The 57,671-nt window shown below is 69.4% G+C and carries 38 protein-coding genes, 1 pseudogene and 2 CRISPR repeat arrays (1 of these 41 running past the window's edge); of the genes and pseudogenes, 28 read left to right on the forward strand and 11 right to left on the reverse strand.

The features are described 5' to 3' along the window. The first annotated feature begins 500 nt into the window (after positions 1 to 500). The 6 genes and pseudogenes from ACFTZC_RS37215 to ACFTZC_RS37240 all read left to right on the forward strand — a co-directional run. Positions 501 to 758 carry a hypothetical protein gene (locus ACFTZC_RS37215; RefSeq protein WP_382897859.1) on the forward strand — a complete coding sequence of 86 codons (258 nt, stop codon included), beginning with the start codon at positions 501 to 503 and terminating at the stop codon, positions 756 to 758. 142 nt (positions 759 to 900) lie between these two features. Then, positions 901 to 2,049 (forward strand): tyrosine-type recombinase/integrase, encoded by a 1,149-nt coding sequence (locus ACFTZC_RS37220; RefSeq protein ID WP_382897862.1) that lies wholly within the window; start codon positions 901 to 903, stop codon positions 2,047 to 2,049. Then, positions 2,043 to 2,378 (forward strand): helix-turn-helix domain-containing protein, encoded by a 336-nt coding sequence (locus ACFTZC_RS37225; RefSeq protein WP_382897863.1) that lies wholly within the window; start codon positions 2,043 to 2,045, stop codon positions 2,376 to 2,378. The genes ACFTZC_RS37220 and ACFTZC_RS37225 overlap by 7 nt, the downstream gene beginning before the upstream one ends. Beyond that, the gene (locus ACFTZC_RS37230) at positions 2,375 to 4,357 is read left to right on the forward strand and encodes a hypothetical protein (RefSeq protein WP_382897865.1); all 1,983 of its coding nucleotides are present in this window, start codon (positions 2,375 to 2,377) and stop codon (positions 4,355 to 4,357) included. Before ACFTZC_RS37225 ends, ACFTZC_RS37230 begins: the two co-directional genes overlap by 4 nt. A 194-nt stretch (positions 4,358 to 4,551) precedes the next feature. Beyond that, positions 4,552 to 5,736, forward strand: coding sequence for a hypothetical protein (locus tag ACFTZC_RS37235; RefSeq protein WP_382897868.1), 1,185 nt, complete (start codon positions 4,552 to 4,554; stop codon positions 5,734 to 5,736). 87 nt (positions 5,737 to 5,823) lie between these two features. Continuing rightward, a pseudogene (locus tag ACFTZC_RS37240) lies at positions 5,824 to 6,096 on the forward strand (DUF1524 domain-containing protein); the annotation flags it as partial. Between the two features lie 269 nt (positions 6,097 to 6,365). Here the strand turns inward: ACFTZC_RS37240 and ACFTZC_RS37245 are convergent. The 3 genes from ACFTZC_RS37245 to ACFTZC_RS37255 are packed head-to-tail and all read right to left on the reverse strand — an operon-like array spanning position 6,366 to position 8,814. Beyond that, positions 6,366 to 8,132 carry a hypothetical protein gene (locus ACFTZC_RS37245; protein ID WP_382897871.1) on the reverse strand — a complete coding sequence of 589 codons (1,767 nt, stop codon included), beginning with the start codon at positions 8,130 to 8,132 and terminating at the stop codon, positions 6,366 to 6,368. Further along, a complete protein-coding gene (locus tag ACFTZC_RS37250; RefSeq protein WP_382897874.1) occupies positions 8,129 to 8,266 on the reverse strand; it encodes a hypothetical protein in 138 nt (45 codons plus the stop codon). Before ACFTZC_RS37250 ends, ACFTZC_RS37245 begins: the two co-directional genes overlap by 4 nt. Then, positions 8,263 to 8,814, reverse strand: a complete 552-nt coding sequence (locus tag ACFTZC_RS37255) for a hypothetical protein (RefSeq protein ID WP_382897875.1) — start codon at positions 8,812 to 8,814, stop codon at positions 8,263 to 8,265. The genes ACFTZC_RS37250 and ACFTZC_RS37255 overlap by 4 nt, the downstream gene beginning before the upstream one ends. A gap of 284 nt (positions 8,815 to 9,098) precedes the next feature. Between ACFTZC_RS37255 and ACFTZC_RS37260 the strand changes: the two genes are divergently transcribed. The 5 genes from ACFTZC_RS37260 (at position 9,099) to ACFTZC_RS37280 (ending at position 17,709) form a co-directional block, all read left to right on the forward strand. Next, positions 9,099 to 10,589 carry a right-handed parallel beta-helix repeat-containing protein gene (locus ACFTZC_RS37260; RefSeq protein ID WP_382897878.1) on the forward strand — a complete coding sequence of 497 codons (1,491 nt, stop codon included), beginning with the start codon at positions 9,099 to 9,101 and terminating at the stop codon, positions 10,587 to 10,589. Between the two features lie 240 nt (positions 10,590 to 10,829). Continuing rightward, positions 10,830 to 11,258 carry a hypothetical protein gene (locus ACFTZC_RS37265; RefSeq protein WP_382897881.1) on the forward strand — a complete coding sequence of 143 codons (429 nt, stop codon included), beginning with the start codon at positions 10,830 to 10,832 and terminating at the stop codon, positions 11,256 to 11,258. Between the two features lie 329 nt (positions 11,259 to 11,587). After that, positions 11,588 to 11,866 (forward strand): hypothetical protein, encoded by a 279-nt coding sequence (locus tag ACFTZC_RS37270; RefSeq protein ID WP_382897882.1) that lies wholly within the window; start codon positions 11,588 to 11,590, stop codon positions 11,864 to 11,866. 307 nt (positions 11,867 to 12,173) lie between these two features. After that, positions 12,174 to 17,162: an RHS repeat-associated core domain-containing protein gene (locus ACFTZC_RS37275; protein ID WP_382897885.1), complete on the forward strand. Its 4,989-nt coding sequence runs from the start codon at positions 12,174 to 12,176 to the stop codon at positions 17,160 to 17,162. A 118-nt stretch (positions 17,163 to 17,280) separates the two neighbouring features. Further along, entirely contained in the window at positions 17,281 to 17,709 is a 429-nt protein-coding gene (locus tag ACFTZC_RS37280) for a hypothetical protein (RefSeq protein WP_382897888.1), read from the forward strand. Between the two features lie 1,684 nt (positions 17,710 to 19,393). Here ACFTZC_RS37280 and ACFTZC_RS37285 read toward each other — a convergent pair. Both ACFTZC_RS37285 and ACFTZC_RS37290 read right to left on the reverse strand, forming a co-directional pair. After that, the gene (locus ACFTZC_RS37285) at positions 19,394 to 19,828 is read right to left on the reverse strand and encodes a peptidase inhibitor family I36 protein (protein WP_382897890.1); all 435 of its coding nucleotides are present in this window, start codon (positions 19,826 to 19,828) and stop codon (positions 19,394 to 19,396) included. Positions 19,829 to 20,659: 831 nt separating this feature from the next. Then, entirely contained in the window at positions 20,660 to 21,289 is a 630-nt protein-coding gene (locus ACFTZC_RS37290; protein ID WP_382897893.1) for a hypothetical protein, read from the reverse strand. A gap of 719 nt (positions 21,290 to 22,008) precedes the next feature. Between ACFTZC_RS37290 and ACFTZC_RS37295 the strand changes: the two genes are divergently transcribed. The 4 genes from ACFTZC_RS37295 to casA all read left to right on the forward strand — a co-directional run bounded on the left by ACFTZC_RS37295 (position 22,009) and on the right by casA (position 30,970). Then, complete coding sequence (locus ACFTZC_RS37295) at positions 22,009 to 22,503, forward strand: hypothetical protein (protein ID WP_382897895.1); 495 nt, start codon at positions 22,009 to 22,011, stop codon at positions 22,501 to 22,503. Then, complete coding sequence (locus ACFTZC_RS37300; protein ID WP_382897898.1) at positions 22,500 to 22,853, forward strand: hypothetical protein; 354 nt, start codon at positions 22,500 to 22,502, stop codon at positions 22,851 to 22,853. Before ACFTZC_RS37295 ends, ACFTZC_RS37300 begins: the two co-directional genes overlap by 4 nt. A gap of 352 nt (positions 22,854 to 23,205) precedes the next feature. Further along, positions 23,206 to 25,741: direct repeats of the CRISPR family, unit length 29 nt; unit sequence CGGTTCACCCCCGCTCGCGCGGGAAGCAC. 84 nt (positions 25,742 to 25,825) lie between these two features. Continuing rightward, the gene (locus ACFTZC_RS37305) at positions 25,826 to 28,870 is read left to right on the forward strand and encodes a CRISPR-associated endonuclease Cas3'' (RefSeq protein ID WP_382897900.1); all 3,045 of its coding nucleotides are present in this window, start codon (positions 25,826 to 25,828) and stop codon (positions 28,868 to 28,870) included. Positions 28,871 to 29,356: 486 nt separating this feature from the next. Then, the gene (casA, locus tag ACFTZC_RS37310; RefSeq protein WP_382897903.1) at positions 29,357 to 30,970 is read left to right on the forward strand and encodes a type I-E CRISPR-associated protein Cse1/CasA; all 1,614 of its coding nucleotides are present in this window, start codon (positions 29,357 to 29,359) and stop codon (positions 30,968 to 30,970) included. Positions 30,971 to 31,097: 127 nt separating this feature from the next. Here the strand turns inward: casA and ACFTZC_RS37315 are convergent, their stop codons facing one another. Beyond that, the gene (locus ACFTZC_RS37315) at positions 31,098 to 31,256 is read right to left on the reverse strand and encodes a hypothetical protein (protein WP_382897973.1); all 159 of its coding nucleotides are present in this window, start codon (positions 31,254 to 31,256) and stop codon (positions 31,098 to 31,100) included. Between ACFTZC_RS37315 and casB the strand changes: the two genes are divergently transcribed. From casB to ACFTZC_RS37350, 7 genes are all read left to right on the forward strand, one after another. Further along, positions 31,230 to 31,856, forward strand: coding sequence for a type I-E CRISPR-associated protein Cse2/CasB (gene casB / locus ACFTZC_RS37320; protein WP_382897965.1), 627 nt, complete (start codon positions 31,230 to 31,232; stop codon positions 31,854 to 31,856). The genes ACFTZC_RS37315 and casB overlap by 27 nt on opposite strands. Before the next feature lie 82 nt (positions 31,857 to 31,938). After that, positions 31,939 to 33,096 carry a type I-E CRISPR-associated protein Cas7/Cse4/CasC gene (gene cas7e / locus ACFTZC_RS37325; RefSeq protein ID WP_382897905.1) on the forward strand — a complete coding sequence of 386 codons (1,158 nt, stop codon included), beginning with the start codon at positions 31,939 to 31,941 and terminating at the stop codon, positions 33,094 to 33,096. A 140-nt stretch (positions 33,097 to 33,236) separates the two neighbouring features. Then, a complete protein-coding gene (gene cas5e / locus ACFTZC_RS37330; protein WP_382897967.1) occupies positions 33,237 to 34,061 on the forward strand; it encodes a type I-E CRISPR-associated protein Cas5/CasD in 825 nt (274 codons plus the stop codon). Beyond that, the gene (gene cas6e / locus ACFTZC_RS37335; protein WP_382897908.1) at positions 34,058 to 34,786 is read left to right on the forward strand and encodes a type I-E CRISPR-associated protein Cas6/Cse3/CasE; all 729 of its coding nucleotides are present in this window, start codon (positions 34,058 to 34,060) and stop codon (positions 34,784 to 34,786) included. The genes cas5e and cas6e overlap by 4 nt, the downstream gene beginning before the upstream one ends. A gap of 110 nt (positions 34,787 to 34,896) precedes the next feature. Then, positions 34,897 to 35,817: a type I-E CRISPR-associated endonuclease Cas1e gene (gene cas1e, locus ACFTZC_RS37340; protein WP_382897969.1), complete on the forward strand. Its 921-nt coding sequence runs from the start codon at positions 34,897 to 34,899 to the stop codon at positions 35,815 to 35,817. A 42-nt stretch (positions 35,818 to 35,859) separates the two neighbouring features. Further along, a complete protein-coding gene (gene cas2e / locus ACFTZC_RS37345) occupies positions 35,860 to 36,174 on the forward strand; it encodes a type I-E CRISPR-associated endoribonuclease Cas2e (RefSeq protein WP_382897911.1) in 315 nt (104 codons plus the stop codon). A gap of 48 nt (positions 36,175 to 36,222) precedes the next feature. Then, a CRISPR array of direct repeats spans positions 36,223 to 42,352; the repeat unit is 29 nt; unit sequence CGGTTCACCCCCGCTCGCGCGGGAAGCAC. 828 nt (positions 42,353 to 43,180) lie between these two features. Further along, positions 43,181 to 44,593 (forward strand): MFS transporter, encoded by a 1,413-nt coding sequence (locus ACFTZC_RS37350; RefSeq protein ID WP_382897914.1) that lies wholly within the window; start codon positions 43,181 to 43,183, stop codon positions 44,591 to 44,593. 12 nt (positions 44,594 to 44,605) lie between these two features. Here the strand turns inward: ACFTZC_RS37350 and ACFTZC_RS37355 are convergent, their stop codons facing one another. Continuing rightward, entirely contained in the window at positions 44,606 to 46,537 is a 1,932-nt protein-coding gene (locus tag ACFTZC_RS37355; protein WP_382897917.1) for a helix-turn-helix domain-containing protein, read from the reverse strand. Between the two features lie 146 nt (positions 46,538 to 46,683). Next, positions 46,684 to 47,580 (reverse strand): 3-hydroxybutyrate dehydrogenase, encoded by an 897-nt coding sequence (locus ACFTZC_RS37360; RefSeq protein WP_382897920.1) that lies wholly within the window; start codon positions 47,578 to 47,580, stop codon positions 46,684 to 46,686. Positions 47,581 to 47,799: 219 nt separating this feature from the next. Between ACFTZC_RS37360 and ACFTZC_RS37365 the strand changes: the two genes are divergently transcribed. Continuing rightward, a complete protein-coding gene (locus ACFTZC_RS37365; protein WP_382897923.1) occupies positions 47,800 to 49,014 on the forward strand; it encodes an esterase/lipase family protein in 1,215 nt (404 codons plus the stop codon). Between the two features lie 144 nt (positions 49,015 to 49,158). Here the strand turns inward: ACFTZC_RS37365 and ACFTZC_RS37370 are convergent, their stop codons facing one another. After that, a complete protein-coding gene (locus tag ACFTZC_RS37370) occupies positions 49,159 to 50,412 on the reverse strand; it encodes an amidohydrolase family protein (protein ID WP_382897926.1) in 1,254 nt (417 codons plus the stop codon). A gap of 141 nt (positions 50,413 to 50,553) precedes the next feature. Here ACFTZC_RS37370 and ACFTZC_RS37375 point away from each other — a divergent pair, with 141 nt between their 5' ends. Beyond that, complete coding sequence (locus tag ACFTZC_RS37375; RefSeq protein WP_382897929.1) at positions 50,554 to 51,063, forward strand: MarR family winged helix-turn-helix transcriptional regulator; 510 nt, start codon at positions 50,554 to 50,556, stop codon at positions 51,061 to 51,063. Between the two features lie 8 nt (positions 51,064 to 51,071). Here ACFTZC_RS37375 and ACFTZC_RS37380 read toward each other — a convergent pair whose 3' ends face one another. Together ACFTZC_RS37380 and ACFTZC_RS37385 are read right to left on the reverse strand one after the other, a co-directional pair. Beyond that, positions 51,072 to 51,686, reverse strand: coding sequence for a dihydrofolate reductase family protein (locus ACFTZC_RS37380; protein ID WP_382897931.1), 615 nt, complete (start codon positions 51,684 to 51,686; stop codon positions 51,072 to 51,074). Positions 51,687 to 51,716: 30 nt separating this feature from the next. Beyond that, positions 51,717 to 52,055 (reverse strand): cupin domain-containing protein, encoded by a 339-nt coding sequence (locus ACFTZC_RS37385; protein WP_382897933.1) that lies wholly within the window; start codon positions 52,053 to 52,055, stop codon positions 51,717 to 51,719. Between the two features lie 257 nt (positions 52,056 to 52,312). On the opposite strand from ACFTZC_RS37385, the gene ACFTZC_RS37390 reads away from it, so the two are divergent. From ACFTZC_RS37390 to proP, 4 genes are all read left to right on the forward strand, one after another. Then, complete coding sequence (locus tag ACFTZC_RS37390; RefSeq protein WP_382897936.1) at positions 52,313 to 53,794, forward strand: NCS1 family nucleobase:cation symporter-1; 1,482 nt, start codon at positions 52,313 to 52,315, stop codon at positions 53,792 to 53,794. A 23-nt stretch (positions 53,795 to 53,817) separates the two neighbouring features. Continuing rightward, entirely contained in the window at positions 53,818 to 54,543 is a 726-nt protein-coding gene (locus tag ACFTZC_RS37395) for an aspartate/glutamate racemase family protein (protein WP_382897938.1), read from the forward strand. Between the two features lie 99 nt (positions 54,544 to 54,642). Then, positions 54,643 to 56,361, forward strand: coding sequence for a hydrogenase maturation protein (locus ACFTZC_RS37400; protein WP_382897940.1), 1,719 nt, complete (start codon positions 54,643 to 54,645; stop codon positions 56,359 to 56,361). Positions 56,362 to 56,555: 194 nt separating this feature from the next. Continuing rightward, positions 56,556 to 57,671: the 5' portion of a glycine betaine/L-proline transporter ProP gene (gene proP, locus ACFTZC_RS37405; protein WP_382897970.1), read on the forward strand. It continues 414 nt past the right edge of the window; 1,116 of the gene's 1,530 nt are visible here — the first part of the coding sequence; the start codon lies at positions 56,556 to 56,558; its stop codon lies off the right edge, out of view.

A 57,671-nucleotide genomic window follows, 5' to 3' on the forward strand; every position in this document is an offset into this window, starting at 1 on the left:
TAGGTGTACTGACCCGCGTCAACAACCCCGCGGGTCAGTACACCTAGGCCGCGACGACTGCCTCGGCGTGCCGCTGGATTGCGGTCACCGTCCTTCTCGTTCAGCTCCAGGCCGTGGGCCGCAGTGACAAGGTCCTCCGCCGCAGCAATGACCGAAGCGGTGCCGCACAGCTGGACCCCGAGCAGTGCGCCGACGAGTTCGGCGCCGACCTCCCACCTCTGGGGGGCGCAGCGGCAGATGTGCGGTGCGACTTACCACTCGTTCGGGTGAGGTGATGGCCGGTCATGGGAGGTCAGGGTTCGGGGGCCGCTACGAAGGACGCGTACGCATGTGATCTTCGAAAGGGACCCGTTGTGCGTTTCCGTTCCGCTGTCGCTCTTCTCGCCGCTACGGGCGCGCTGTTCGCACCGTTGTCCGCGGCGGCAGCCACCCCGGCTTCCGGCCTTCTCGCTACTCCCGGTGACGTCCTGGCCATGCCGTTGAACGATGCTCTGGGGGCTGTGATCGTTGAGGAGGAGGACCGTACCGGGTACAAGCGCACACTGTTCCGGCACTGGGTGGATGCCGACCGTGACGGCTGCGACTCCCGCGCCGAAGTACTCAAGCAGGAAGCGGTCGTCGCCCCCGCGCAAGCGGCGGGCTGCAAGCTGAGCGGTGGCCGCTGGTACAGCGCCTACGACGACCAGTACATCGACGGACCGAGCGGACTGGACATCGACCATCTGGTCCCGTTGGCGGAAGCATGGGACTCCAAGTAGGCGGAGTTGGGCTCAACGCATCATTCTGCTCCCGCACGCTGACGGCGCGGGGTAGGTCGGGGATGGGGTTGTCACTCGTAGAGGTGACGGTAGATACGTTCTGACCTGCGGAAGGGCGTTCAACGCCACGATGTTGCATCTGATGCAACTCTCGGAGGCGGCATTGAGCAGGGCGAGTTTGCCTGGGGCGGTCCGGCTTGTGCGGGCGGCGAATGTGGCCGCGTTGGATCCGGAGGCGGCGATGTTCGCCGCGATGCTGACCGGGTGGGAACAGCAGCAGCGCAGTCGGCTGCTGACAAAGAAGACAATCAGCGACCGGGTCAGTCTGGTGCGTCGGTTCGCCGAGTTCACCGGCACCTACCCCTGGGACTGGGCCCCCGAGGACGTCGAGGCGTACTTCTCCGCCAGGCTCTCGCGCGGCGAGCTGGTGTGGTCGACGGTGCGGGGGCAGCAGGGCGACTTGGAGATGTTCTGCGCGTTCATCACCGACGCGCGGTACGGCTGGGCGGTGGCCTGCTCGGAGGAGTTCGGCCGGTTCCCGGCTCAGGTGTGTCACGACTGGAACACCGCAGCTCACGTCGTGGAGTACGAGGGACGGCCCGGACGGCGGGCGCTGACGTTCGACGAGCTCCAGATGTTCTTTGATGCCGCCGATGATCGGGTTGAGGAGACCCGCCGGAAGCGGCGCAAGGGGGTGCTTGCGGCGTGGCGGGACGCGATCCTCCTCAAGCAGGTCTACGCCTACGGGACGCGGCGCCGGGAGACGGTGATGCTGGATCTGGCCGACCTGCGGCGGAATCCGCGGGCGCCGCAGTACGGGCGGGTGGGGGCGGTGGAGGTGCGGTTCGGAAAGGCGTCGCGGGGGAGCCCGCCTAAGCGGCGGACGGTACTGACGGTTCCGGAGGTCGAGTGGATCGTCCCCCTCATCGAGGAATGGGCGGCCGAGGTGAGGCCCGGCTTCTCTCCAGGCCGGCATCCGGCGTTGTGGGTTACGGAGCGGTGTGGCCGGATCGGGGTGCGGCGCCTGGATGAGGTGTTCGCTTCGGTGCGCGAGCGCGCCGGGCTGCCGGGCGAGCTGGACCTGCACTGCCTGCGGCACACCTACATCACGCACCTCGTCGAGTTCGGCTATCCGGAGCGGTTCGTGCAGCAGCAGGTCGGACACGCCTACGGCTCGACGACAGCCTTGTACACGTGGGTGTCTGACGAGTACCGCAACCGGCTGATCGAGAGCGCGCTGCGGCGACGGCTGGAGGCCGGCACGAAGGAGGAGGGGGCGCTGTCGTGGTGAAGCGCATGGAGATCGTGTGGAACCTGCGCCGGTTGATGGCCGAGCGGGACATGTTCCAGACCACCGATCTGATCCCAGCCCTGGCCGAGCACGGGGTCAATCTCTCCCGAGAGCAGGTCTACCGCCTCGTCACTCAGGTCCCGCAGAGGCTGTCGATGGACGTGCTGGCCGCGCTCTGCTCGATCCTCCACGTCACCCCGGCGGACCTGATCACCGTCACCGAGACCCACGTCCAGGTCGCCAAGACGACCGCGACCGGCGAGACCACCACCGCCGCAAAGGCCCCGCCGGCACGCCGAGTACGCCTGACCCGACCGGGAGACCGATGACCGCCCCCGCCTCCACCCCGGAAACCTGGCGGGAACTCGCCCGCCTGATGACCTCCTCCTTCCCCGACCTTGCCGCTGCGGACGCGGCCCGGATCGTCGCCGACCTGACCCCAGCCGCCCGCGGCCGCATCCGGGCCCACCTCACGGCCCACCCCGACGCCCTGGTCAGCGGCGCATCCTCCGCACCCCGTTCCGTCCAGGCCTTCATCACCACCCTGACCGACCGCGGGGTCACCGGAGTGCGGGCCCCGGCCTGCCTGCGCTGCGGACGCGTCCGGCCACTGCGCCGGGCCGTCCCGGGCGGCCGGGTCTGTCTCGGTTGCGAAGGAACCCTCGCCAACCGCGGCAACATCGGCGCCTGCACGGTCTGCGGAACCATCGGACCACGACCGAGCAGGAACACCTGCGCGGCCTGCCGCCGCCGGCAGGCCGCGGCGACCCGCACCTGCTCGGCCTGCGGCAAACCGGCCGAACTGGACCCCTGCTCGAACTGCCGCCCCCGGCCGGCGACCCCATGCGCGCTCTGCCACACAACTGCCCCCGTGACCGCACGATGGCCGCTCGGCCCCGTCTGCACCCCCTGCTACCGGACCGCCCGCAGCCACCCCATGCCCTGCCCGGACTGTGACCGGGCCCGGGTACTGATCGGGCGCGCCGAGCACCGCCGGGTCTGCGGGCCCTGCGCCGGCGTCCCCGACCCCTACGCCTGCGAACGTTGCGCCGGACCGCGCTCCTACAAGGTCGGCCGACTCTGCGACCGCTGCGCCGTCGCCGACCACCTGGAGGAGCTCTTCACCGACGTGCCCGAAGCGGTGGGCAGCGGGCCGCTCGCGGCGATGCGGGCGGCGCTGGCCCAGGCTCCGGATGCGGGAACGGTCCTGAACTGGCTGCGCGGCTCCCGCTCTGCCCGCCTCCTGCGCGACCTCATGACCTCAGGCCGCCCGCTCTCCCACACCGACCTCGATGCCACGATCGACGGCCGTGGCACGGCGATGACCGCCGAGTACCTGCGCGGCCTGCTGACCGCCTACCAGGTTCTGGAGCCCCGGGCCGAACTCGCGGTGCGGATCGTCCGGCACCTGGAACGAACCGTCGCCCGGCACCCCGAGCACGGAGCCCTGCTCCGCGCCTACGTCCGCTGGTCCCTGCTGCCCCGCGCCAAACGCCACCAGGCCGTCCGGGCCGGCGGAGTCAAGCACCGGATCCGCTGGGCCTACACCCGCATCAACCTCGCCGCTGAACTCCTCACCACCACCGCCGGCCACGGCCTGACCATCGCCACTCTCGACCAAGGCCACCTCGACACCTGGCTCGCGGCCAACCCAGGAACACGCTACGAAGTCCGTGACTTCGTCGTCTGGGCCCACCGCCGCCACCACGCCCGCGACCTCCTCGTGCCGCACCGCCCGAAGGCCGACCCGGTCGGCCTGGTGGAGGACTCCCACTGGGACCTCCTACACCAGTGCCTCACCGACACCCGCCTCGACCTCGACGTCCGGGCCGCCGGCGCGATCCTCCTGCTGTTCGGCCAGCACCTCACCCGGATCGCTGCCCTGCCCACCACCGCCCTGACCGCCGAAGACGGGACGACGTTCCTCACTTTGGGCAGGACCCCGATCCCACTCCCCACCACCCTGGCCGACCTCTTGACCACCCTCGCCGACCGCCCCGCTCCCCAGGGCTGGGCCGCGAACACGAGTGCCGGCTGGCTGTTCCCCGGCCACCTGCCCGGCGCCCACATCTCCGCCGCGGCCCTCAGCCGACGCCTGGCCGCCTGTCACATCCCCAACCGGCCCGCCCGGACCACCGCCCTGGTGGCCCTCGCTTGCGACCTGCCGCCCGCGGTCCTCGGCCCGATGCTCGGCCTCCACCCGATCACAGCCGTCCAGTGGCGCCGCCGCGCCGCCACCGACTGGGCCGCCTACCTCCAAGCACGCCAGCGTGCCCTTACCGACGGGCCTCCATACCCCGGGCCCTGATTCGATCGTCATGCAAGTCCGCCAGGCCGTGCCGGCCTGTTATCCGCCCTGTGGGGCCGATTTCGGCAGATCTACACTGAGCTGCGAGAACGCTACGGGGGAACAGGATCATGGGCGTGGGTACGGGTACGAGCAATGCGGTGGACGGCCAGTCTTCCCTGATCTCCGCGGTCCAGGCTGGAGACACGGATTTGGTGAGGATCCTCCTCCACGAGCACAGCGACTCCGACTGCCTGGACGCCGCGTTCTGCCTGGCCGTCCGGATGCACGCCGGGCGCATCGCCCAACTGCTGCTCCAGTACGGTGCGGATTCGGGCCAGAGCCGCCCCGATGACCTCATCCCCCTGAGTGAGGCGGTCGACTCGGGTTCGCCCGCTCTGTTCGAGGCGCTCCTGGACCACGAGATCCGCGGCAGGTATCCCGAGAGCGAACTCCTGGAGGCCCGGGACCTCGCGCGCCGCTGGCACGAGACGGGGGTCGAGGCCGAGCTGCGACGCCGTACCGGATCCCGGGACGCTGTCGGCCGTAAGCGGGTTCAAGACGGTGAGTACGACAGCGTCGTCGAGTTCACCCTTGGTGGCATGACTGCGCGGGACGGCCATGGGGCGATCCTCACGTATGTCGAGGAACTGCTCGGGGTACGAACCTCGTTCGAGGAGCTGATGGACCGTGCGTTGGCCCAGGTCGATCAGCAGGACCATGCAACGTGGAGCCGTGCCAGCCTCCAGTTGAGTGGACGGCGGGAGGAGGCGACCTGGGCCGCTGCGGCGGTACTGCGTACGAGCCCGGACCCATCCCGCCGATTGTTCGGTGCCGAGGTGCTCCGCCTTATTCATCTGTTCGACGACAGCGACGAGGACGCGTTCGCTGGTCCCGCTCTGGACCTGTTCACCGGCTGGGCGGCCGCCGAGACGCACCTCGCCGTCCTCACCGAGGTGCTGGTCGCTCTTGGAGAACACAGCGACCCCCGCGCGGAGGCGGCCCTTCTGCCCCACGCCGGCCATCCCGATGCCCGGGTACGGCGTGCGGTGGCGCAAGGGCTCAGTGCCTTGTCCTCGCCGCCGGCCTTTTCCGGCGATGCTCGCACGGCGTTGCTGGGGCTGATGGCCGATCCGGACGCGGTGGTACGGAAAACCGCCTGCCGCGTGGTTGCCGAGGGCAGGGACCACGATCCCGCGTTCGCGGACGCCATGGCAGCTGTGCTGGACGATACGGACCGTCTGGTCCAGTTGGCTGCCGTCTACGGGCTCGCCCTCCGCGACGACGAAAGGTGCGTGGAAGCAGCACGCCTTCTCGGCCCGCCGCAGCGCGGTTCCCTGGAAGAGGAGGGCTACCTCGACGCGGCGTGGCGTTACCAATGGCGCCGCGACGGCGGCTGAACGTCCCCGCCTGTGCCTGTCAGCTGCTCCGGAGCCGGGAATACCGCACGGTTCGAATGACGCTCCCCGCCAGCTGGCGCGTCACGCTGGTCACCGGCCGAACGGCAGGAGTACGCCAACGACCTCAGCGCGGAACGGAGTCTGATCGCCGTCTCGGCAAGGACCAACCGGTCCAAGGCCGACCAGGATCCGGCGACCTGGATGCCGCCAGCCGAGGGATACCGCTGCCAGTACGTCGCCGACTGGATCGCCACCAAGCTCCGTTGGCGGCTGACCATCGACCCGGAGGAGAAGACCGCGCTCTCGGAGAAGGCTACGGGGTGCCCCAACCTCCCCCTCCGGGTCACCCTCGCCCGTTGACCACCGGCCCCTTTGCCTTACCCCGCCTCCGGCCTGCGGTGCGAGGATTGCGCCCTGCCTGAAGGCCACCCGTCGGCGGGTCCCGGAGATAAGGCCCGCCGACCGGCGGAAGCAGATCAGGTCAACCGACCCAATAGAGCCGGTCAATGCGACACTTTGTTGCGTTGACCGGCTTTGTTGTTGTTCTGGACGTGATCTGGCCCTCTGCAGGTTCGCAGAGGGCCAGATGTGTTTGTGCTGGTCAGGTGTGGTGCAGGGGGTGGGGTGGGTCAGGGCTCGGGGGTGTTGTCGGGGAGGTAGCCGCCCAGGGTCCAGCGGTGGGGGTTGCTGAGCTTGTGGCGGTTGGAGGGCCGGCGGCGGGCGGGTTGGTGGTGGGTCTGGAGGGTGTCGAGCCAGCTGGAGAGTTTGCGGTGGTTGGCGTGGGCGATCTGGAAGGCGAGGAGGAGGGACTGGGCGGCGATTCCGCGGATGCGGCGGGTGCGGGAGCGTTCGATGGCTTCGTGGTCCTTGGCGTAGCCGTTGAAGTGCTCGACGCGGTTGCGGAGGCGGAAGTAGTGGTGGACCCAGAGGGGGCGGCCGTGGTCGAGTTCCTGCCAGTGGCGGATGCCGATGTCCCGGGCGAAGGTCAGTGACTCGCGGCGGCAGATTTCCGGGGGCCCTGTCGGTGTGGGGGTGATGTCGATGAGGGGCAGGCGGGGGTCACGGCCGAGGCTGCGGCGTTTGGCCGGGCAGGCGACGGTGGGACGGGTGCCTGCTGCGGGGCAGAGCATCCTTCGTGCGCCGCGGTGGTCGGGGGCGGCCTTGGGACGCAGGCGGTAGGAGGCGCGGGCGTCGACGCGGGCGCGCCAGGTGTGTTTGTCGATCTTTTTGTTGAGGAGGTCGGAGGTGGTGGTGATGAGTGCTTCGGGGATGTGGGGGCAGTACCAGGTGCCGTCGACGAGGAGGGCGCCGGCGTGGGAGTCCTGGATGCCGAGTTGGTCGATGCGGTAATCCCAGACGGGGCGGTAGCCGAGGTCGCGGACGGGGATGTGGAATTTCTCGGGCTGGGCGGAGTTGTAGGCGCGGTCGGCGGCGAGCCAGCCGGTGGGGTAGTTGCGGCGGTGCATGTCGCGCAGTGCGGTGACGGCGTTGCCGGCGGGGTCGTGTCCGGGTTTGTCGACGGTGAAGGCGAGGACGAGTGCGGGCAGCGGCGGCTTGTGGCCGTACACGGGGCGTTTGGTGGTGCCGGGCGGGGTGGTGGAGGTGTCGCCGGTGACGATGAGGGTGGCTTCGAAGCCGAAGAGGTAGCGCTTGGCCTTGCGGGTCCTGCGGCTGCTGCCTGTGTGGGGTGTGGCGGGGTCGCGGTGGTCGCCCTCGCGGACGTACCAGGCGGCGTCGGGGTCGGTGGTGCTGATGCCGCGGGAGAAGGTCCGGATCGGGGTGGCGTCGAGGCCGACCGAGCCGTCCCAGAACTCCTCGATCACTGGCCTGGCCGGGGCGAGGGATGCCTCGACGATGCGGTTGGTGACCTCGACGAGGAGCTGGTGGCGGACGGCGAGCTGTTCCGGGTCGGCGTCCTGTTCCAGGCGCAGGGCTTCTGCGCGCGGGAGACGTCGTTTGGGCAGTGGGGAGGGGTCCATGACGGCTTCGGCGGCGTGAAAGGTGCGTCGTACGGCGAGGTAGGCGGCTTCGAAGCCGTCGGCGGTGTCGGGCCCTGCGGGCAGGGCGAGCTGGGTGCGTGCGGCAGGGGTGAGCTGGTGAGCGAGGATGTCGGCGACCTCGGCCAGCACGACGCGTCCCTGGTTGCGCCAGGAGCTGAGGGTCATGGCGGTGAACAGGGCCTTGAGGCTGACGGTGCGGGTGCGTCCGGCGTTGGACTTGCGGTTCTGCTGCTGTGCCTGATGGATCAGGGGGATGACGCCGGAGCGTTCGACGAGCTGGCGGCCACGGGTGAAGTCGGCGGCCCTGACGTGTCGGCGGCGCCGGCGCAGCTGGTGCAGCCAGCAGGGTGTGCCGGTGCGGTCGCCGGGGAGCGGGTCGTGGTGGTTGTGGGTCACGGCATCTCCCTGAGGGTGGTGTGGGCCTGCTCGGCGCTGGTGCCCTTGAGGTAGGGCAGGAGCCGGGAGAGGGCGTGGAGGGAGTCGAGTCCTGCCGCGGCGAGCAGGACGGGCAGGGGGATGGGGATGTTCATGCGCTCGACGAGCCAGGTGGCGCGGCAGCGGCCCATGACCAGGCGGGGTGTGCGCGGGTCGTGGGCGGCGCGGTAGACGAGGTCGGTGATGGTGTTGCTGGTCCGGGCGAAGCAGGCGGTGCGGAAGAGGTAGCCGGTGCCGGTGTGTTCGGCGGCCTGGCCAGGGTGCGTTCGTAGGGGCGGGAGCAGATGATCAGGCGGGTGCGTGCGCCCCTGACGGTGGACACGCAGGAGCCGTCCGACAGGACGCGTACGTCGGGGCCGCGCAGGGGGATGGTCTCGTTGGTGTCCAGGCCGAGGGCCAGCAGCAGGCGCAGTCCGCGGCGGAGTTCGTCGGTGGGCTGGCCGCCGGCCCAGGCCCACAGGGCGGCTTTGTCGTTGGGGCTGTAGGGCTGGGAGGGGTCGGACTCGGAGAGAGGGACGGGGCGTCCGCCGGGCAGGTCGGGTCCGAAGACGGCGGTCCTGATGGCGGTGAGGCAGGCGCGGTAGTTCGCCCGGGTGGCCTCGGTGACTTCCGGGCAGCCCGCAGCGGCGAACTGCTCGACCATCGCCGGGGCCAGCCACAGGCGGGCGTCCTGGCGCTGGCCCGGCAGGTCGGCCTCAGTAACACCACGTTCCGCCGACGCTTCCCCGACATCGCTCAGGAGCTCGGCACCCTCTGCTCGACCCCGGCCAGCACCGCTGGCGGGCTTACAGTACCCGCGGATCCGGGCAGCGAGTAGCGTCCACTGCAAGTGCCGAAGTTCGAGGCGCCGAGCGGGCCGGGCGAAACGGATGTGCCGTCCAGCGTGTTGACGGGGTATTGGGCCGGGCCGCCGATACGTTCCGGATCATGCGCCTGCGAACCCTCCTGCTGGCCGCGGCCCTGGCCGCAGCCGTCACCCCCACCACGGCAACAGCCGCCCCCGCCACCACCTATTATCTCGACTGCCAGAGCGGCGCCGTCGACGCCACCGGCACTTCACCCGCGGCCCCCTGGCGCACCCTCGCCCAGGCCAACGCGCACACCTACGTCCCCGGCGAGCGCCTTCTCCTCAAACGCGGTACGAAATGCGGAGGTGTACTCGCGCCCAAGGGAAAGGGAGCGGATGGGGCGCCCGTCCAGATCGACGCCTACGGGAGAATGAGCGACAGCAAGCCGCACATCGAGGGCGGGGGTGCCCGCGCCGCGCTCCTCCTCACCAACACCGAGCAGTGGGAGATCCGCAACCTCGATCTCTCCAACACCGGCCCCGACACCACCACCGACCGCCGCGCGGGCCTCTACGTCGAGCTCACCGACTACGGCGTCGCCCATCACTTCGTCGTAGAGGACGTCGACGTCCACGACGTCAACGGGGCCGAGTTCAAGGACCCGGACCCGAGCGGGGGGATCCTCTTCACCGTGAAGGGGGCCAAGACCCCCACCCGATTCGACGACGTCCGGGTCAGCCACTGCACCGTCCGCCACGTCGACCGCACCGGCATCGCCAACCCTTCCACCTGGACACGCGCTTCCGGGGCCGCTCAGATCCAGTCAACCGGAGTGGTGTTCACGGACAACGACGTGTACGACGTCGGGGGTGACGGCATCGTCGTCCTGACGTCGCGCGGCGCCCTCGTCGAGCGCAACTACGTCAACGGGTTCAACAGGCGGTCGGCCGACTACAGCGCCGGCATCTGGGCCTGGGACTCCGATGAGGTGCTGTACCAGTACAACGAGGTCACCGGGGGCCACGGGACGATGGACTCCATGGCGTACGACGTCGACGGCGGCAACAACCGCAACGTCTACCGCTACAACTACAGCCACGACAACGAGGGCGGATTCCTGCTCGTCTGCAACGGCAAGAACATGGTGAGCAACGGGAACCGTGTCCACGACAACATCAGCATCAACGACCGGAACACGGACCCGCAATACGGCGTCGTCTCCGTCCTGTGTGACGCCTCCACCGATACGCGCGTCTACCGAAACACCATCGTCACCAACCGGTCCGACACCGCGCTCGTCTCCAACAAGGGCCTCACCGGTGTCACCTTCGAGGACAACATCTTCGTGGGCGCGGCCACCGCACAGGGCTCCCCCATCCGCGACACCCTCAGCACTTACCGCAACAACCTCTACTGGCACACCGACCAGACCCGGGACACCGCGGGCGTCCGCGCCGACCCGCTGCTCAGCTCCGCCTCGCCCACCACCCCGGACGGCGTACGCCTGAGGAGTGGCTCACCCGCGCATGGGGCCGGGTCCGTGAAGGCCGGCGTGGACGGGACCGCGTACGACTACTTCGGGAACCGGATTCCGGATCCGCCCAACATCGGCGCGGACCAGGCCGGCTGAGCGCAGAGCGACCGGATCAGGCACGTCTCGCCGTCGTGCTGAGCCGAGCGCGACGTCACGGCGTTCGGCCCTGGCTGCGGGTGTGCCGTCGAGTCATGAGCGCGATCGTGGCCCACGCGAGGCGGATCGCCTCGCATCCGACCAGCGCTCGGCCGGAAGCATGTCCCAGCACGACGATGCCCTCGGGGCGGGCCCCAGAGCTCGGCCCGATCATGCCGACAGAAGAAGGAGAAGACGGACGTGAGTGCGTGGACTTCCGTGTCAAAGCTGACGGTAATTCTCGACAGCGGCCAGCACCAGGGGGCGCTGAACCAGGATAAAATTGGAGTGGTGATCAGCATCCAGCCGACCGACGACGACGGGAACCCTGTTGTCGTCGACATCGGCGTCCTGTACGACAAGGTGCTGCTCATTGATTTCGTGGACGGAAGCCTCCTCCCCAAAGACGATAAATCTGCCCTGAACTGGTGCTGGATTAAAGACAAGGAATTCAAACCGAACCCGGGTATGACACCGCAGATCAAATACATCGTGAAGCATGCCGTTTTCTCAGATGACAGGAAGGTCAGGACGTTCGGGGTCCGAGTCGAATTTGAGGGAAATAAATACCTCTACAGCTCTCTGAACGGCACGTATCAAAGCTCCGTCCAAGTCGAGGCACTGCGATGACAGGCGTCAGCGAGGTGCCGCGAGCGTGGGTGTAATCCCGTTCCTGTGACGCTTGGTGCGGCCGGACCCGGCTCGTTCGCGTCAGCCCTGTCGAGTTCGGGGAGAAGCGCTGAAGCGATCCGCCGAACAGGCGGATCCGGAGTCCGTCGATCGGGGAATATCGGAGCCGCGAGTCGGCGAGTCCCATGAAGCCGGCCCTTTGGGCGGGCATGCTGGGCAGCGGAACAATGAACCGTTCAGGCATCCGGAAGGGCGACGCGCCTGACCTTGCCTGTACTCCTCCACCGCGGGAGAACTCTACTCCCTCAGGATGCGCACCAGGAGAGAAAATGTCGGCAATGGCGTACGGAATTGTCAACGCGAACGGCAGCAAGAGAAACGGGCAGGGGTTCTCGTCGAGTAAAGTCGACAAAGGGCACTACATGATCAATTTCTCGCCCAGCTTCACGGCGGAACCCGCCGTCGTCGCCACCATTGTGGACGAGGGGTACACCTGGAATGTCGCCGTTCACGCGATCACGCAGGAGAACTGCAGGATCGAGGTGGGAAACGTGAAGAGGGACGAAGGGCTCGACGATATGCCCTTCAGCTTCATCGCCGTGGGCTGACCGAAGGTCCGGAGCTTCCAGGGACCAGCGATCCCGCCGCTGTGGAGCGTGGACACAGAGTGCCGCTACCGCCGGTCGGCGCCCAACGGGGCGGCCGGCCGGCGCCGCATTGCGGCGCCCCCTGCTCCATCCGCAGCGCGCTGTACGCCGGTCGGAGTCGTCGTCCGGCGCGCCTCGGTGGCCGGTGGTGCGCCACGGCTGATGATGCCGGGGACATAGGCACGCGGCAGGCTGCATCACAGCGGTAGGCGCGACAAAGCATGGCAGACCGGGTGCCCGGTGCATTCCGATATCGGAAGGTTCTGGCGTGAGTCCGACGTCCCAGGTGTTCAGCCATGCCACCAGTAACTTCTCCAGCGCGGTGTCCGGTGGTGTCGATCCCCGGACGGGGCTGTTCGGCGTGCGGATCGCACTGGGCGACCTCATCGGCAACCGCGGCCTCGGCCCGTCGCTGCCGCTGACGCTGTCGTACTCGCCGCTGACCAGTACCGACATGGGGCTCGGGCAGGGCGTGTCGCTGGGCCTGACCACGTACGACGTCGACGAGCGGCTGCTGACCCTCGCGAGCGGCGACCAGTACCGCGTCCAGGAGACCGGCACGAAGGTCGTCCTGCAGCAGCACAAGCTCGACACCGTGCACATCGCCCGGGACCAGGAACGCAACCGCTACCGGATCGCGCACAAATCCGGTGACGTGGAGGAGCTGACCGGGCCCGGGAACGGCCACAGCCTCAAGGTGCCGACCACCCTGCTGACCCCTACCGGGCACCGCCTGGACCTGAACTGGGACTTCACCGCCGGCCCGCAGCCCCGTCTGACGGCGGTCAAGGACGAGCAGGAGGAGAAGTACGCCACATTGCTGACCGTGACCTACACCGGCCAGTCCAAGACCACCCTCCATGTGCTGCCCGGGCAGGAGGAGGGCTACGACGTCGAACTGCGGTTCCGCAACGGTCTGCTGGGGAGCGTCCACCACTTCGGGACCGGGCCGGACAAACCGCCACTGGTGTGGGAATTCACCCACACCGCGGTCGGGGACCAGGGGGAGTGGGGTTCCTGGATCACCGGCATGAGCATGCCGGGCGGGATGACCGAGACGGTCTGGTACCGCAACGACGGGCACTGCTTCCCCGCGACCGCGGACATGCCGCCGCTTCCCTGCGTGTACCGGTACGTCCAGACGCCAGGCGGGGGCCAGCCGCAGATCGAGGCGGCGTACGACTACACGGACACGAACTTCCTCGGCGGCCATTCCGACGTGGACTGGGACAGCTCCCGGGACTGCCTGTACGACGTCCTGACGCAGTACACCTACGGCTCCACGGAGTCGCGGACCTGCGCGGGCCAGACCACCCGGACCACCCGGACGTACAACAACTACCACCTGCTGACCACCGAGAAGCAGCAGCAGAACCACTGCTCGCACACGGTGGAGACCCAGTACTACGCGGTGACCGGCAAGCCGTTCGAGAAGCAGGTGCCACAGTTCCAGCTCCCGAAGAAGCACACGGTCACCTGGGCGGACTCCCGGCAGGGCACGTCGCGCGTCGAGATCACCGAGACCGCCTTCGACACGTCGGGCAACCCGCAGTCCCGGACCGAACCCGACGGCAGGCGGACCACGTGGACGTACTACCCGCCGCAGGGGAACGCCGACTGCCCGCCCGATCCCAACGGGTTCACCCGCCTTCTCCAGAGCGTCGTGCGCAAACCTTCGGACACCGCGGGCGCCTTCCCCGACGCGCCCACCCATACGACGACCTACCGCTACACGGCCTACGACGTCCCGGCCAAGGACTCCCCGGTGAAGAAGGCCGTACTGAAGTCGGAGGAGAAGCACTACGCCGGAACCGACCGGCTGCTGCAGGGCAAGACCTGTTCCTACAACACTTCGGACACACGGGAGTTCGGCCGTCTCACGGGCCTGGTCGAGACGGAGTACGACGACACCGGAGCTGCCGCCTGCCACACGACCCACACGTTCGTCTTCTCCCTCGACAAGGACACGCTGGTACAGGCCCACACGACGGCCGTCCAGGTGTCCTCCCAGGACCCGCTCACGCTGACGCGCTCACAGAAACGCTCACGGTTCACCGGACGCCCGTGCTCCGAAACCGACACACAGGGCGACGTCACGGAGATGACCTACGACCGTCTGGGACGCCTGCTCACCCGCACCACGAACGCGACCGACACCACCTACCGGGCGACGGAGCACCACGTCTACGAGACGAGCGGCGCCTTCGCGTTCACCGCGCAGTCCACGGACGTGCTGGGCAACCGGATCCGCGACAGCTACGACGGCGCGGGCCGGCTCGTCCAGATCGAGCACAGCGACGTCCGCGACGACGGCCAGAGCCAGGACTGGTACGTCACCCAGCGGCAGACCTACGACGAACAGGGCCGTCCCGCTTCGGTCACGGTGTTCGACCAGCTCCCGGACGGCACGGAGAAGACCCAGCTGACCCGGACGTTCGTCCACGACGACTGGGGCCAGGTCAAGGACACGGTCGACAGCGACGGAACCACGCACCGCACCCTGACCGATCCGGTCGCACGGACCACCACCACCCAACTCCTCGGCGCAGGCGGCGTGCGGACCGGCAGGGAGGTGACGACCCACGACCAGCGGGGCGAGCCGGTGAGCGTGGAACGGTTCGACCTCGACGAGAAGTCAGCGGGAAAGCGCACCCTGAAACGCGACGGCTGGGGACGCGTGCGCAGCGAGACCGACGAGATGCAGCACACCACCCGGTACGACTACGACCTCCACGACCGGCTCGTCACCACCACCCTGCCGGATGACACCACGAAGATTACGCACACCTACGCGCCCTTCTCCTCGGACACTCTGCTCACCGGGATCCGGGTGAACGACGCGCACTACGGCACGCAGGAATTCGACGGTCTGGGACGGCTGAGGTCCACCACCTCGGGCGGACGCACCTGGTCCCACCACTACACCGCGGACCACGACCCGCTGCCCGCCTCCGTCACCCTGCCCGACAAGAAGACCACCCACGAGTTCCAGTACGTCCGGCAGCTCGGCAACGTCCTGTCCCAGGTGACGGCGGACGGGATCTGGCAGAAGTTCGAGCACGATCCACTCTCCGGCTTGCTGCGGCAGGCCAGCGAGGGCAAGAAGGACAGCAACGCCAAGGTCACGATCACCTGCGCCTACCACCGCTCGGGCCGGCTGCATAACGAAACGCTCTCCGGCCAGCCCGACCGCACCGCGACCTGGGACTACACCGTGGGCGGCCTCGAGCACAGCTACCAGGCGGTGGACGGCAAGGTCCAGCGGATCGCCCGGGACGCCTTCGGCCGGGTCACCGGCGCCGTGGACCCGGACATGGAGACGGCGCTCCAGTACGACGCCCTCGGCCACGTGGTCAGATGGACGGGCACGGACCCCCAGACGAAGACCACCCTGACCACGGCGCTGGCCCTGGACGCCTTCGGACGCGAGAAGACGCGCACGGTCACCGACGGTCAGAGCACGACATGGACCCTGGAACACACCTGGCAGCCGAACGGTCTCCTCAGCCGCAGAACGTTCATGCGTGGCACGTCGACGCTGAGGGACGAGACCTTCGCCTACAGCACACGCAATCAGCTCACCGCCTACACGTGCACGGGTGAGGCGCCACCGTTGGACGGCCAGCGCAAGATCACGGGGCAGACGTTCGTCCACGACGCCTACGGCAACGTCACCAAGTGCACGACAGCCTTCGCGGAGGGCGCCAGCGCCAAGGCCGAGTACAAGTTCGACAACAAGGATGATCCCTGCCAGCTGACCGGTATCCGCACAGCTTCGGCGCAGACCGATCTGAGCTATGACGCGGTCGGGCGGCTGACGAAGGACGACGCCGGACGCTCCCTCACCTACGACGTGCTGGGCCGTTTGTGTAAGGCGGGCGAGGCGAGCACCTACGGATACGACCCGCTCGACCGGCTGCTCACCCAGAACAGTGCCGGCACCACCAGCACGCTGTACTACCGCGACGCCCAGCTCGCCCTGGTGACCGAGGGCGAGCGGACCACCCGCCTGCTCCACCTCGGCACGGCCTGCGTGGCCCAGCACCGCAGCGGGGCGGGTCAGAGCGAAACCCGGCTGCTGGGCACGGACGGCAAAGGCACCGTACTCATCGCCGCCGCCGGCAAGAACCACGAGGAATCCGCCTACACCGCCTACGGACACCGCACGGCAGGCGGCGAGACGAGCGTCCTCGGCTACGACGGCCAGCGCATCGACCCGGCGACCGGCTGGCTCCACCTGGGCAACGGCTACCGCGCCTACCACCCCGTCCTGATGCGGTTCACCACCCCCGACAGCCTCAGTCCCTTCGGCGCCGGCGGGATCAACCCCTACGCCTACTGCCTCGGCGACCCGGTCAACCGCACCGACCCCACTGGCCACCTCAGCTGGGGCACCTGGCTCAACGTCGGCATCGCCGCCCTGGGCGTGGGCCTGGCAGTCTTCACCGGCGGCACGTCGATCGCCGCGGCCGTCGGCGTCTGGGCTACCGTCGCAGCCGTCACCGCCACCACCCTTGGCATCACCTCAGCCACCACCGCGGTCTTCGCCGCCGCCGAAGAAGAGAGGTCCCCCCGAAACTCCTTCATCCTCGGCATGGTCTCCCTCGGTACCGGCCTGGCCGAACTCGGAGTCGGCGCCGCACCGGCGGGCTCCCGGCTCCTCGGCGCCGCCGGACGCAGTCTGTCCCGGTTCGCCGCGCGGAGTGGCAGTCACACCATGCCGGCGGAGGAGGCGGCCGCGTTCTCGCAGGGAGGAGCCGCCTACCGGCGGTACCTCAACTCGCTCCCGGAACACACATTCGGCGGAGGTGGGAGACGGCCTCCCACGCGAACCCCCGCCCGAGCAGCGGTGCCTGAGCCCCCGCCAGAACCCGCCGCTAGGGGCACGGCCGCGCTTCGGCAGCGCCGAATCATGTTCCACTACACCACGGACGAGGGCCGCGCGAGCATCCTCCGTAGCCGGGAACTGAAACCGTCGAAAATCTACACTGACCCGAAAACTGGCCGGGAGGTCAATCATGCGCATGCTGGACCCGGGCAGTACCTGACGGACCGCGCGCCCCAAACCTTCAGATCGCTGAAGGATCGGTCATATACATTCGTGAATCACAGGAGGCAACCGCACAAGTATTCCCAGTACGTAACCATTGACGTGACCGATCTGAACGTCGTGCAGCCCTGGCCAGACCGCCCCAATGTGTTCTATCTCCGCAATGAGGAGTCACTCAATCTGAAGGATCGACTCCTGTATCCGTAGGCCACAGCAGGGTCGGAACCAAGAACCTCCCGAGCGAAATCAGGGTCGAGCGTTGTGGCGCGGGCGGAGCCATGCGCGGTGCGTCTGCGGCCGAGCCCTCCGGCCTCACAGCTACCCGATGACCGGGACCTGGGACGCCTGCAAGGACATGTGGCGCAACACCATCATCGGCACGCAGAGCCAATTCCTCACGGACCTCAATGAGCAGACGAAGCCTCTCGTCACCCCGGACACCGTCCTCACCTACGCGGTCAACCCCGACGACGGGCAGGTGGACTCCGACAGCGTCGAGCTGGACGGAGCTGTGAACCTCATGGCCAACCCGTACCTCCCGGACGGCCCCATCTGCGGTTCAGAGCTGCACAACTCAATCCTGGTCAGGGGCAATGTGGCCACCGACTCCATGAACTTCCTCCGGTTCGGGGCCGCCGGAATCAGCGAGCAGACCTCACCGACCAGGGACCCGCAGGCCAGCGCCCACGTCGCCGATGAACACGCTCTTCGTGCGCGCCCTGACGTCGACAATATTGCCTCCAGGACTTCGTAGCCGCGTCAAACCGTATGAATCCGAGCCGGTGAGCCCTCTGGGCCAGTGCCCAATACCTGCATGCAGTGCTGCCCACGAGCGAGTTCATGGGCAGCGCCGCGTAGTGAGTGGCCCTTGCGTTCACGGAGCCGGCGACACCCGGCAAACCAATCCGTGCGTTCGATGGCCCCGTATGTCGGCTGAGCCGCTTCAGAGGGAAATGATCTTCTTCGCCATGGGAACAGCAGCTTGCCCTCACAGAGAACATGACAGGTTAGACGATTGTGTCGGTTGACCGATCAGGCGGCGACGCAGGTCCGGTACACCGACGCCAGAGCCAGCCGCCAGGGTTCTGCTCGGGTACCTCGTACACGTGGTCCTGCCTGCCGGGCGGCGGTCACGCATCGGCACCTGCAGCCCTCGCAGAGGTACGAGTGGGTACCCTTCCAGAAACCCAGTCCGTCCCTTGGGCTGCCCTCCACCGTTCCTCGGTGAACTTCACGCCACAGCCCGCAATGGTGGCACAGGCAGGCCGCACGTTCGGCTGCCTTCTACTCGGCCGCGCGTCTTACCTTTGCTTCGTGTTCCATCTGCCGGGCCCACGCCGCCTCCTGCCCGCGGACTACGGCGACCTCGCACCGAGGGGTTGCCAGGCGTGCACGGGGCCGTGCTCAGCCCGCGGGGAATCACCCTCGTGGCAGGGCCTGGACCAGCAGACCGCCGGGCATGTTGCGTGCACAACTCTTCGGCGCGAAAAAGGGGATCTCATAACGCGTGCGTGGCGGACAGTCAGTGTGGTCCGCGCTTCGAGCGGGCGGGGGGGGAGCAGTTCGGGGCCGATCCGGCCAAGATCACTTCGCGCTTTCAGTGGACTGCTCTGTTGTTCCGTGGGCGCTGCCCGGCAGTGAGGCGAGCAGTTCGTTGAGTCCGTCGCATATCTCTCTGTCCCGCTGGTGGAGGAGAGCGGCCAGGCAGGCATGATCTATGAGGAACGCTTCCATGTCGCAGCCGCCGGCCGGCTACGACCCGCCGCTACAGCCCGGGTACTACCCGCCCCAGCCTCCGCCCGGGCTGCTACCAACCCCCAGCCCTACTAGCCGCCGCAGAAGCCGGTCGGCCCCGAGGCTCCGAAGATCAAGAAGGGCACGTTCCTCGAAGCGAATACCTTCAAGGGCAGCGCGCTCCAGGGCAAGGCGAAGGCCAAGGTCGAAGCCATCCTCGTCGACGAGGACGGCCAGGGCCTGCCAACCGGCTGATCCACTTCTACGTCGCCGGCGGCGGCCAGGAACTCGGCTCCGCCCGGACCAACGGCCAGGGCAAGGCCGTCTTCGACACCGGCAGCCACATCAGCGACCCCCAGCTGATGTCCACCGCGGCCCTGTCCGGCTACGTCGCCGAGTTCAAGGGCAGCTTCAACACCACCCTCTGAACTCCCGGCCACCGAAGCCACAACAGGCGGGAGAGCACCGAACAAGCCCGACCGCTCCCCCGCGCAGCAACCAAGCAGCACGACTCCACCGCGACTCCCACGGCTGCACACTACGGATGTCCCGTCCGGCTGCCACCACACCGGACGGGACATCCCGCGTATACCACCCGCCCCTACCCGTACTCGGGGCAGGGACGCGGTGGCGCGAAGGCCGCGGTGCAGCTGTAGGGGCCGCTTCCTGCCGACGGACAGGTTTGCCCGGTACTCGTCGGCGTGCTACGCGCCGCAGAGTGTGGTGTTGTTCTTCAGCGAGTGCGTAACGTCGTTGAGCTGGTAGGAGCGCAGGTCGTGGAGAGAGCCTCCGTTGGCCCCCACGCACACGTGCCGGCCGAAGTAGTTGTCCTTCTGGTAGACCCGTGCGGTCCGGCCGCTGTTGTTGATCACTGAGCTTCCCGCGTTTCTGATGTAGTCCGGCAGGTGCCGGACGCTACCGTCGACGGCGCGCTTGACGTAGGGCTGCCCGACGAAATTGATGTCGGGATAGATGCACACGAACCCCTGGGGACACGCAATCTTGTCCCGGGCCTGTGCGACACCCGTGCCGGCGCGATCCGGGATGGCCTGGGCGGGTGAGGTGCCGGCGAGTACCGCGGCCAGGGCCACGGTCGTGCCGGCGAACGCCAGCATCGTACGGGCGCGCAGAAGGCGCATGGGCTGTTCCCTTCGGTAGTTCTTCACGCGGCACAGCAATGACGCGGTGCGTCAAGGAGGTAAGAGACGTGCCGGTCCGGGTAGTTGTCGGCGAGTCTGGTGAGGAGGCTGTGAGCAGCGCACCGCCACGCCGACGGACCCCAGGTGCGGGGCAGGGCACGCGAAGGGGGTATCCAGGCGGATCGGTTCTGCATGCGGCCGACCGCCGAGATTCATCCGGACGGGTTAAGCAGCGACACCCGGCCGGGCTCAGGCACCACAACCACCGTGCCGGGCACCAGGATCCGCAGCAGGGAGCGGACGAGACAGCAGCACGGCGCGGGACGGCAGCAGAGCGAGGCACCGGAGGCAGCGCGGAAGGGCGGCGGGCCTCGCAGCACCGCCGTGCCGTCCGGATGGCGCGGCGCCGGAGTGGCGCGCCCGCGCAGGGAACCGCGGCGGTCGGACGCGGCGACTGCGGAGTCGTGGGCCGAGGCGTTCAGCCGAGCCGGATGCCATGGCAGCCGGCTCGCCGGACTGAGCTGACGTGCGAGAGCCCAGCCCGCGTCAGCCCATGAGTACGTCGATGAGCTGCGGAGAGTTTGCACCACGGCCCTACGGCGAGAAGGTCCGCAACATGGGCGTCACGGCAACCCCGATCACCACGTGCACGAGCACCGGTTGCGGTGCGTACAGCATGTCGGGGTGGCGTGGGGCGCAGCACACCTCGATCCTGCGCGGGTCGCGACTTAATGATCTTCCCGCTGCCGACGTAGGTGCGTGCCCGGCCCACATCGCACCGTACGAAGGGCGCCGCCCTGAACCTCGGTGCCGGCCGACCCAAGGAGGGGGTCAAGAGGTGCAGTACGTGTCCACGATAACGGCCACGATCTTCCACGCCTCGACCCCGTCGACCGAGGTACCGCCGCGGTACCGGTAGGCGGCGTTCTTGATCACAAGCCCCTTGTCCTCGCCCTTGCGGATGTCGTCACAAACGGACACCGAGCGACTGATCGCGCGGCCCTCTTCGACCGTGAGAGCCGGATCGATGGCCGTCAGTTCGGCGACGAGATCCTTCTCCTGCTCCGGAGTGGGGCGGAGGAACGCACTGCTCGCCGTCGGCGACGGAGCCTTGCTCGGGCAGCTCCGGCCGTCCGGCACATCGAACTCCCTGTCGCCGTCGGCGAGGCGGTTGTCCACGGCGACGGTGCCGCCGCCGGAGCAGTTGATCGTGACGAAGTACGCGGCGTCATCGGTGGCCTCGGACAGGGCGTCGTCGATGACCGCACGCAGCTTCTCGGTGCCGTCGACCTCGATCTCGTTGGTCGGGCTGTTGCCGCTGCCATCCCGCTTGAGGATCTTGTACGCGGGTGCGTAGGTGGCCGACTCGGAGTCGGTGTCGGCGCCCTCGGGGGCGCAGCCGACGATCCCGGCGAGCAGCACAGCGCCGATCAGGGCGGCCGTGGTGGTGCGGGTACGCAAGGTCTCCCCCTGGGATGCAGATGCATCTTCATCATCCGCGAGGAGGGAGGCGACGGGGCGGAAACGATGGAGGCGACCACCATTTGGGTGACCCGCACCTGATCCGGGCATGGGTGAGCCGGCACCTCTTGTGAAGCACGATGTAGGTCGGCATGCCGTTTCACTTGCTCCGCGCGATGTCCCGGCCCCGGCAGAAAGGCCACGTCGACGCGCGAACCGCCGGCGTCGGCAGTGCTCTCGCCGGTCGCTGTCTTGGGCAGCGGGATCCGCGAGGAAGCGGACGAATTCCCGACCGGCCAGTCACCTGTCGGGGACGGCGCGTGCGGGACTGATGTTGGAGGTCGCCCAAGCCATGGGGAGGGATTGTGCGGCATGCCTCACCCGGCTGTTGTAGTCGGGGCGTGGCGTGTTGGGCCGTTCGGGTGGGCCGGGTGCTGGGAGGCGTGCGGGGGCGGCGCGATGATTTGCGGCGGTGGCGCCCTGGGCGGGGCGGTGGCCGGGATGGGCGGGGGCGCAGGCGCGCGCGGTCGGGTTGCTGGGGGGTTTCGTGCTGATGGGGGGCCGCTTCCCGGGCGCCCCTCTCAGGGGGCAGCTTCTCGGGGTGCGGCTTGATTGCAGCGGGACTGGCGTGTGGCGTGTACCCACCATCCGGCTCTTTTCCGTGACCGGGCCATTTCTCTGCGTAGCGGCCCGGTGAGTTTCGCACTACCTTCAAACTCATGACGACTGCACCCGCAGAAGCCAACTTCTCCGACCTGATCAACTCGCCGACCGACACCGTTCACCGCATGCAGGACAACCCGCGAAAGGGCATCTGCCTCCACCGAAGGGGATCCGAAGAAGACCTCTACCTCACCACCGCAGCCCGCGCCGAAGAAGTCGTACAGGTCGTCGACACAACCACACGCATGTTCGTCGCCCTCATGAAGACCGACCCGATGGCCGTGGAACTCCTCACCCGGGTATTTCCCGATGCGTTCCCCTGGGTGCGGTTCCTGCCGCAGAAGTGCGTGCAGGAGTTCCTCGTCGAGCTCATCGAGACCGCCCGCTCCAGCACGGAACTCGGGCTGGTTGCGCCCATCGCCCGGCTCGTCACCCAGTGGCGGCACACCGCCGAGGTGTACTCCGACCCCGACCTCCTGGCCCGGCTCACCGCCGAAGACCTCGGAGACGACTACGGCCCCACACCCTTACCCCTGGTGGACAGCGAGTGAGCTACGGCAAAACCGACCCGGTCCCACCACCCCCGGGACCGGGCGAGTACGACGTCCGGTTCTCCACCCTCAGGGCGGCGGAGGGCTGGAAGCAACTCTGCAAGCAGGCATCAGGAAACGCTCTGGCCGCCTGGAAACTCATGCGCACGAACCCCTCACCCAACCCGTGCACGAAACGCCACGACCGGCTGAAAGGCCCCCTGAGTACGGCAGTTCGCAACGGGCGCGCCTATCCCCAGTGGCAGATCGAAGTCACTGGCGGCGGCCGACTGTGGTATCTGCTGGACTCGGACAGGCAGACAGTGTGGCTGCGCGAAGTCCACATCGGACATCCGAAGAAAACAGAATAGGAGGGGCCCATGGCAGGCATAGGCAACCCCGTCCGGACACTCCGGACGGGGTTTTCAGCTGTCCAACCCCAGCCCGCAGTCCGGTGGTCGTCGGCCGGCAAGCAGCCGGGACTCAAGAAAGTCCCGACCGAAGAGTCTCTCGCCTGATCCTTCCGCGCTTACTGGAGGACGGATGACCTCCATGCTGCCATGGCCTGGTCGCGCCGGCCTACCGCACGTCCGGACCGCCGCGCGCCGCGGGGTGCCACTCAAGGTTCAGAGAAGCGCAGAAGCCGGGTGACATCGTCGTCGTACAGTCCCGCCTGCTGAGTCTCGCCGACATCGCCATCGCCCGGCTCCAGTACCTCGGACTCGGCTCACCTCCGCTCGCGCGGAGAAGACGCAGTGAACAGACACCCCTGACCTGGCAGTTCCGGTTCACCCCCGCTCGCGCGGGAAGCACGCCTCGTCCGGGTTGATCGCCTTGGACGTGTTCGGTTCACCCCCGCTCGCGCGGGAAGCACCTGGATAGTGGCGACCTTGGAGCCCTTGGGGACGGTTCACCCCCGCTCGCGCGGGAAGCACGTGGCAGATCAACATGTTGGGTGCCATGGGCCCGGTTCACCCCCGCTCGCGCGGGAAGCACGACACCCGCCGGCCGAACGAGGACCGAACCGACGGTTCACCCCCGCTCGCGCGGGAAGCACTTTTCCGCTCCCTACAGTGCGGTTTTTCGCCCCGGTTCACCCCCGCTCGCGCGGGAAGCACAGCCCAGCTATCGCCCAGGAGAACCCGTGCACCGGTTCACCCCCGCTCGCGCGGGAAGCACTTCGACACGCCGCCGAAGAGCGCGTTCAGCACCGGTTCACCCCCGCTCGCGCGGGAAGCACCTCGGGCGTGGCCTCCGGCTCCGGGGCCGGCACGGTTCACCCCCGCTCGCGCGGGAAGCACGTGTCCTGGGCTTCCTCGTCGATCTGCTGCGCCGGTTCACCCCCGCTCGCGCGGGAAGCACCTGCGCGGCTAGTCGGTGTGGTTTTCCTGCCAGGGGTTCACCCCCGCTCGCGCGGGAAGCACCGCGATGCCTACCGTCCAGCCGCCAGCCATGCGCGGTTCACCCCCGCTCGCGCGGGAAGCACCGGCCGATGGGCTTTGACTCGATGCCATGGAGATGGTTCACCCCCGCTCGCGCGGGAAGCACCGTGACTGGTCGTCACCGGTGCCCGGTCGGAACCGGTTCACCCCCGCTCGCGCGGGAAGCACCACCCTCGCCGCCGCGACCCCGGCAGCCGCCGCCGGTTCACCCCCGCTCGCGCGGGAAGCACCGCCCGCTCGTAGCCGATGATCCCGAACTCGGCCGGTTCACCCCCGCTCGCGCGGGAAGCACTTCCGGCGGATCGAGTTGAAGTCGTTACCGACCGGTTCACCCCCGCTCGCGCGGGAAGCACGGGCAAGCCCGCCATCCGTGCTCCGGGCAAGCCGGTTCACCCCCGCTCGCGCGGGAAGCACAGACGTCTACGCACCGGGGTTCTGGCAAGTTTCGGTTCACCCCCGCTCGCGCGGGAAGCACCACTTGCCGCAAACAAGCTGGGGACCGTCCTGCGGTTCACCCCCGCTCGCGCGGGAAGCACACCTGGCGGCGGCCGGTGCGGACCATCAGGAGCGGTTCACCCCCGCTCGCGCGGGAAGCACCCGACAAGGGTGCGTGTTCGTGTGGAAGGAGTCGGTTCACCCCCGCTCGCGCGGGAAGCACCTCGGGCAGGTCGACCCGCTCATCCTCGCCACCGGTTCACCCCCGCTCGCGCGGGAAGCACCGCCCACGGGTGCGGTGTCGGCCCCTGCGGGCCGGTTCACCCCCGCTCGCGCGGGAAGCACCTGTAGTAGGTACGGGCCGCGATCTCCGGCGCCGGTTCACCCCCGCTCGCGCGGGAAGCACCGTTCCACTCGGGAACTCCCCGTTCGGAGCGTCGGTTCACCCCCGCTCGCGCGGGAAGCACAGCGGGGCGGGATACGCGGACGTTGCGAGCCACGGTTCACCCCCGCTCGCGCGGGAAGCACCGGTGGCGGTGGCCGTCCTCGGCCGGGCGGGTCGGTTCACCCCCGCTCGCGCGGGAAGCACCCCTGCCAGCGGCGGACCGCAGCCGCCGCCGCCGGTTCACCCCCGCTCGCGCGGGAAGCACGAAGACAGCTCGATGAGCCGCTGGAGCCGTTCCGGTTCACCCCCGCTCGCGCGGGAAGCACGCCGACATCACCGCCTGGCTCCGCAGGCAGGGCGGTTCACCCCCGCTCGCGCGGGAAGCACCCGCACCGTCGGTGGATCGCGAACGCTAGGGCCGGTTCACCCCCGCTCGCGCGGGAAGCACTCGAGCAGATCGGATCGGCCGGCCATGCCGCGCGGTTCACCCCCGCTCGCGCGGGAAGCACATCGTCGGGTACGAGCGGGCCTTTGAGGACACCGGTTCACCCCCGCTCGCGCGGGAAGCACTGCAGGACCGACACCAGGCCGAAGCGCTGCCCCGGTTCACCCCCGCTCGCGCGGGAAGCACCACCGGTGGCTGCTGGCACCCGTCCCGACCGCCGGTTCACCCCCGCTCGCGCGGGAAGCACGCCCGCTCGTAGCCGATGATCCCGAACTCGGCCGGTTCACCCCCGCTCGCGCGGGAAGCACTCGTGCCGGGGATCGGCGTGCGGTCCTCCGGGCGGTTCACCCCCGCTCGCGCGGGAAGCACAGGCTAGCCCTTGACATTCTCGCGTCCTAGTACGGTTCACCCCCGCTCGCGCGGGAAGCACCACTGCATGCACGACCAGTGCACCGACTGCGGCGGTTCACCCCCGCTCGCGCGGGAAGCACCCGGGAAGACGCCTGTACGGCGATCTCCCGAGCGGTTCACCCCCGCTCGCGCGGGAAGCACTCTTCCTGACCTGCGACTTAAGAGACGCTTTGCCGTTTCTTGACTCTTGTCTCTACTCATCGACACTCATGATGTCAGACCCCCGTGCTGAAGTACCGGCTGGAAGCAGCAGGCCAACACCGCACCGCGAACAGGGGGATGTTCATGGTCGACGCACGAATCCTTGGTAAGTCCCAGGGACTTGATCACCCTTACCCCTTGATGGGGCACCTGCTGGATACAGCGATGATTGCCGGTTCTCTATGGGAAACAGTGCTGACCCCATTCCAGCTAGCCGCGATCGCCTCCGCGATCGGGGTCGAGGTAGGGGCTGCCAAGCGCATCATCATGTTCTGGGCCGGCCTGCATGACCTTGGAAAGATCACCCCGCAGTTCCAGGACATGCTGATCCGAGAGCGTCCGGAACACAGGGCTTTCCTTGCCGAGGAAACGTACTCCCACGACCGAAATCGTGACGGCAAGACAAAGGGCCTGCGTCATGAGCTGGCCACCAATCAAGCGCTGCCCCAGCTGCTGGCCGGGGCAGGCTATCCGGCCTCCGGTCGGGTCGCTGGGCTGTTGGTCTCGCAGATCGGCCAGGTGCTGGGCGGGCATCACGGGCGGTATCCGCGGGGCGTAGAGGAAAAGGATCTGGCGAATCCGCTGCTCGCCTGCCACGAACTCGGTTCAGGTGGCTGGGCCGAGCAGAGGAAGACGCACATGGAGGCGCTCCGTGAGGTGTTGGGGTGCCCTGCCGGACCGGTCAACGGCTCCGGGGCTCTTGGCTCGGGGCGTGGGATGCCCGTTGCCCTGGCAGTGGTCGTCGCGGGGCTGGTGATCGTTGCGGACTGGCTCGCCAGCCAGGAACATGCCATTACCGCTCAACAGCAGGCCCTGGAGGGCGATTCGGGGAGCCTCGGGACGTCAATGTCCCAGCGGGCCCACGCGCAACGCGCCGGCGCGATGGCCCCGGGCTTGCTCTCCGAGGGCGGGCTCGGCCGCGCTGTCTTCCACGAACGGTCCTTCGAGGGGTTGTTCCCCGAGATCAAGACTCCTTATCCGCTGCAGGCAAGCCTTCAGTCCCGCCTCCCCCTCGCCGTGAACGCGGACCACGGTCCCGGTGTGCTGCTGGTGACGGCTCCCCCGGGCGAGGGCAAGACCGAGGCAGCGCTGTACGCGGCGATGGTGATGGCCGCGAAGTACGGAAGCAGCGGCCTGTTCTTCGCCCTTCCCACGCAGGCCACCGCGAACCAGATGTACGAACGGGTCGTGCGCTTCGCCACACACAACCTTGCGGACTCGGCCCAGTTGACGCTGCTGCACGGAGCCGCCGAACTGTACGAGGGATACCCGGAACCCTCAGGTGCGGGTAGGACTGGAAGCGCGGAGCCGGACGCCGACCGGGCCGAGCCACACGTCCTGTCCGACCACCAAGGCCGAAATCCGGGCGGGGTCTCCGTCACCGCGAGCCGCTGGCTGCGCTCGCGCGGACGTGGATTGCTCGCGCCGATCAGCGTCGGCACGATCGACCAGGCCCTGCTCGGTGTCCTGCCGCTGAAGCGCAACGCCCTGCGGCAGATGGGGCTGTCCGGTAAGACCGTGATCATCGATGAGGCCCACTCCTACGACGCCTTCACCCACGCGCTGCTTCTGCGCCTGCTGACGTGGCTCGGGGCGATGCGGGTGCCCGTGGTGCTGCTCTCCGCCACTCTTACCGGGCAGACGGCTTCCGGGCTGGTAGAGGCATATCTGGAGGGTGCCGGGCGAAAGGGCGGGGCCTACGCGCTGCCGGCGCCCGTCTATCCGGGCTGGCTGTACGCGGATGCCAAGCAGGTGACCGTACCCGCCGAGCCCGTCGGCAGTGTGCGCTCGCGGAGTCTGGACCTGGCAGTCCGGCCGGTCACCCACACCTACGATCCGGCAGCCGCGGACGGCCGACTCACCACGCTGATCACGGAATTGCGCGGAGTCACCGAAGCGGGAGGATGCGCGGCGGTGATCTGTACGACCGTCGCCGAGGCGCAGCTGACGCATGAGGCGTTACGTGAATACTTCAGTTCGTTGTACGGGCCCGCCTGGACTGCCTGGGACGATCGGGCACCAGCCGGCGGGGAGCATGGCGGGGGAGACGGGCCGGACCCGGTGCGGCTGCGACTGTTGCATGCACGGTTTCCGGCGTGGCGCCGCGCCGCGATCACCGCCGAGGCCGAGAGCTGGTTCGGGCGGGTCGGGAAGAAGGGTGTGGAACGGCCGCGCGGGGCAGTGCTCGTATCGACGCAGGTAATCGAGCAGTCGCTGGACTTCGACTTCGACCTGATCGTCTCCGACCTCGCCCCGATGGCCCTGGTGTTGCAACGCTCCGGCCGTGTCTGGCGCCACGCCGACCCTGCACCCGTACGGCCCGCATGGTGTACGGGCCCCCGGCTCACGGTGCTGGCCCCGGTCGGTGACGACGGGCGGCTGTCCACTCCGGCCGCATGGGGTGATGTGTACTCGCCCTCCCTGCTCCAGCGCACCCTGGAGCTTCTGGAACGCCACCACGGTGCTCCGGTCGAGATCCCGGCCGGAGTGCAGAGCCTGGTGGACGAGGTCTACTCCGAGGAGTTCGACTCGGCCGACCCGGAGAAGCTGTTCGAGCGCGACATCGAGCGCATGGGTGAGGACATGGCGTCCGAAGGGCTCGCCTCCACGGTCATGCTGCCCAAACCCACCCAAGTGACCGCACTGTACGATCTGACGACCAGCGAGGCGGACGAGGACCTGATCGCGACCCGGTTGGGTGCGGAGACCGTGCAGCTGCTGCCGGTGTTCCTGCGGGCAGACGGCACTCGGTGGCTCGACTCGCAATGCACCATTCAGCTGCCGGAACATGGCAAGCGCCACGACGGCCGTTTCACCCGTGCCGAGGTACGAGCCCTGCTGGGATACGTGGTCCCGTGCGCGTACGGCCCCTGGCGGAAGGCATGCACGTCGGCCAACGACGTCCCCGAGGCATGGATCGAGGAACCGCGCCTGGCCCGGATTGTGCTCCTGCCTCACTGCGCTGAAGCCGACGAGGGAGAAGGCACCGCCGAGGTGACGGGACAAGAACTGGGCGAGTGGTCGCTGGCCCTTGACTACACCTTGGGGCTGATCAAGAAGAGAACCTGACTTACAGTAAGAGCCTTTGAACTGGTTGTGATCACGTGTCGGTCCCCAGTATGTTCTCCGTGACGGGTCGTCAGCCCAGCGGCGCGGCGCCTACTGTTGCCTGACAGCCAGTCAGGTCCGTTGTGGGCGCCGCCGCCTACCCCGCTCGCGCGGGAAATTGGGACCTCTACACATCAGTTGGGCCAGTGAGAGCCGGTTCACCTCCGCCCACGCGGAGCGACGGCTTCAACGCTAAGGGCATCGGGCCCCCGGGACCAGACAACGGGCTCCACAGGCGGGGAAGAGCCTGACGGCTCCCGCCCATGGGATCGGCGGGGCCTCCACCGAGATGACACAGCTACCGAATTCCACTGACAGTGCACTCATCATCGCTCTACGCTGAACATCCAAGATCGTGCCGAATTGCGGTGACACCCAATGGATCTTCCGCTTTGGTGTGCCCGTTATCCCTAGAACCACGCGACCCCATGAGGTGTGCCACCGGCCATGCCCGTACCTCAGCCCGAGGACTGCTTCTGCCTCGTCACACGCCCCTGGATTCCTGTGAGGACCCTGGACGGCGACGCGCCGCTCGTTGGCCTGCGTGAACTCCTCCTCAATGCACATCAGCTGGAGGGTCTGGCAGTGGCGTTGCCTCCTGCCGCCTCCGGTCTGCTGCGCCTGCTCTGCGCGATGGCCGCGCGGGTCACCGATCTTCATGAGGCCATCGACGACAGCGGAAACGCCAGCGACTGGCTTGATCAGCGGTACGCGTTGCTGCAGCGCGCGGACCAGGGGTTCGACCCCGAGAGAGTGTCTGCGTACCTGGAAAAGTATGGTGACCGGCTGCGGCTGCACGATCCGCACCGACCGTTCCTCCAGGATCCACGCCTCGCCACCGAATCATTGTCCCGTTCGGGCGTGAACAAACTGGTCATGGCGCGGCCCGCCGGCAACAACCAGATCTTCTTCGGCCACTTCAACGATACGGAGCAGGTTCCTCTCTCCTCCGCCGAAGCCGCTCTGCACCTCATCACGCAGCTGTACTACGGTCCCTCGGGCCAGTGCACGCCCCGCACGGTGGCTGACAGGCGGTACGGCAACACCACGGCCGGGCCGTTACGGCGTGCCATGTCGTACCACCCGGTGGGGCGTTCGTTATACGAGACGCTCCTTCTCGGCATCCCGGCTCCTGGAGCCTGGCCGCAGACGAAGGGGCCGGTAGGAGATGCGTGCCCGTGGGAACGGGACGAACTGCCGGACCCGCTAGCTTTGCCCCACGGGCCCGTGGGGCCCCTGTCGGCGCTTACCGAGCGGTATCAGCACGCCGTCCTCCTCCAGCCGGGCCCCGACGGGGAGACGGTGGTGGACGCGACCGTCACCTGGGCCTTCCGCAGCAACCGGCCGGCCTTCAGGGACCCGTATCTGATCTGGGACGAGGCCAAGGACGGACAGCTCTACCCGCGTGACGCAAAGGCCGAGCGTTCGCTGTGGCGCGATCTGGACGCACTGGTCCTCAAGGAGCGGGGCGACGGGGGACGTCGCCCGCCGGTCCTCGACGGACTCACCGGTGGCCAGATCCCGGGCGATACCTTCGATTCGCTGCGTGTCTTCGCGTACGGCTTCGACCAGGACGGGCAGACCCGCGACCGTACGTATTTCAGCGCCTCCACTCCGCCCCTTTTCGCCCTGCTGGAGACATCGAACAAAGCGGGCGACAACGCGCTCGCGCTCGGAGTGCGGGAAGGCAAGCAATCCGCGGAGAAGGCGGCCTGGCGGCTGGAGGCGGCGCTGCGCGGTGCGTGGCGGGAGTACACCAGTCCGTTCGGCGCAGACAAGCCCGGTGGCAAAGAGCACCGGGGCGGTAACGGGCCGTGGCCCGGCGCCGCGCGTTCGGCGTACTGGCCTGCGGCGGAGGGGCGGTTCTGGGAGCTGTTCCACGCAGGCGACTTCTCCAACGCCCTGACCGTCTTCGCCAGGGTCGCGCTGGACGTCTACGACGAGGTGACTCTGCCGGTGGCGGGCTCGCCTCGCGGGGCGAAGGCGCGGGAGAACGCGCGCGGGCTGGTGGCCAGCCTGCTCAGTACCGGCTCCACGCGTCAGCCGGCATCGCCACGGTGAGAGTGACCCGGCCTGCGGGCCCCGTCTCGTACCGGTCGGCGAATCCAGCGAGACGAGGAGACAGGAAAAGGAGAGAGGAAGCGCTATGAGCACGGCAACGACCGGACCCGTTTCGCCCGGCAACACCTCACCCGATGACGCTCTGCCCGGCCAACGGCACCTCGGCCTGGAAGCTCATGATGCGTTTGTGCGGGCCGTACGGGGCGAATGCCGCGTCCCCGGCGCTCAGCAGGCTCTGCGACGTGCGCTCGGCAAACCGGTGGACGAGGTTCCGGCCCGTACCCACGCCGTGCTTCTGGGCAAGGGGCTTGTTCCGGACGGTGCGAAGGGTGACGCCCGGCGGGCGCACTACGCGGTCGCGGCGCTGATCGCTGCTCGGCCGCGTGCGGAACGCGACGCAGACCGGGAGCCGTCGCCGGAAGATCCCGCGACCGCAGGGCCAGGCGCGGGGGGCGCGGGAGCGGAGGATCCAGGCACCGCCCCGGAGACGGCCGTCGGTTTCAGGCCGCGCGGGACGAGTCTCGGCGAGAGTCTCGCGCTGGCCACTCTCCGCCGGGAACCGCCCAGCACGACGCACGGCTCCGAGGACACGGACAGCCTCAAGGTCAGTGGACTCGAATCCCGACTTCACCTGATGTCACGTCAGGACATCGACGGCATTCACCGGATGCTCCCGAGCGTGCTGCGACAGCTCGGCTCCACGGAGGTCCCTGTCGACTACGCGCGCCTGCTGAAGGACCTGACCGCCTGGCGCTGGTACCGGAACTCCGTGACCACCGAATGGCTGAGTGACTACTACCGCACACTCAACCGCGAGCGCGCAGCCACGAAACACCAGGCGAAACAAGCCCGAGCAGCACAAGAACATGAGCCGCCCTCCTCGTAGCGGCAGCCCCGCCAGCAGCACGCCGAACCGCCTCCGTCCTCCAGATCACGCACACGACCGCCTTCGGAGAAAGCTCTCTGCCATGACGACAACTGCCGTGCCACGCTTCCTGGACGTTCACGTCCTGCAGACCCTTCCGTACAGCAACGTCAACCGCGACGACCTCGGTTCCCCCAAGAGCATGGTCTTCGGCGGCACCACCCGGACCCGTGTCTCCAGCCAGGCGTGGAAGCGTCCCACCCGGCTGGCCGTCGAGGAGGCGATCGGCGAACAGGCCGTACGGACACGACGGCTTCCCCAGCAGGTCACCAGCGAGCTGACCTCGGGCGAGCGCGGCTGGCCGCAGGAACTCGCCGAGCTGGCCGGCGCCCAGGTCATCCGCTCCGCCGAGACAAAGCTCGCGCTGGAAAAGGGCGACCGGAGCACCGCCTCACTGCTCTTCCTGCCCGACAGCGCCGTCACCGAACTGGCCGATCTCGCCCAGGAACACCGACCGGCCCTGGAGAAGGCTCTCGGCAACAGGGCCGCCTCCGCGAAGGCACTGCTGCCCAAGGACGCCGTCCACGAGGTGCTGCGCTCACGCAACGGCTCGATCGCGCTCTTCGGCCGCATGCTGGCAGAGATCCCGGGCGCCGGAGTGGACGGTGCGGTACAGGTCGCCCACGCGTTCACCACCCACAGCACCTCCGTACAGGCCGACTTCTTCACCGCGGTGGACGACGCCGACAAGTGGGCGACGGACGCGGGCAGCGCGCACATGAACACCGGCGAGTTCAGCAGCGGAGTCTTCTACCGCTACGCAACGCTCGACCTGGATTCCCTCACCAAGAGCATCAACGATCCCGCCACCGCACGAACTCTCGCCGACGCCTTCGTGACAGCGTTCATCAATTCCCTGCCGGGCGCCAAGAAGACCTCCACCGCCCCGCACACCCCGCCCGACCTCGTCCACCTCTCCGTCCGCTCCGACCGACCACTGTCGTTGGCCGCAGCCTTCGAAGAGCCCGTACGCGCACGGGAGAAAGGCTGGGGAACCGTGTCCCGTACCGCCCTCAGTGACTACGCCGACCGTGTCGGAAAGCTGCTCGGCACCGCCGGTGTGGTGCACAGCGCATACGCAGGGATCGACGACGAGAAACGACCCGGGCTCGGGCAGCGGACCGCCTCCTACCCGGCATTGGTCGCCGAAGCGATCACAGCCGTATGGCCCCAGGCCGGCCAGGACAGCAAAGGGGCATGACCATGCCCACCACCCGTACCGTCACGGAGGCCACCGCCGGCGCTCCCCCAACCAGTCCAAGAGGCCCAGGACAAAGACCCGCCACCGCATCGGCAGTCGCGCCTGCCCCACTGGCCCTCACCGCCGGACCCGGCTTCCTCATCCAACTCGGAGGCCCACTCCAGTCCTGGGGCGAGCACAGTGCGTTCGCCGACCGGGACACCGTGTCCCACCCCACCCGTTCGGGCCTCATCGGCATGATCGCCTCCGCCCTCGGCATCCCGCGTGCCGACGCGACCACAGAGACAGACTCACGATTCGAACAGCTGACCCGGCTACGTTTCACCGTACGCACCGACCGGCCCGGCACCCGCCTCACCGACTTCCACACCGTAGGCGGCGGACTGCCCCAGCACCGGACCGTGCCCACCGCAAAAGGCGGCCGACGCGCCGCCGACGGCGCGACCATCGTCTCCCGCAGGCACTACCTCAGCGACGCCGTCTTCACCGTCGCGGTCACCGCCCCCGACCCCACCACGCCAACGCTCCTCACAGACTGCGCCGAGGCCCTGGCCGAGCCACGCTGGCCGCTGCACCAGGGCCGGCGCTCCTGCCCACCGAGCGCGCTCTTCCTCCTCCGGCCCGACAGCCCCGACCCCACCGCCGAACTCCTCGAACTGCCCCTCGCCCGAACCGCCCCACGCGGCAACAGCCCCACCGTCACCGTGTACTTCACAGCCGAAACACCCTTCGCCCGGCCACGAGAAACAGCATCCCCCGGATCCCCCGGCGATACGGCGGTGACCATGCTCAACGACGACCCCGTGTGCCTCGCCTCCAGAAACCGCATCCACCGCACCCGCCCCGCCTACACCACCAGCAGAGACCTCCCCACCGCCCGCTGCGCCGGCTACGGCACCGCGTACCTGGACGCGCTGAACACCTACCTGAAACCGAACACGCGCCCTGAAGAGGCCACCCCATGACCACCACCCCCCGTTCCAGCGGTTCCGCCACGCCCACCACCAGCACCGGTACCGCGTGGCTGACCCGCCTCGTCCTCAACCCGGCCCACCGGCAGGTCCACTACGACCTGGGCAACGCCACAGCGCTCCACCGCCGCGTCATGAAACTCGTACCGGACCATCTCGGCGACCACCCCCGCGCCCAGGCCGGAGTCCTCTTCCGCCTCGAACCGGACACCCCACCCGCCCCGGACAAAGACCCCGGAGCTCCAGTCATCCTCGTCCAGACACAACTCCCCCCGGACACCACCCGACTCCCCACCGGGTACACCACACACGTACAGACCCGCGACATGCACGCCATGCTCGAAGCACTGCGACCCGGCCTGCCGGTCCGCTACCGCATCCTCGGCAACGCCGTACGACGCTGCGGCCCCAACAGCACCCTGGGCAAATGGAAGCAGGCCATACCCCTGCACGGTGCCGACGCCGACCAGTGGTGGTCCGACCGCGCGAACCCGGCCGGACTCGACCTCGCCACCACCCGGTCCGAAGCCGCCGCAGCCCTCAGCACCCGCCACGACGAAACCATCCGCATCAACCGCTCGGCCGTTCTCTTCGAAGGAACAGCGACAGTCCGCGACCCGCAGGCCCTGCGCACCGCACTGCTCCAGGGCATCGGCCGCAGCAAGTCGTACGGCTGCGGCCTGCTGAGCCTCGCACCCGGCACCCGAACGAAAACGTGACCACGATGACCACCACCGCACCCGGCCCCGGAACCTCGCCGGCCCCCGGCCCCGGCCGACAGGTCTCCTCCTCCACCGCCCGACGACGCATCGCGGCACCGACCCTCGCCATGCTCCCCCGCATCGGCGACTCGCTGTCCTTCCTCTACGCCGACGTCGTCCGCATCGTCCAGGACGACACCGGCGTCTGCGCCGAGACCACCTCGGCCGACGGCGACATCTCCCGTGTCTACCTGCCGACCTCACTCGTCTCCTGCCTCCTCCTGGGCCCGGGCACCTCCATCACCCAGCCCGCACTCACCACCTTCGCCCGCCACGGCACCACCGTGGTGTGCACCGGCTCCGGCGGAGTGCGCTGCTACTCCGCCACCACCCCGGACTCCCTCACCACCCGCTGGCTCGAACGCCAGGTCCACCAATGGAGCGACACCGAACGCCGCCTCGCCGTTGCCCAGCAGATGTACCTCATGCGCTTCACCACGAAAGTGCCGGCCACCACGCCACTGAACAAACTCCGCGGCCTCGAAGGCCAGCGCATGAAAGCCCTGTACAAACTCCTCGCCCAGCAACACGGCATCGGCCGCTTCCGCCGCGCCTACGACCCCGCGGCCTGGGACGACCAGGACCCGGTCAACCTCGCCCTCTCCTCAGCCAACACCTGCCTCTACGGAATCGTGCACTCCGCACTGGTCGCACTCGGCTGCTCCCCCGCACTGGGATTCGTCCACCAAGGAAAACAACACGCATTCGTCTACGACCTCGCGGACCTGTACAAGGCCGAACTGACCATCCCACTGGCCTTCTCCCTCCACGACTCGCCCCAACCGGAGCGCGACGCACGCAGAGCCTTCCGCAAGGAATTACGCCTGTTCAAACTGCTCCCGCGCATCGTCCACGACGTACAGACACTGCTCGCACCGGAAGAGACCGAAGCCGTCCCCGAAAGCCAGACAGCCCAACTGGTCAACCTGTGGGACCCGGAAGTGGGCTCCGTACCAGCCGGAACGAATTACGCCGTCAGCGAGGAGTGAGCTGATGAGGGAAAGATCCAGCTTTAACGAGGGGCAGACACCATGCCGTCGATGACCGTACTCTCCACCACCGCCATCCCCGACCACGTCCGTGGCGCCCTCACCCGCTGGATGATCGAACCCACACCCGGGCTCTACGTGGGAACCCTCTCCGCCCGCGTACGCAAAGAACTCTGGTCCATCGTTCAAGCCTCCATCGGCCCCGGCGCCGCAACCCTCATCCACCCGGAACCCAACGAACAAGGCTTCGCACTCCACACTGTCGGCGACCGACGACGAGTACCGGTCGACTTCGACGGACTGACCCTCGTTGAGTTCAGAGCCCCGGAGGGAGAAGAGGAAACGCCGACGCCATAGCCGCCCCAGACGTAAACACAGGCCCCTCGCGCAGCAAATACCCCAACGCGATTCGCCCCTGCTCGCACGGGAAGCACTGGTCGGCACGGACCGCGGCCGCCGTCCGCGGCGGTTCACCCCCGCTCGCACGGGAAGCACGGCCGCGAGCTCGGCGTCCGCCTGCTGCAGGACGGTTCACCCTCGCTCGCGCGGGAAGCACCGCGTCGGATCCGGCGCGGCCGGCGTCCCGCCCGGTTCACCCCCGCTCGCGCGGGAAGCACCCGGCTCGTTCGCGTGCGCCAGTCGGCCACCGCGGTTCACCCCCGCTCGCGCGGGAAGCACTGGGGCACCGGCCTGGAGCAGCAGGCACAGGGCGGTTCACCCCCGCTCGCGCGGGAAGCACGCATGGATGCCGAAATCGCGGCTGAGCTGGGAAGGTTCACCCCCGCTCGCGCGGGAAGCACGTCTGACCGCCGGGCAGGCCGTGGATGCAGACCGGTTCACCCCCGCTCGCGCGGGAAGCACCGGGCCCGAACCCGTCTCGGGCAGCGCGTCACCGGTTCACCCCCGCTCGCGCGGGAAGCACCTCCCGGAGAGCTACCTCCGGCAGCAGTACGGCGGTTCACCCCCGCTCGCGCGGGAAGCACCCGGACCACCGGGCGGAAGTCGGTAGCCGCGGCGGTTCACCCCCGCTCGCGCGGGAAGCACTGTGAGCGCGCGGAGGGCTGCTGCGCGTCGTGCGGTTCACCCCCGCTCGCGCGGGAAGCACCCGCGGGCGTGCCGGTAGCTGCGGCGCTGGAGCGGTTCACCCCCGCTCGCGCGGGAAGCACGGCCGGTCCCCACCGACCAGTTACGGCAGATGCGGTTCACCCCCGCTCGCGCGGGAAGCACCTGCTCGGCCCGGTCGACCTCACCCGCATCCCCGGTTCACCCCCGCTCGCGCGGGAAGCACTCCATGGCCCTCGCCGGGAAGGCGTTCTACCGCGGTTCACCCCCGCTCGCGCGGGAAGCACACCCGCCGGGCCCGCAGCTTGGACCCGAACGTCGGTTCACCCCCGCTCGCGCGGGAAGCACTCGCGCGAGCAGTCCACGCGGGTGCTCCGGGACGGTTCACCCCCGCTCGCGCGGGAAGCACTCCAGCTCGTACGGCAGGCTGCGCCGCCTCACCGGTTCACCCCCGCTCGCGCGGGAAGCACCTGGCCGTGGTGTCCACGCCGCGTGTCCGCCCCGGTTCACCCCCGCTCGCGCGGGAAGCACGGGAGGAGACGGCCGGCGTGGTCGGCCGGGTTCGGTTCACCCCCGCTCGCGCGGGAAGCACGGCGTCCAGCGGTTCCAGCGGCGTTCCCACAGCGGTTCACCCCCGCTCGCGCGGGAAGCACCCCCCGCCCGGAGTGCTGCGCACCAACAGAGTCGGTTCACCCCCGCTCGCGCGGGAAGCACGGCCGAGACCTCGTGAAGGGTTACGGCCCGGAAGGTTCACCCCCGCTCGCGCGGGAAGCACTCGTGGTGGGCGGTAGAAGCGTCCTGAAAGTGCGGTTCACCCCCGCTCGCGCGGGAAGCACGTCCACTCCAGCGACTCCTGGGGGATCGGGAGCGGTTCACCCCCGCTCGCGCGGGAAGCACTAGAAGCGGTCCACGGCCTGCGGGCGCTCGAACGGTTCACCCCCGCTCGCGCGGGAAGCACAGGCGTGGACGGACATCGACCTCGACAAGGGGCGGTTCACCCCCGCTCGCGCGGGAAGCACTCCTGGTAGCCGTGGCTGTAGGTGACGCGGACCGGTTCACCCCCGCTCGCGCGGGAAGCACTCCCCGTCCTCCCACTCGTTCGTCTGCGGGTTCGGTTCACCCCCGCTCGCGCGGGAAGCACCGGTTCCGCGGGCGCGGGCTCGACGGCCGGCGCGGTTCACCCCCGCTCGCGCGGGAAGCACGCCACGATCCGCACGTCCTGGCCGCTCCTGCGCGGTTCACCCCCGCTCGCGCGGGAAGCACGTCCCCCCTCATTCACGCAGGTCACAAGCGATCGGTTCACCCCCGCTCGCGCGGGAAGCACGGGGAGCTCCCGACGCGGCACCTCTTGGTGGCCGGTTCACCCCCGCTCGCGCGGGAAGCACGGCAGGCTGCGGAAGGCGGCCTCCATGCGGGCCGGTTCACCCCCGCTCGCGCGGGAAGCACTGGGGTACGGGGGTTGTGGTCATCGGTTCCTCCGGTTCACCCCCGCTCGCGCGGGAAGCACGTGGTGGTGTTCGCCCGGCTCGTGTCCGTCGTCGGTTCACCCCCGCTCGCGCGGGAAGCACGGCCCGTTCGTAGCCGATCACGCCGAACTCGGCGGTTCACCCCCGCTCGCGCGGGAAGCACCCGCCGGTCCAGCCTGTTGATGTTCGCCATCACGGTTCACCCCCGCTCGCGCGGGAAGCACCTCGCGCTCCCGTTCCCGCTCGGCCAGTTCGGCGGTTCACCCCCGCTCGCGCGGGAAGCACGGGCCGACCGTGGTGCGGCCCTCCCGCTCGAACGGTTCACCCCCGCTCGCGCGGGAAGCACCCGCGGCCGGTGAGGATGCCGACGTGGGCCCGCGGTTCACCCCCGCTCGCGCGGGAAGCACCGCCCTCGGTCGGGGGTCTGCGGGAAGCTCCCCGGTTCACCCCCGCTCGCGCGGGAAGCACGGAAAAAGCCGGCCGCCCCGGGCCCTGCCCCATGGTTCACCCCCGCTCGCGCGGGAAGCACAGCCCCTCGGCCTGCAGGCCCTCCCACAGGTCCGGTTCACCCCCGCTCGCGCGGGAAGCACTGCGCGACGCCGGCCGACGGCTTGAAGGACGTCGGTTCACCCCCGCTCGCGCGGGAAGCACGCCGGGCGGGCCTGGCGCGACGCGAAGAAGGACGGTTCACCCCCGCTCGCGCGGGAAGCACACCTTGCGGGCGGTGCGCTGGGTCGGGGAGAGCGGTTCACCCCCGCTCGCGCGGGAAGCACGTAGGCATGAAGAAGGCCCGTCCCCGTTGGTGCGGTTCACCCCCGCTCGCGCGGGAAGCACGTAGGCATGAAGAAGGCCCGTCCCCGTTGGTGCGGTTCACCCCCGCTCGCGCGGGAAGCACCTTGCTCAGGCAGCCTGCGCCGGGTTGGCGAGCGGTTCACCCCCGCTCGCGCGGGAAGCACCGCTACTTACCCGCACCCGGCCCCCCGAACGTCGGTTCACCCCCGCTCGCGCGGGAAGCACTGGGATTCCCCACGGTCGGCCCCTGCCATGTGCGGTTCACCCCCGCTCGCGCGGGAAGCACGGTCACGCCGCCGAGCATGGCAACGTTCCCGTCGGTTCACCCCCGCTCGCGCGGGAAGCACCCGTCCGGCACGGAGACGCCCCGGATGCCGGCACGGTTCACCCCCGCTCGCGCGGGAAGCACGAGGAGGGCGTGACGCTGCGCTTCGATGAGGGCGGTTCACCCCCGCTCGCGCGGGAAGCACACTCCGACCAGCATCTGGATCTGTACCTGCGACGGTTCACCCCCGCTCGCGCGGGAAGCACATGTACCTGTCGACGCAGGTCCCGACGTACTGCGGTTCACCCCCGCTCGCGCGGGAAGCACGGAAGCGCCTCCGGCGCCGCCGACCACTCCGCCGGTTCACCCCCGCTCGCGCGGGAAGCACTCCGGCCTGGTGTCCACGCCCGGTGTCCGCCCCGGTTCACCCCCGCTCGCGCGGGAAGCACCCGGGTCGTACTCGCCGGTCATGGCGTAGCGCCGGTTCACCCCCGCTCGCGCGGGAAGCACTGTTGTGCCAGCGCGGTGACGCGGTCGCGCTCCGGTTCACCCCCGCTCGCGCGGGAAGCACGTCTCTGCGGCTCGCGCCACTCGAAATCGGCTCGGTTCACCCCCGCTCGCGCGGGAAGCACGACGCCTGATGTCCGCCGAAATCAGCGGCGCCGGGTTCACCCCCGCTCGCGCGGGAAGCACGTACAGCCGGCCGAGTTCCTGCCGCTGCCGATCGGTTCACCCCCGCTCGCGCGGGAAGCACGCCCGGGGGGCCACTGCCACAGAGGCGGAGCGCGGTTCACCCCCGCTCGCGCGGGAAGCACTCCTTCAGTACCTGCTCGCCGAGTTCGTCCGCCGGTTCACCCCCGCTCGCGCGGGAAGCACGTGTAGTCTCGCGCATGCCGGAGCCCGGCCCGCGGTTCACCCCCGCTCGCGCGGGAAGCACACCTCCATCTCGTATCGCAGAACTCTCGGAGTCGGTTCACCCCCGCTCGCGCGGGAAGCACCCCCCGCCCTCGATCGGCCCCCGGGGATCGATCGGTTCACCCCCGCTCGCGCGGGAAGCACCAACAGCCCATCGAGGGTGAGCAGCAGTCCCGCGGTTCACCCCCGCTCGCGCGGGAAGCACATCAGCGCCCTAGCCGATGCCCTCGACAGCGCCGGTTCACCCCCGCTCGCGCGGGAAGCACGTGCGGGCCGTCAGGCGGCCCGTTCGTGGGGTCGGTTCACCCCCGCTCGCGCGGGAAGCACACCGGCCCCTCGCGGCCGGCCGCGTCCTGGAGCGGTTCACCCCCGCTCGCGCGGGAAGCACCACAGATGCTCCGTTCTCGGGAGCTGAGGCTGCGGTTCACCCCCGCTCGCGCGGGAAGCACTACTACCTCGGGCCGTTCGGCCGCGTGCCCCGCGGTTCACCCCCGCTCGCGCGGGAAGCACGTGACACCGAGGGCGTCGAGGAGTTGCCCGATCGGTTCACCCCCGCTCGCGCGGGAAGCACGGGTGCTTCGACGCGAGCTTGGCGGCCTCGGTCGGTTCACCCCCGCTCGCGCGGGAAGCACTCTCAAGGAAGTGCCGGATCCGGAGGGCAAGGCGGTTCACCCCCGCTCGCGCGGGAAGCACCGGTCGTGGCCGGGCAAGGTGAAGGCATGAGCCGGTTCACCCCCGCTCGCGCGGGAAGCACTTGAGGCAGTCGGTGCACCAGGTCTCGTTCTCCGGTTCACCCCCGCTCGCGCGGGAAGCACGCGGCCGTGGTGCGCGACCGCATGCAGCGATCCGGTTCACCCCCGCTCGCGCGGGAAGCACCCCTCCGTGTCGCCCCACGTGTCCCACTCCCACGGTTCACCCCCGCTCGCGCGGGAAGCACGTCGTGGGCGTCGGCGAGAGCGCCGTAGGTCTCGGTTCACCCCCGCTCGCGCGGGAAGCACTCCTACAGCCGGGGTCGTGCCATTTCTGGGGGCGGTTCACCCCCGCTCGCGCGGGAAGCACCGTGCGGCTCTGCCGCTCCTCATTGCTGTTCGCGGTTCACCCCCGCTCGCGCGGGAAGCACTGAAGAACGGCGTGCCGCAGCGTGAGGCAGTGCGGTTCACCCCCGCTCGCGCGGGAAGCACAGGACATCCGGAAGTCCGAATCCGCCTCCGGACGGTTCACCCCCGCTCGCGCGGGAAGCACCTGCGCGCTCGTTCGTGGAGACCGTACGTTCGCGGTTCACCCCCGCTCGCGCGGGAAGCACCACCAGGCGGGCACCCTTGATGTTCGCCAGGGCGGTTCACCCCCGCTCGCGCGGGAAGCACTCTCGTTGGCCCACCCCGACCGGATTGGAGGGCGGTTCACCCCCGCTCGCGCGGGAAGCACCATCGGTGCCGGTATGTGGCGGGTCATCGGTTCGGTTCACCCCCGCTCGCGCGGGAAGCACGCAGGTGCGCGGTCGCCATCAGCGGCCGGGAGCGGTTCACCCCCGCTCGCGCGGGAAGCACACCGGCCGGAGGTCGTTCACCCTCCAGCCCGACGGTTCACCCCCGCTCGCGCGGGAAGCACTTGGTGCCGAGGAGCAGTCCCTTGTCCGCGTCCGGTTCACCCCCGCTCGCGCGGGAAGCACGGTCCGGCAGACGGGCTCCCAGATGTTCGCCTCGGTTCACCCCCGCTCGCGCGGGAAGCACGAGCTGTGGGAGCTGGTGGTGGAGGCCGCCGACGGTTCACCCCCGCTCGCGCGGGAAGCACTCGGCGAGCCCGGCCGCCGCCCCTTCGGCCACTGGTTCACCCCCGCTCGCGCGGGAAGCACCAGGCCCGGACGAAGCCGCGGATGCCGTACGCCGGTTCACCCCCGCTCGCGCGGGAAGCACAGAGCGAAACGTTCCGCCCTGGGAGGGCCGGTCGGTTCACCCCCGCTCGCGCGGGAAGCACAGGACAGGCAGGGCCTCCAGGCGGACCCGGGTCGGTTCACCCCCGCTCGCGCGGGAAGCACTCTTCCTGGCCTGCGGCTTCAGAGGCGCTTTGCCATTCCTTGACCGTCGTCTCTCACCATCACCACTCATGATGCCAGAGCTGTCTGCTGAAGTGCCGGCTGAAGCCTCGGGGCCATCAGCACACCGAAAACTCGGGGGTACGTAAAGCCCACAACGCAGCCACTTCGCCCCAGAGCCACTCGGCAGTCTTGGGCCCCAACACGAAGCCGCTCTGCAAGCGGAGCTGTCCGCGCCCTCTGGATCCTCGTCCAAGCCCAGAGTACGGGCCAAGATCCGGACCATGCACGGACCAAGCAGCCATCATCCAGATCCAATTTGGGCATTTAAGCAGGTCAACCTGCACACCAGCCCTGTACCACCAGCAGACGAAGAATCTGCTGGGACGAACGCGCACCACGCGCAGGCGCAACCCCTCGTCCGCGCCGCAGAGCCGGGCGACAAAGCCGGCGCCGCCTCGCGGTCAAGTCGCCGTCACGCAACGGCCCTGAGCCGATCAGCCCCAAGATGTCCTACTTCAACGGAGCGTAGTCAGCACCAAGTCAGCACGGGAGGGGTGAGCACGGTTGATGACGTGGGCTTTTAGTCAGCACCAAGTCAGCACGGGAGTCAGCACCGCACCGCCAAATCAGCCCGAACTGCGCGTCCCGGACAGCACTCGTTTCGACCGCTTTCGAGCCCCTGAACCGCCCTTCCGTGAGCCGTCATGGTGGCCGCAGGCATAGCTGACCCTCGAACTGTGTTGCCCCACCACATGTGCGCCTGACCTGCGTGTTTCTACGGTGTGGCGAAACGCAAACGTCCCCGTCACACCCCAGGAAGTGGTGCCGATGTCGTCGCCCGCAACCGCTCCACCAGTCCCGAACAACCTCAAGCGCATCGTCGCCGCCAGCCTCATCGGCACCACCATCGAGTGGTACGACTTCTTCCTGTACGGATCCGCAGCTGCCCTGGTGTTCAACAAGCTGTTCTTCCCCGACTCCGATCCCCTCGTCGGAACGCTGCTGTCGTTTCTCACCTATGCCGTGGGGTTCGCCGCGCGGCCGCTCGGGGCGTTGGTGTTCGGCCACTACGGGGACCGGCTCGGGCGCAAGAAGCTGCTGGTTCTCAGTCTGCTGCTGATGGGCGGGGCGACGTTCGCCATCGGGCTGCTGCCCACGCATGCCACCATCGGTACGGCCGCTCCCGTGCTGTTGACCGTGTTGCGGCTGGTCCAGGGGTTCGCGCTCGGTGGTGAGTGGGGCGGGGCCGTGCTGCTGGTGTCGGAGCACGGGGACGCCGAGCGGCGTGGGTTCTGGGCGTCGTGGCCGCAGACCGGGGCTCCGGCCGGGCAGTTGCTCGCCACCGGGGTGCTGTCGGCGCTGACCGCGCTGCTCTCGGACGACCAGTTCGTCGCGTGGGGGTGGCGCATACCGTTCCTGCTTTCCGGTGTTCTGGTGTTCGTGGGCCTGTGGATCCGGCTCTCCGTCGACGAATCCCCGGTCTTCAAGGCCGCGTTGGCCCGGGCCGCGGAGCGCAGGGCCGCGGCCGGCGGGGCCGAGGCGGAGACCGAGAAGATGCCGCTCGTCGCCGTTCTGCGGCACCACTGGCGGGATGTGCTGGTGGCGATGGGCGCGCGCATGGCGGAGAACATCAGCTACTACGTCATCACCGCGTTCATCCTGGTGTACGCGGTGAACTCGGCGGGGCTGAGCAAACAGACCGCCCTCAACGCCGTACTCATCGCCTCCGCCGTCCACTTCGCGGTCATCCCCGCGTGGGGCGCGCTGTCGGACCGTATCGGCCGCAGGCCCGTGTACGTGATCGGCGCGGTAGGGGTCGGGGCCTGGATGTTCCCGTTCTTCGCCCTGATCGACAGCGCGAGCTTCGGCAACCTGATCCTCGCCGTCACCGTCGGACTGGTGCTGCACGGTGCGATGTACGCGCCGCAGGCGGCCTTCTTCTCGGAGATGTTCGCGACCCGCATGCGCTACTCGGGCGCGTCGATCGGCGCGCAGTTCTCCTCCGTCGCGGCAGGTGCGCCGGCGCCGCTGATCGCGACGGCGCTGCTCGCCGACTACGGCAGCTCGACGCCGATCGCCCTGTACGTCATCGCCGCCGCGCTGATCACTGTCGTGGCCATCGCGTGTGCGCGGGAGACCCGGCACCGCGATCTGGCGGATGTCGACGCCGATCCCGTGCGGCCGGGAGCGCCCGCGCCGCGGCAACAGGCCGACGCCGACTCCCGTACCCCCGGCGCCTGAAGCGTTCGCCGTTCAGCGGATGACGGCGTCGGACATGGCGTGCAGCCGCAGGGCCAGTTGAATCTCCAGGGCCCGGGCCGGTGACTGCCAGTCCGCGCCGAGCAGCCGGGCGACGCGTTCCAGGCGCTGCGCGACCGTGTTGACGTGAACGTGCAGTTCGTCCTTCGTACGGGCCGGGCTCATCCCGGAGGCGAAGTAGGCCCTCATGGTGCGGACCAGGTCGGTGGAGCGGCGCAGGTCGTAGGCGATGACTTCACCGATGGTGCGGTGCACGAAACCCTCGATGTCCCGGGCGTCGGCGAGCAGCAGCCCGAGGAAACCGAGGTCCTGGGCGGCGGCGCCGTCGCCCGCTCGGCCGAGCAGCCCGAGCGCGTCGAGACACCGCCGGGCCTCCGCGTACGCCTCCGCTATCGCGCCCGGCCGCGTGGCGGGTGACTCGACGACCGCGGAGGCTCCTACGGTGACGGGCTCGCGCAGAGCCCCGCCGAGTTGCTTGGCCGTACGGCGGGCGAGTCCGGCGGCGGTGTCGTCAGGGGCGAGCGGCAGGAGCAGGACGGTGCCTCCGTCACGTGTGGCGGCCAGTCCCTGTCCGGTGGCGGCGAGATGGGACGCGGCGGACCACAGCCTGCGCCGGTCGGCCGTCTCCCGTTCGGTGGCTCCGGACGCGCCGGGGGCGGGGCCGTCGATCCGGGCGGCCAGCACCACATGCGGCGCGCCGAGGTCCGCGGAGAGCCGGGCGGCCCGCTCGCGCAGCAGGCGGGGGTCGCGGTCGGGGGCATCGAGGAGGTCGTCCAACAGCTCGCCCCGCACCCGCTGCTCGGCCTCGCCCGCGGAGCGACGGGCCAGCAGCAGCAGGGAGGTGACCATGGCAGCACGCTCCAGGGTGCGCCGGTCGACGGAGTCGAGACCGGGATGACCGCGCAGGACGAGCGCGCCGAGCAGTTCGCCGCCGGCCCAGACCGCGGCTCCCCAGACCTCGCCGTGGCGGGTGGCACGGCCTTCGGTGCCGGTCAGGTCCAGCGCGGTCACGGAAGGGGAATCCGGCCCGGCGAACTCCACCGTGCCGTCGAGCACTTCGGAGAGGGCACTCGCCACGTCATGGACCCCTCCTCCGCCCAGGACCAGTTCGGTCAGCCGGTCGTGCACGTCCGAGGCGCGCTCGATGGCCTCGCTGTGTTCCTTGATGATCTCGTTGGCCCTCTCCAGTTCCGCGAGCGCCGAGCGGGTCTCCCCGAGCAGATTCGCGGTGTCGATGGCGACCGCCGCGTGGGCGGCGAACGAGCCCAGCAGTGAGATCTGTTCGCGCGCGAAGACCCGGGCGTGGCGGTCCGCGGCGAAGAGCACCCCGATGACCTGGCTGCCGAGCATCAGCGGCACACCGAGGATGGCGACCAGCCCCTCGTCGCGTACGCCGGAGTCGATGGCCGCGGTGTGCTGGAACCGCGGGTCGTCGAAATAGCTGTCGGTGACGTACGGCCGCGCGGTCTGGGCGACGAGCCCGCCGAGTCCCTCCCCCATCCCGAGCCGCAGCTGCTGGAAGCGGGCCGCCACCGACCCCTCGGTGACTCTCATGTATGTGTCGCCTGCGGCCGGGTCGTTCAGGCACAGATAGGCGACCTCGGTGCCGAGCAGGGAGCGCGCGCGCTGCACGATGGCCCGGAGCACCGCGTCGAGATCACGCAGTCCCGCCAGGTCGTGCGCGGTTTCGAAGAGGGCCGACAGCTCGGCCTCCCGGCGCCGCCGCTCCGCCAGCTCGGCCCGTACCCTCAGGGCGAGCCGCTTGGCGTGCTCCAGTGCGGCCAGCGTCTCCGGGCCCCCGCCGTCCGCGCGGGCCAGCAGCACGGGCCGGTCGTACGCCTCCGCCGCCGCGCCGCGTGCGAGGAGTTCCAGGTAGGAGACCTGATCGTGGTGGGCGACGTGGGAGTTGGGCTGCGGCTGGGACATGGACACAGCATGACCTGTCATTCGGCCGGCCGCGCCGGCCTGTGGATAACGGAAGCGATGCGGAGACCGTGGCTCCGGCGACGAGGCGAGCGCACGTAGCGGGCGGCGCGGGCTCGGAGGGAGTGAAGGGATCCGCCGGGCCGGACCTAATGCGCGGTCCAGCCCCCGTCGAGCGTGAGGGACGTGCCCGTGATGAAGGACGCCTGTGGGGTGCAGAGATAGGCGACCGCCTCGGCGACCTCGACCGGTTCCAGGAGACGCTTCAGGGCGGAGTCCTGGAGCAGGACGTCGGCGACGACCCTCTCCTCGGGGATCCCGTGCGTCCGCGCCTGGTCCGCGATCTGCCGCTCGACCAGTGGCGTACGCACGTAGCCGGGGTTGACGCAGTTGGAGGTGACCCCGTGCGAGGCGCCTTCCAGGGCCGCGGTCTTGGAGAGTCCTTCGAGGCCGTGTTTGGCGGCCACATAGGCCGACTTGTAGGGGGAGGCGCGCAGCCCGTGCACGGAGGAGATATTGACGATCCGGCCCCACCCCTCGGCATACATGTGGGGAAGCGCGCCCCGGATCAGCCGGAAGGGCGCCTCCAGCATGACGGTGAGGACAGTGTGGAAGACGTCGGGCGGAAATTCCTCGATGGGGCGGACCAGTTGCAGCCCGGCGTTGTTGACCAGGATGTCCGCGCCCTCGGCCGCCGTCTCCGCGGCGTCCAGGTCGGTCAGGTCGAGGGCCCGCGTGTCGAAGGCCCCCGCGACCCCGGCGCCTTCCGCCTCCCCGGCCAGGGACGCCAGCCCCTCGCCGTCCCGGTCCACCGCTCTGATCCTGGCCCCGGCCGCCGCGAGCCGCAGCGCGCAGGCGCGGCCGATGCCGCTCGCGGCGCCGGTGACCAGCGCGACGCGGCCCTCAAGATCGAGTGCGACGGAAGCCGGCCCGCCGGGAGCGGCGGCGATATCGGCGGTGGCGGGGCCATGGGTGGCCGGGCTGCCACCGATGGTGCGGGAGCCCGGTGTACGGGTGGCAGGACCTGGTGTGGTGGGGGCGGTCATAGTGCGCACCCTAAGCAGCGCCCGGAGCCCCACCGATAGGGTCAGCGCCCACAGTTCACCCTGAATGGGTGGGTGCGAACCATGTGAACGCATCGACGAGCGCCCGCTACACGCAGAACCATCCGATATGGTGAAGTCTAAGCGGTATGCGTGCAATTACCGGCTTCACGAGTGGATCATGTCCCTTGATCTTTTACCGCCGTACCGAAAGGGACGTCAGTGGCCGACAGCAGGACCGAGACAGCCAGGAAAGCCGCCGGGTCGATCGGACTCGTGACCCCGCTGGGCACCGCGGCAGCGCCCCAGGCGCCCGCCGCCGACGAGGAGTGGCAGCTGCCAGGAGGCAGCGCCAGGGTGTACTACGGGGAGGGGCAGCAGGGTGTGGTCCGGCCGGTCGTTCTGGCCGACGGGTTCGACCTCGGGCCGACCGACTTCGACCGGCTCTGGGCCGGGCTGGAGAACGGGCGGTACCCGTTCGTCGGCGAACTGCGGCGCCGGGCGCGCACGCTGGTCCTCGTGGGGTTCGACGAGCGCAGTGAGTCGATCCTGCGGAACGCGGAGACGGTGACCGCCGCGATCCTGCGGACCGTCGCCGAGCAACTCGGCGACACCCGGCTCCTCGTCGGCGGGTTCAGCATGGGTGGCCTCGTCACCCGGTACGCGCTGGCGAAGATGGAAACGCAGCGCATGGACCACCGGACCGGCGTCCATTTGTCCTTCGACAGCCCGCACCGGGGCGCGTGGCTGCCGATCGGGCTGCAGGCGTTCGCGCATTACCTCGCCCAGACCGGCGACGACACGCACCTGCGGCAGATCAGCAGCCCGGCCGCGCAGCAGATGCTGTGGCGGTACTTGGACGGCGTCAAGGGCACACCGCAGGAGAGCCCGCTGCGCACCGAGTTCAAGGAGCGGCTCCAGCAGGTCGGTTCGTGGCCGCGTATCCCGATGCTGCTCGGGGTCTCCAGCGGACGCGGCGACGGCGTGGGCAACGGCGTGCGGGCCGGGGCGAAGGCGCTGACCTGCGCCGGACCGCTCTTCGACGGCACGCACTTCCTCGCCCAGTCCCAGGGCGACGCGGAGGCGGCCGTGCTGAGCGGCGTCCTCGGAGGCCCGCACTCGATCACCACGAGCGGCCTGGCCGAGCTGGACGGAGCGCCGGGCGGGACCCTCGAATCGTTCGGCATCCTCGGTGACGCTCTCACGGCATCCGGTGAGAGCGTGGACACGGCCCACCGGTCCGTGTGCTTCGTGCCCTCGGTGAGCGCGGTCTCCGTCCGCGACCTGGACCAGCAGGAAGACCTGTACACCAACATCGACTCCCTGCCCCCGGAGCAGTCCGATCTCGACGACTATCTGCTCTCCGGCAGCAACGATCCGCACGCCGGGATGACCGCCGAACTCGGTGAGTGGATCCTCGACCGCCTGCCCGACTGATCGGCCCACGGGGTATCAGGCCCCGCCCTGGACAGCCCGTTGCGGGCCGGTACGCCGGTCCGCAACGGGCTCGATCCTCGCGGGACAACCGCTGCCCGCCACGTTTTCCGTGGCGGGCAGCGGTTGTTCGCCGGGAGCGGGTTTCTACGAGGCGGAGAGTGTGGTGCGGGTGCCGCGGCGCCACACGTCACGCAGGTTGAGGGTGTCGCTGATCGTGGTGGTGGGGTCGCCGTCCACGAGCAGCAGGTCGGCCCGCAGCCCCTCGGAGATACGGCCACGGTCCTCCAGGCCGAAGCGGCGCGCCGGGGTGAGGGTTGCCGCACGGAGGGCCTGGACCGGGGTGAGGCCGGCCTGGACGAGGTACTGGAGCTCCTGGTGGACGCTGGCGCCGTGGACCACACCTCCCAGGAACGGCAGTGGCAGGGGGGCCGCGTCGGTGCCCGCCATCAGATCGGCGCCCGCGTCGTGCAGGGCTTTGACCGAGGCCAGGACATCTTCCAGTCTGCCCTGTGGGTAGCGGTCGTAGCTGCTGTTCAGGGTGTTCGTCCATGCCTCGTCCAGGCGTGAACCGACGCGCGGGTCCTCGGTGAGGGATGAGCCGGTGATACCCATCATGGAGGCGTTCAGGACGACGCAGGGGACGACGAACGCGCCGGAGGCGGCGATGAGGCCGATGATCTCGTCGGTGTGCGGCTGGTCCATGAACAGATGGGCGAAACCGTCGACGCCGGCCTCGATCGCCCTCCGTGTCGTGTCGACGGTCAGAGTGTGGGCGATGGCGAGCATCCCGTGCCGGTGAGCCTCGGCGACACCGGCGTTCAGGGTTGCCTGGTCGAGCATGGGCAGACCGGGATGGCCCTCGACCGTACCGTCGTCGACCATGAACTTGATGTAGTCCGAGCCCGCCGCGACGAGTTGGGGGATGAAGGCGACCGCTTCTTCCGGCGTGGTGGAGAACGGCATCAGGGGCATCTCGTGGGGACCGGGCCGATCGCCCCGGCCGTCCGGTGCGCGGCGGCCCGCCGGTTTGAAGTCTTTGGGCATGAGTTCGCTGGGGTGGCCGCCGGGAGGAGTGATGCCGAACCCCGCGGAGCGGACATCGGCGACGGCATCGTTCTCCGTGATGTGCGCGCGGCGGGTCCTGGTATTCATGCCCTGCATCTCCAGTTCGGTGGTGATCCCGAACCGCAGTGCCAGCGCGAGCGCCTCTTCGGAGGTGTGGACATGCGCGTCGAACAGGCCGGGCAGCAGCGTTCCGCCCCTGGCGTCGACGATGTCCGCCCCGGCGGGCGGTTCACCTCCGACGGCGGCGATCCGTGCGCCGTTGAGCACGACGGTGGTGTCCTCCAGCACGCGCTCACCGTCGAACACACGGCCGTTGATGATGGCTGTGATCATGACTTCCTCTTCTCCGGGCAGGCCCGCCGCTCCGCTGATGCCGAGTTCTCCCCACCGCGACGGCCACATTAATGCAACTCACAACTCCATGCACACTTGCATGCTTCTGTGGCGTGCAGATACGTGCGATAGGCTGCGGGCGTGACCAACAAGGACGCCTCCATGCCGCAGGGCCAGGCCCTCCTGGACGCCGTCGGCACGGCCTTCGCCCGGCTGAGGCGGCGCACCATGCAGGCCCCGGTCGACCCCCCGGTGGGACCCAAGGACCTCAAGCGCAACCTGGTCCTCAACATCGTCGACGAGGCGACCGAGGCGAAGACGGAGATGACGGTCGGCGGACTCGCCGAGCACCTCCTGGTGGACCCGTCGGTGGCCAGCCGCATGGTGAGCGACTGCATTTCCCACGGATACCTGGCCCGCGCGGCCTCGCAGCAGGACGGCCGGCGCACCGTGCTCCACCTCACCGAAGAGGGCACCGCCCTCCTCCACCGCTTCCGCCACCAGCAGCGGCAGGCATTCGAATACATCACCCGCGACTGGCCCGAGGCCGAGCGACTCGAATTCGCGCGCCTCCTCCTCAAGTACGCGGACTCCACGACCAGGCTGCCCGCACCAGGCGCCCTCGGCGGACCGCCGCCGCCCGTCACGTAACGACACCGTCAGAGGATGTCGTAGCTCAGGTGCGTCGCGGTCGATGTCGGGGTCACGCTCCGCCGCACCAGTGTGCGCGGCGCCCCGCCGGTGAACAGGGGTGTCCCAGCACCCAGCACGACCGGCGCCAGGTGCAGGGACAGCGTGTCGACCAGCCCGGCGTGGAGCGCCGAGGCGATCGTGGCGCCGCCGCCCATGAGGACGACGTCGAGGTTCTTGCCGCTGTCCGCCGACGCCGCCCCGGCGCGCTCGCGCGCGGCGGTGACGGCGTCCGGCAGACCGGTGGTGACGAACGTCCAGTCGAGGCCGGCGAGCCGCACCGATTCCGGCGGTGAGCTCGTCACGACGACGAACGCGGGCGTGCCGACCTCGCCGGCGCCGTAGCCGGTCGTGTCGTCCCAGCCGTCCGGCCCGTCGACCACGTCGAAGAGCCGGCGGCCGAGGACGACCGCGCCCGAGCGGGCGGTCCCCTCACGCAGGACCCGGCGGTCGTCCGGGTCGTCGGAGAACGCCCAGGTGTGCAGGGCCTCGCCGCCGGTGCCCAGACCGTTGGCCGGGCCGGGGTCAGGTCCGGTGACGAAGCCGTCGAGGGAGACCGAGATGTCAGCGATGATGCGCGTCATGTCAGATGGGACCCGACGCACGGCCCGAATTCATCGCCGGTAGCGGATCTCCAGCATCAGGCAGCCTCCGGTGGTCCGGTACGGGCCGTGTTCCATGCCCGGCGGCCGGGAGGCGAACTCTCCGGCGCGGAAGGTCTGGTCCAGGGTCAGGTCGTGCAGGTCGCCTTCGAGCAGATAGACCTCCTCGACCCACTCGTGCCGGATCACTCCGGAGAGCGAGGTATCGAGGCCGGGCTCCCACCGCACCAGCCGGGTCAGCACCTCCGGATCGGCCTCGTCCCTGCTCAGAATCCTCTCCACGGTTCCGGGCTGTGGCCCTTCACGCCACTGCATGGTGTCCGGTGAAAAGAATTCCCGCTCGTTCTTCATGACAGTGACTTTCCAGGAGCCGCGAGGGCCGCACCCTTGGCGTCCGCGGCGGGCCCATCTCCCTGCGCCGGACCGTTCCGGCACACCAAGAGGTCGGCCGTGTTCACCACAGCCTAGAGCGCGTGTGCCGAGTACCGGTCTCTCCCGGGCTCTTGACGGTGCGGGTGACGAAAACTACGTTCTCCTTCACGGAAAACAGTTTCCACTTTGTGGAAACTTCAAGAGTGTGTCCCCTTCTCTCTCCCCCGGAGCTCCGTATGACCGCTACGGCTGACCGACCACGCGTGGACACCGGCGAGGGTGTGAGTTCCGGCCTCTACACCTACGATCTCGCTCCGACGAAGAGGGAAGGGCGCCGCTGGGGCGCCTACAACGTCTTCACGCTCTGGGCCAATGATGTGCACAGCCTCGGAAACTACGCGTTCGCCATCGGCCTCTTCGCCCTCGGGCTGAACGTGTGGGGCATCCTGGCCGCCTTCACACTCGCCTCCATTCTGCTCTTCCTCCTGCTGACACTGTCCGGCTTCATGGGGCACAAGACGGGCGTCCCCTTCCCCGTCATGGGCCGCATGGCGTTCGGTGTCAAAGGGGCGAGGATTCCGGCTGTCGTCCGGGGCGTCGTCGCCATCGCCTGGTTCGGCATCCAGACCTACCTCGCCTCCTCCGTTCTCAGCGCGCTGCTCATCGCGATGTTTCCCGGCCTTCGCACCCTGGCCGAGAACTCCCTGCTCGGCCAGTCGACGCTCGGCTGGATCACCTTCCTCGCGCTGTGGATGCTCCAGGTCCTCATCGTGAGCTACGGCATGCAGATGATCCGGCGGTACATGGCCTTCGCCGCGCCCACCACCCTGATCACCATGTGTGCCCTCGCGGTCTGGATGTTCGTCCGCGCCGACGGCTCGATCTCGCTGTCCATCGACAAACCGCTCATCGGCGGCGCGATGTGGATGCAGATCCTTCAGGGCGCCGCGCTGTGGGTGGTGATCTACGGAACGTTCGTGCTCAACTTCTGCGATTTCACCCGGTCCGCCAGGGACCGCAGCTCCATCGTCCGCGGGAACGTGACCGGCATCCCGGTGAACATGCTCTTCTTCGCCGTGATCGTCGTGGTTCTCAGCGGGGCACAGCTCAAGCTCGACGGGCACGTCATCACCAGTCCCACGGACATCGTCCGGACGATCCCGAACATGTTCCTGCTGGCCACGGCCTCGCTCGCGCTCATAGCCCTGACCGTCGCGGTGAATCTGCTGGCCAACTTCGTGGCACCGATCTACGCGCTGATCGATCTCTTCCCCCGCCGGCTGAACTTCCGCCGGGCCGGCCTGGTGAGCGCGGTCATCGGTCTGGTGATCCTGCCGTGGAACCTCTACGACAGCCCGGTCGTGGTGAACTACTTCCTCGGTGGCCTCGGCGCCCTGCTCGGACCGCTGTTCGGTGTGATCATGGCGGACTACTGGCTGCTGCGGAAGTCCCGTGTGAACGTGCCCGACCTCTACACCGAGGACGCACAGGGCGACTACCACTACCGCCGCGGCTACAACCCCCGGGCCGTCGCGGCCTTCGTCCCCAGCGCGGCGATCGCCGTCACCATGGCCCTGGCGCCCGTCTTCCACTCCGTGGCCGGGTTCTCCTGGTTCATCGGCGCCCTCCTCGCCGCGGCGGTGTACGCGGTCATCGCCGACCGCACCTCGCCGTTCCGGGACGTGGACGGCGAGTCCATCGCCGTCGCCGCCGAATGAACCACCGAGCGGAAGGCCGAACCATGCGCATCCTCGTTGTGAACGTCAACACCACGGAGTCCATCACCGACTCGATCGGCAAGCAGGCGGCCGGTGCGGCATCGCCCGGCACCGAGATCGTGCCGCTGACTCCCGCGTTCGGGGCGGAGTCGGTCGAGGGCAATTTCGAGAGCTACCTCGCGGCCGTCGCCGTGATGGAAGCCGTACGCGCCCACCCGGAGCCGTTCGACGCCGTGATCCAGGCCGGGTACGGCGAACACGGCCGGGAAGGGTTGCAGGAACTGCTCGACGTTCCGGTGGTCGACATCACCGAGGCGGCCGCCAGCACCGCCCAGTTCCTCGGCCGCAGCTACTCCGTCGTCACGAGCCTCGACCGTACGGTCCCGTTGATCGAGGACCGTCTCCGTACCGCCGGTCTGAGTGCCCGGTGTGCCTCCGTGCGCGCCAGCGGGCTCGCCGTACTCGATCTGGAGCGGGACGAGGCGGCCGCCGTGGACGCCATCGTCGAGCAGGCCGCCCGTGCGGTGGAGGAGGACCGGGCGGAGGTGGTCTGCCTGGGCTGCGGCGGCATGGCCGGCCTCACCGAACGCGTCGTCGAACGTACCGGGGTCCCCGTCGTCGACGGGGTGACCGCGGCCGTGACGGTCGCCGAGTCCCTCGTCCGGCTCGGCCTGTCCACCTCCAAGGTGCGCACCTACGCGTCACCCCGGCCCAAGAAGATCCTCAACTGGCCGCCACCGGCGCGCTGACACCGAGTGCCACCGCGGCGTCCCCGTCCGGCGCAATCCGTCCGCGACGCCCGGCGTGGTTCCTCCGGCACAAGGGGGGCGCGGTGAGGATCGTGCACCATGGACATCCTCCTCGTCGCCAGCGCCTTCAACAGTCTGTCCCAACGGGTGTACGCCGAACTGTCCGACCGGGCTCACCGCGTGGACGTCGTGCTGGCCGCGCACGGGGACGACGCGGTCCGTGAGGCCGTGCACGAGGCGCGGCCCGAGCTGGTGATCGCCCCGATGCTCAGGACCGCTCTCCCGAGAGATGTGTGGTCGGCCCATACCTGCCTGATCGTCCATCCGGGCCCGCCCGGGGATCGTGGTCCCTCGTCCCTCGACTGGGCGATCGCCACGGGTGCGACACGGTGGGGTGTGACCGTGCTCCAGGCCGAGGAGGAGATGGACGCGGGTGACATCTGGGCGACAGTGCCGTTCGACGTGGCGCCGGGCGGCAAGAGCGAGCTGTACCGCAACGAGGCGTCCGACGCGGCGGTGGCGGCGGTCCTGCTGGCCGTCGAGCGGTATGCCGGCGGCTCCTACAAGCCCCTGGCCCAGGACGATCCCTCGGTGGACGTCGTGCGGCGGGACGTCTTCCGGCAGGAGCGCCGGCGGATCGACTGGCGGCAGGACGGCACCGAGGTGGTGCTGAGGAAGCTGCGCGGGGCCGACTCGCGCCCGGGCGTGCTGGACGAGCTCTTCGGCGATGAGTTCTTCCTGCACGGCGGTCACCCGGAGGACCAGCTGCGCGGACACCCGGGGGATGTCCTCGCGACCCGTGCGGGCGCGGTGTGCCGCGCCACGTGCGACGGGGCGGTGTGGATTCCCGAGCTACGGCCCCGGCGCCGGCCCGGCGGTCCGGCGACGTTCCGGCTCCCCGCGGCCCTGGTGCTGGGCGAGCGGCTCAGGGGGGTGCCCAAGGTGCCCGCGCCGCTGGAACTTCCCCCGCGGCGGCGCACCTGGGCGGACATCCGCTACCGGCACCACCACGACGTGGGCTTTCTGCGCTTCAATTTCCCGGGCGGCGCCATGAGCACGGACCAGTGCCGACGGCTGCTCGCCGCCTACCGGTTCGCGTTGACCCGGCCCACGCGCGTCCTGGTGCTCGGCGGCACCCGCGACTTCTTCTCGAACGGTATCCACCTCAACACCATCGAGGCCGCGGCCGATCCGTCCGCCGAGTCCTGGGCGAACATCAACGCGATGGACGACCTGGTCGAGGCGGTGCTCCGCACCACGGACCGGCTGGTGATCGCCGCGCTCGGCGGCAACGCGGCCGCGGGAGGGGCCATGCTCGCCCTGGCGGCCGACGAGGTCTGGTGCCGCACGGGCGCCGTCCTGAACCCGCACTACCGGCTGATGGGGCTCTACGGATCCGAGTTCTGGACCTACTCGCTGCCCCGCCGGGTCGGCCCCGGGACGGCGGAGCGGCTCACCACGGAGGCGCTGCCGGTCAGTTCTTCCGCGGGTGCCGGCATCGGCCTCGTGGACCGCCTGGTCCCCGTATCCCCGTACGACTTCCCCGCCGAGGTGGAGCGCATGGCCGCCGCGCTTGCGGCAGCGCCCGGTCTGCCGGAGCGGATCGCGGCCAAGCGGGCGCGGCGGGAGCGGGACGAGAGCGTCCGGCCCCTGGCCGACCACCGCCGCGACGAACTCGCCCGCATGCACCGGATCTTCTTCGACCCGACGGCGCCGTACCACAGGCTGCGCTCGGCCTTCGTCCGCAAACTCGCCGGCGGACCCGCCCGGCCGCTCACGCGCCCCGAACACGCCGAGGCCGCCACCGCCGCGCCGTGACCGCCCCCGGCCCGGCCGGACCGGGTGGGACACGCGGTCCCCGCCGACGTTCCCGCAGGCGGGGAGCGGCGGGGGAATAATGCGTCACCACACATGGGCCCTGCGGACGGGATGGCATGAGGACTGGACACCGCAAGAGGCCACCCCGGCGGGGCGGTCGGCCGGGCGGGCCGGGCAGCGCCGCCACCGACCGGCTGCTCCGTATCCTGCTGCGCCGGGGCAAACAGCCGCTCAGCGCCGAGGACGTGACGGTCACCGACCGTCCCGAGGTGCGCAGGGCGGTGTCCGCGGCGGCCCTCGGCAACACCATGGAGTGGTTCGACTTCGGTGTGTACGCCTATCTGGCGGGCACGCTCGGGAAGGTCTTCTTCCCGTCGAGTTCGCCCGCGACCCAGGTGGTCTCCACCTTCGCCACCTTCTCCGCGGCCTTCCTCGTGCGCCCGCTGGGCGGGCTGGTGTTCGGCCCGCTCGGCGACCGCATCGGCCGTAAACGGGTCCTCGCGGCCACCATGATCATGATGGCGATCAGCACCTTCGCCGTGGGACTGCTGCCCGGATACGCCACCCTCGGCCTGGCCGCGCCGCTCCTGCTGCTCCTCTGCCGCCTGGTCCAGGGCTTCTCCACCGGCGGCGAGTACGCGGGCGCCACCACGTACATCGCCGAGTACGCCCCCGACAGACGGCGCGGATTCCTGGGCAGCTGGCTCGACTTCGGCACCTTCGTCGGCTACTCGCTCGGCTCCGGCCTGGTCACCCTCCTGACGGCCCTCCTCGGGAACGACGGCATGGTGCAGTGGGGCTGGCGGCTGCCGTTCCTGGTCGCCGGGCCGCTCGGTCTCATCGGTCTCTACATGCGGCTGCGGCTGGAGGAGACCCCCGCCTTCCAGCAGGCGACCGAGCAGGCCGAGCAGGCGAGGCGGCAGACCGGCGCCGAGGATCCCATCGAGGACGCCCGGCAGTCCGGCAAGGGACGGCTCAAGGAGATCTTCACCCGGCACTGGGAAGCCGTCCTGATCTGCATGGGGCTGGTGCTGCTCTACAACGTCACCAACTACATGGTGACGTCCTACCTGCCCACGTTCATGACGGAGACCCTAGGCGAGGACCCCCTCACCGCCCAGCTGCTGATCCTGGGCACCATGATCGTGGTGGTGCTCACCATCACCACCGTGGGCCGGACGTCCGACCGCTGGGGCCGCCGCCCCGTGTTCATGGCGGGCAGCATCGCGCTCATCGCGCTCGCCGCGCCCGCGATCCTGCTCATCAGGGCCGGTGGCATTCTGCTGCCCGCCCTCGGCTGTCTGATCCTC

Origin of the sequence: Streptomyces sp. NPDC056987, assembly GCF_042673865.1 — a bacterium.
Classification (GTDB): domain Bacteria; phylum Actinomycetota; class Actinomycetes; order Streptomycetales; family Streptomycetaceae; genus Streptomyces.

What these genes read in the sequence shown, in the direction of transcription:
- ACFTZC_RS37350 (WP_382897914.1), top strand. Translation starts at nt 43,181, where the DNA reads ATGTCGTCGCCCGCAACCGCTCCACCAGTCCCGAACAACCTCAAGCGC.
- ACFTZC_RS37260 (WP_382897878.1), top strand. Translation starts at nt 9,099, where the DNA reads ATGCGCCTGCGAACCCTCCTGCTGGCCGCGGCCCTGGCCGCAGCCGTC.
- cas7e (WP_382897905.1), top strand. Translation starts at nt 31,939, where the DNA reads ATGACGACAACTGCCGTGCCACGCTTCCTGGACGTTCACGTCCTGCAG.
- ACFTZC_RS37295 (WP_382897895.1), top strand. Translation starts at nt 22,009, where the DNA reads ATGACGACTGCACCCGCAGAAGCCAACTTCTCCGACCTGATCAACTCG.
- ACFTZC_RS37220 (WP_382897862.1), top strand. Translation starts at nt 901, where the DNA reads ATGCAACTCTCGGAGGCGGCATTGAGCAGGGCGAGTTTGCCTGGGGCG.
- cas6e (WP_382897908.1), top strand. Translation starts at nt 34,058, where the DNA reads ATGACCACCACCCCCCGTTCCAGCGGTTCCGCCACGCCCACCACCAGC.
- cas2e (WP_382897911.1), top strand. Translation starts at nt 35,860, where the DNA reads ATGCCGTCGATGACCGTACTCTCCACCACCGCCATCCCCGACCACGTC.
- ACFTZC_RS37390 (WP_382897936.1), top strand. Translation starts at nt 52,313, where the DNA reads ATGACCGCTACGGCTGACCGACCACGCGTGGACACCGGCGAGGGTGTG.
- ACFTZC_RS37255 (WP_382897875.1), bottom strand. Translation starts at nt 8,814, where the DNA reads ATGGTCGAGCAGTTCGCCGCTGCGGGCTGCCCGGAAGTCACCGAGGCC.
- ACFTZC_RS37280 (WP_382897888.1), top strand. Translation starts at nt 17,281, where the DNA reads ATGACCGGGACCTGGGACGCCTGCAAGGACATGTGGCGCAACACCATC.
- ACFTZC_RS37400 (WP_382897940.1), top strand. Translation starts at nt 54,643, where the DNA reads ATGGACATCCTCCTCGTCGCCAGCGCCTTCAACAGTCTGTCCCAACGG.
- ACFTZC_RS37395 (WP_382897938.1), top strand. Translation starts at nt 53,818, where the DNA reads ATGCGCATCCTCGTTGTGAACGTCAACACCACGGAGTCCATCACCGAC.
- ACFTZC_RS37385 (WP_382897933.1), bottom strand. Translation starts at nt 52,055, where the DNA reads ATGAAGAACGAGCGGGAATTCTTTTCACCGGACACCATGCAGTGGCGT.
- ACFTZC_RS37355 (WP_382897917.1), bottom strand. Translation starts at nt 46,537, where the DNA reads ATGTCCCAGCCGCAGCCCAACTCCCACGTCGCCCACCACGATCAGGTC.
- ACFTZC_RS37285 (WP_382897890.1), bottom strand. Translation starts at nt 19,828, where the DNA reads ATGCGCCTTCTGCGCGCCCGTACGATGCTGGCGTTCGCCGGCACGACC.
- ACFTZC_RS37370 (WP_382897926.1), bottom strand. Translation starts at nt 50,412, where the DNA reads ATGATCACAGCCATCATCAACGGCCGTGTGTTCGACGGTGAGCGCGTG.
- ACFTZC_RS37360 (WP_382897920.1), bottom strand. Translation starts at nt 47,580, where the DNA reads ATGACCGCCCCCACCACACCAGGTCCTGCCACCCGTACACCGGGCTCC.
- ACFTZC_RS37270 (WP_382897882.1), top strand. Translation starts at nt 11,588, where the DNA reads ATGTCGGCAATGGCGTACGGAATTGTCAACGCGAACGGCAGCAAGAGA.
- ACFTZC_RS37250 (WP_382897874.1), bottom strand. Translation starts at nt 8,266, where the DNA reads ATGAACATCCCCATCCCCCTGCCCGTCCTGCTCGCCGCGGCAGGACTC.
- ACFTZC_RS37380 (WP_382897931.1), bottom strand. Translation starts at nt 51,686, where the DNA reads ATGACGCGCATCATCGCTGACATCTCGGTCTCCCTCGACGGCTTCGTC.
- ACFTZC_RS37230 (WP_382897865.1), top strand. Translation starts at nt 2,375, where the DNA reads ATGACCGCCCCCGCCTCCACCCCGGAAACCTGGCGGGAACTCGCCCGC.
- cas1e (WP_382897969.1), top strand. Translation starts at nt 34,897, where the DNA reads ATGCTCCCCCGCATCGGCGACTCGCTGTCCTTCCTCTACGCCGACGTC.
- casA (WP_382897903.1), top strand. Translation starts at nt 29,357, where the DNA reads ATGCCCGTACCTCAGCCCGAGGACTGCTTCTGCCTCGTCACACGCCCC.